General features: G+C 56.6%; 57 protein-coding genes, 2 tRNA genes and 1 other RNA gene (2 of these 60 cut by a window edge). 28 read left to right on the plus strand and 32 right to left on the minus strand.

Annotation, left to right across the window (positions count from 1 at the left end):
* Positions 1–73, plus strand: a protein-coding gene (locus tag CSK29544_RS02380) for an IS1-like element IS1B family transposase (RefSeq protein ID WP_095033700.1); it begins 625 nt to the left of the window's first position. Within the gene, positions 1–73 belong to an annotated coding region that runs on past the window's edge; the region does not span the whole gene.
* A gap of 120 nt (positions 74–193) precedes the next feature.
* Here CSK29544_RS02380 and CSK29544_RS02385 read toward each other — a convergent pair.
* Positions 194–871 carry a DUF1120 domain-containing protein gene (locus tag CSK29544_RS02385; protein ID WP_004385831.1) on the minus strand — a complete coding sequence of 226 codons (678 nt, stop codon included), beginning with the start codon at positions 869–871 and terminating at the stop codon, positions 194–196.
* 613 nt (positions 872–1484) lie between these two features.
* Between CSK29544_RS02385 and CSK29544_RS02390 the strand changes: the two genes are divergently transcribed.
* The 8 genes from CSK29544_RS02390 to CSK29544_RS02425 all read left to right on the plus strand — a co-directional run bounded on the left by CSK29544_RS02390 (position 1485) and on the right by CSK29544_RS02425 (position 10096).
* On the plus strand, positions 1485–1877 hold the full coding sequence (locus CSK29544_RS02390) for a DoxX family protein (protein ID WP_004385832.1): 393 nt from the start codon (positions 1485–1487) through the stop codon (positions 1875–1877).
* Positions 1878–1952: 75 nt separating this feature from the next.
* Positions 1953–2939 (plus strand): glutathione S-transferase family protein, encoded by a 987-nt coding sequence (locus CSK29544_RS02395; RefSeq protein WP_007872928.1) that lies wholly within the window; start codon positions 1953–1955, stop codon positions 2937–2939.
* 155 nt (positions 2940–3094) lie between these two features.
* Positions 3095–3460 carry a DUF805 domain-containing protein gene (locus CSK29544_RS02400; protein ID WP_007896600.1) on the plus strand — a complete coding sequence of 122 codons (366 nt, stop codon included), beginning with the start codon at positions 3095–3097 and terminating at the stop codon, positions 3458–3460.
* A 134-nt stretch (positions 3461–3594) separates the two neighbouring features.
* Positions 3595–4518: a fructokinase gene (gene cscK, locus CSK29544_RS02405; RefSeq protein WP_007896601.1), complete on the plus strand. Its 924-nt coding sequence runs from the start codon at positions 3595–3597 to the stop codon at positions 4516–4518.
* A 166-nt stretch (positions 4519–4684) separates the two neighbouring features.
* Positions 4685–6202 (plus strand): carbohydrate porin, encoded by a 1518-nt coding sequence (locus CSK29544_RS02410; protein WP_007896602.1) that lies wholly within the window; start codon positions 4685–4687, stop codon positions 6200–6202.
* 72 nt (positions 6203–6274) lie between these two features.
* Complete coding sequence (locus CSK29544_RS02415) at positions 6275–7645, plus strand: sucrose-specific PTS transporter subunit IIBC (RefSeq protein WP_007896603.1); 1371 nt, start codon at positions 6275–6277, stop codon at positions 7643–7645.
* Positions 7645–9054, plus strand: a complete 1410-nt coding sequence (locus CSK29544_RS02420) for a sucrose-6-phosphate hydrolase (RefSeq protein WP_007896604.1) — start codon at positions 7645–7647, stop codon at positions 9052–9054. Before CSK29544_RS02415 ends, CSK29544_RS02420 begins: the two co-directional genes overlap by 1 nt.
* Before the next feature lie 28 nt (positions 9055–9082).
* Positions 9083–10096, plus strand: a complete 1014-nt coding sequence (locus CSK29544_RS02425) for a LacI family DNA-binding transcriptional regulator (RefSeq protein WP_004385838.1) — start codon at positions 9083–9085, stop codon at positions 10094–10096.
* Here the strand turns inward: CSK29544_RS02425 and yhaJ are convergent.
* Entirely contained in the window at positions 10093–10992 is a 900-nt protein-coding gene (gene yhaJ, locus CSK29544_RS02430; RefSeq protein WP_007896606.1) for a DNA-binding transcriptional regulator YhaJ, read from the minus strand. The two genes, CSK29544_RS02425 and yhaJ, sit on opposite strands and share 4 nt — an antisense overlap.
* Before the next feature lie 102 nt (positions 10993–11094).
* Here yhaJ and CSK29544_RS02435 point away from each other — a divergent pair, with 102 nt between their 5' ends.
* From CSK29544_RS02435 to CSK29544_RS02445, 4 genes are all read left to right on the plus strand, one after another.
* A complete protein-coding gene (locus CSK29544_RS02435) occupies positions 11095–11796 on the plus strand; it encodes a pirin family protein (protein WP_007896607.1) in 702 nt (233 codons plus the stop codon).
* A gap of 35 nt (positions 11797–11831) precedes the next feature.
* Entirely contained in the window at positions 11832–12008 is a 177-nt protein-coding gene (locus CSK29544_RS24530; RefSeq protein WP_007872910.1) for a protein YhaL, read from the plus strand.
* 256 nt (positions 12009–12264) lie between these two features.
* On the plus strand, positions 12265–13380 hold the full coding sequence (locus CSK29544_RS02440) for a DUF8093 domain-containing protein (RefSeq protein WP_029039361.1): 1116 nt from the start codon (positions 12265–12267) through the stop codon (positions 13378–13380).
* A 10-nt stretch (positions 13381–13390) separates the two neighbouring features.
* Complete coding sequence (locus tag CSK29544_RS02445) at positions 13391–14047, plus strand: YrhA family protein (protein WP_029039362.1); 657 nt, start codon at positions 13391–13393, stop codon at positions 14045–14047.
* A 627-nt stretch (positions 14048–14674) separates the two neighbouring features.
* Here the strand turns inward: CSK29544_RS02445 and rnpB are convergent.
* Both rnpB and rsmI read right to left on the minus strand, forming a co-directional pair.
* An RNA gene (gene rnpB / locus CSK29544_RS22110) (RNase P RNA component class A) lies at positions 14675–15051 on the minus strand.
* 60 nt (positions 15052–15111) lie between these two features.
* On the minus strand, positions 15112–15972 hold the full coding sequence (gene rsmI / locus CSK29544_RS02450; protein ID WP_007896610.1) for a 16S rRNA (cytidine(1402)-2'-O)-methyltransferase: 861 nt from the start codon (positions 15970–15972) through the stop codon (positions 15112–15114).
* 62 nt (positions 15973–16034) lie between these two features.
* Between rsmI and CSK29544_RS02455 the strand changes: the two genes are divergently transcribed.
* Genes CSK29544_RS02455 through dolP form a run of 4 tightly spaced genes read left to right on the plus strand, consistent with a single transcriptional unit; the run spans position 16035 to position 19656 of the window.
* Positions 16035–18101, plus strand: a complete 2067-nt coding sequence (locus CSK29544_RS02455) for a penicillin-binding protein activator (protein WP_007896615.1) — start codon at positions 16035–16037, stop codon at positions 18099–18101.
* A complete protein-coding gene (locus tag CSK29544_RS02460; protein WP_007896617.1) occupies positions 18059–18454 on the plus strand; it encodes a YraN family protein in 396 nt (131 codons plus the stop codon). Before CSK29544_RS02455 ends, CSK29544_RS02460 begins: the two co-directional genes overlap by 43 nt.
* Positions 18455–18480: 26 nt before the next feature.
* Positions 18481–19071 carry a DnaA initiator-associating protein DiaA gene (gene diaA / locus CSK29544_RS02465; RefSeq protein WP_004385040.1) on the plus strand — a complete coding sequence of 197 codons (591 nt, stop codon included), beginning with the start codon at positions 18481–18483 and terminating at the stop codon, positions 19069–19071.
* Between the two features lie 9 nt (positions 19072–19080).
* Positions 19081–19656, plus strand: coding sequence for a division/outer membrane stress-associated lipid-binding lipoprotein (gene dolP, locus CSK29544_RS02470; protein WP_004385041.1), 576 nt, complete (start codon positions 19081–19083; stop codon positions 19654–19656).
* A 259-nt stretch (positions 19657–19915) separates the two neighbouring features.
* On the opposite strand, the gene CSK29544_RS02475 is transcribed toward dolP, so the two are convergent.
* Positions 19916–20959 (minus strand): permease, encoded by a 1044-nt coding sequence (locus tag CSK29544_RS02475; protein ID WP_007888579.1) that lies wholly within the window; start codon positions 20957–20959, stop codon positions 19916–19918.
* 76 nt (positions 20960–21035) lie between these two features.
* Complete coding sequence (locus CSK29544_RS02480; protein ID WP_007888581.1) at positions 21036–21686, minus strand: NAD(P)H-binding protein; 651 nt, start codon at positions 21684–21686, stop codon at positions 21036–21038.
* Between the two features lie 145 nt (positions 21687–21831).
* Between CSK29544_RS02480 and CSK29544_RS02485 the strand changes: the two genes are divergently transcribed.
* Positions 21832–22350: a type 1 glutamine amidotransferase domain-containing protein gene (locus tag CSK29544_RS02485; protein ID WP_004385044.1), complete on the plus strand. Its 519-nt coding sequence runs from the start codon at positions 21832–21834 to the stop codon at positions 22348–22350.
* On the opposite strand, the gene CSK29544_RS02490 is transcribed toward CSK29544_RS02485, so the two are convergent.
* Complete coding sequence (locus tag CSK29544_RS02490; RefSeq protein ID WP_007888589.1) at positions 22330–22764, minus strand: YhbP family protein; 435 nt, start codon at positions 22762–22764, stop codon at positions 22330–22332. The genes CSK29544_RS02485 and CSK29544_RS02490 overlap by 21 nt on opposite strands.
* A gap of 65 nt (positions 22765–22829) precedes the next feature.
* Here CSK29544_RS02490 and CSK29544_RS02495 point away from each other — a divergent pair, with 65 nt between their 5' ends.
* Positions 22830–23117: a GIY-YIG nuclease family protein gene (locus tag CSK29544_RS02495; RefSeq protein WP_004385046.1), complete on the plus strand. Its 288-nt coding sequence runs from the start codon at positions 22830–22832 to the stop codon at positions 23115–23117.
* A gap of 2 nt (positions 23118–23119) precedes the next feature.
* Here the strand turns inward: CSK29544_RS02495 and CSK29544_RS02500 are convergent, their stop codons facing one another.
* Positions 23120–23623 (minus strand): GNAT family N-acetyltransferase, encoded by a 504-nt coding sequence (locus CSK29544_RS02500; protein WP_004385047.1) that lies wholly within the window; start codon positions 23621–23623, stop codon positions 23120–23122.
* Positions 23617–24141, minus strand: coding sequence for a ubiquinone anaerobic biosynthesis accessory factor UbiT (gene ubiT, locus CSK29544_RS02505; RefSeq protein ID WP_007888591.1), 525 nt, complete (start codon positions 24139–24141; stop codon positions 23617–23619). The genes CSK29544_RS02500 and ubiT overlap by 7 nt, the downstream gene beginning before the upstream one ends.
* A 248-nt stretch (positions 24142–24389) precedes the next feature.
* On the opposite strand from ubiT, the gene ubiU reads away from it, so the two are divergent.
* From ubiU to CSK29544_RS02520, 3 genes are all read left to right on the plus strand, one after another.
* Positions 24390–25385, plus strand: a complete 996-nt coding sequence (gene ubiU, locus CSK29544_RS02510) for a ubiquinone anaerobic biosynthesis protein UbiU (protein WP_007854140.1) — start codon at positions 24390–24392, stop codon at positions 25383–25385.
* Between the two features lie 10 nt (positions 25386–25395).
* The gene (locus CSK29544_RS02515) at positions 25396–26274 is read left to right on the plus strand and encodes a U32 family peptidase (protein WP_007888593.1); all 879 of its coding nucleotides are present in this window, start codon (positions 25396–25398) and stop codon (positions 26272–26274) included.
* Positions 26275–26426: 152 nt separating this feature from the next.
* Positions 26427–27437 (plus strand): luciferase-like monooxygenase, encoded by a 1011-nt coding sequence (locus CSK29544_RS02520; protein WP_004385051.1) that lies wholly within the window; start codon positions 26427–26429, stop codon positions 27435–27437.
* Positions 27438–27480: 43 nt separating this feature from the next.
* On the opposite strand, the gene mtr is transcribed toward CSK29544_RS02520, so the two are convergent.
* The 18 genes from mtr to rlmE form a co-directional block, all read right to left on the minus strand.
* A complete protein-coding gene (gene mtr / locus CSK29544_RS02525; protein ID WP_007888595.1) occupies positions 27481–28725 on the minus strand; it encodes a tryptophan permease in 1245 nt (414 codons plus the stop codon).
* A gap of 281 nt (positions 28726–29006) precedes the next feature.
* The gene (locus tag CSK29544_RS02530) at positions 29007–30914 is read right to left on the minus strand and encodes a DEAD/DEAH family ATP-dependent RNA helicase (protein ID WP_007888597.1); all 1908 of its coding nucleotides are present in this window, start codon (positions 30912–30914) and stop codon (positions 29007–29009) included.
* Positions 30907–30987 carry a protein YrbN gene (gene yrbN, locus CSK29544_RS24145; protein ID WP_097563900.1) on the minus strand — a complete coding sequence of 27 codons (81 nt, stop codon included), beginning with the start codon at positions 30985–30987 and terminating at the stop codon, positions 30907–30909. The genes CSK29544_RS02530 and yrbN overlap by 8 nt, the downstream gene beginning before the upstream one ends.
* A 107-nt stretch (positions 30988–31094) precedes the next feature.
* Positions 31095–31979 (minus strand): lipoprotein NlpI, encoded by an 885-nt coding sequence (nlpI, locus tag CSK29544_RS02535; RefSeq protein ID WP_004385054.1) that lies wholly within the window; start codon positions 31977–31979, stop codon positions 31095–31097.
* A 116-nt stretch (positions 31980–32095) separates the two neighbouring features.
* Positions 32096–34231 (minus strand): polyribonucleotide nucleotidyltransferase, encoded by a 2136-nt coding sequence (pnp, locus tag CSK29544_RS02540; RefSeq protein ID WP_015387065.1) that lies wholly within the window; start codon positions 34229–34231, stop codon positions 32096–32098.
* 244 nt (positions 34232–34475) lie between these two features.
* Positions 34476–34745 carry a 30S ribosomal protein S15 gene (rpsO, locus tag CSK29544_RS02545; RefSeq protein ID WP_004385056.1) on the minus strand — a complete coding sequence of 90 codons (270 nt, stop codon included), beginning with the start codon at positions 34743–34745 and terminating at the stop codon, positions 34476–34478.
* A gap of 143 nt (positions 34746–34888) precedes the next feature.
* Positions 34889–35833: a tRNA pseudouridine(55) synthase TruB gene (gene truB, locus CSK29544_RS02550; protein WP_007888605.1), complete on the minus strand. Its 945-nt coding sequence runs from the start codon at positions 35831–35833 to the stop codon at positions 34889–34891.
* The gene (rbfA, locus tag CSK29544_RS02555; RefSeq protein WP_004385058.1) at positions 35833–36234 is read right to left on the minus strand and encodes a 30S ribosome-binding factor RbfA; all 402 of its coding nucleotides are present in this window, start codon (positions 36232–36234) and stop codon (positions 35833–35835) included. Before rbfA ends, truB begins: the two co-directional genes overlap by 1 nt.
* Before the next feature lie 135 nt (positions 36235–36369).
* Positions 36370–39081: a translation initiation factor IF-2 gene (gene infB / locus CSK29544_RS02560; protein WP_004385059.1), complete on the minus strand. Its 2712-nt coding sequence runs from the start codon at positions 39079–39081 to the stop codon at positions 36370–36372.
* Positions 39082–39105: 24 nt separating this feature from the next.
* Positions 39106–40593: a transcription termination factor NusA gene (gene nusA, locus CSK29544_RS02565; protein WP_007780472.1), complete on the minus strand. Its 1488-nt coding sequence runs from the start codon at positions 40591–40593 to the stop codon at positions 39106–39108.
* Positions 40594–40620: 27 nt separating this feature from the next.
* Positions 40621–41073 carry a ribosome maturation factor RimP gene (rimP, locus tag CSK29544_RS02570; RefSeq protein WP_004385061.1) on the minus strand — a complete coding sequence of 151 codons (453 nt, stop codon included), beginning with the start codon at positions 41071–41073 and terminating at the stop codon, positions 40621–40623.
* 213 nt (positions 41074–41286) lie between these two features.
* Positions 41287–41363: transfer RNA gene (locus CSK29544_RS02575), tRNA-Met, on the minus strand.
* 59 nt (positions 41364–41422) lie between these two features.
* Positions 41423–41509: transfer RNA gene (locus CSK29544_RS02580), tRNA-Leu, on the minus strand.
* Between the two features lie 42 nt (positions 41510–41551).
* Complete coding sequence (secG, locus tag CSK29544_RS02585; protein ID WP_004385062.1) at positions 41552–41884, minus strand: preprotein translocase subunit SecG; 333 nt, start codon at positions 41882–41884, stop codon at positions 41552–41554.
* Positions 41885–42107: 223 nt separating this feature from the next.
* Positions 42108–43445, minus strand: coding sequence for a phosphoglucosamine mutase (gene glmM, locus CSK29544_RS02590; protein ID WP_004385063.1), 1338 nt, complete (start codon positions 43443–43445; stop codon positions 42108–42110).
* Positions 43438–44286 carry a dihydropteroate synthase gene (folP, locus tag CSK29544_RS02595; protein WP_007888611.1) on the minus strand — a complete coding sequence of 283 codons (849 nt, stop codon included), beginning with the start codon at positions 44284–44286 and terminating at the stop codon, positions 43438–43440. The genes glmM and folP overlap by 8 nt, the downstream gene beginning before the upstream one ends.
* A gap of 90 nt (positions 44287–44376) precedes the next feature.
* Entirely contained in the window at positions 44377–46311 is a 1935-nt protein-coding gene (gene ftsH, locus CSK29544_RS02600) for an ATP-dependent zinc metalloprotease FtsH (RefSeq protein WP_004385065.1), read from the minus strand.
* 56 nt (positions 46312–46367) lie between these two features.
* Complete coding sequence (gene rlmE / locus CSK29544_RS02605; RefSeq protein ID WP_004385066.1) at positions 46368–46997, minus strand: 23S rRNA (uridine(2552)-2'-O)-methyltransferase RlmE; 630 nt, start codon at positions 46995–46997, stop codon at positions 46368–46370.
* Between the two features lie 124 nt (positions 46998–47121).
* Here rlmE and yhbY point away from each other — a divergent pair, with 124 nt between their 5' ends.
* Positions 47122–47415 (plus strand): ribosome assembly RNA-binding protein YhbY, encoded by a 294-nt coding sequence (gene yhbY, locus CSK29544_RS02610; RefSeq protein WP_004385067.1) that lies wholly within the window; start codon positions 47122–47124, stop codon positions 47413–47415.
* Positions 47416–47635: 220 nt separating this feature from the next.
* Here yhbY and greA read toward each other — a convergent pair whose 3' ends face one another.
* Positions 47636–48112, minus strand: coding sequence for a transcription elongation factor GreA (gene greA, locus CSK29544_RS02615; protein ID WP_004385068.1), 477 nt, complete (start codon positions 48110–48112; stop codon positions 47636–47638).
* A 247-nt stretch (positions 48113–48359) separates the two neighbouring features.
* Between greA and dacB the strand changes: the two genes are divergently transcribed.
* The 3 genes from dacB to pmrB are packed head-to-tail and all read left to right on the plus strand — an operon-like array spanning position 48360 to position 51519.
* A complete protein-coding gene (gene dacB, locus CSK29544_RS02620) occupies positions 48360–49793 on the plus strand; it encodes a serine-type D-Ala-D-Ala carboxypeptidase (RefSeq protein WP_029039364.1) in 1434 nt (477 codons plus the stop codon).
* A 2-nt stretch (positions 49794–49795) separates the two neighbouring features.
* Positions 49796–50458: a two-component system response regulator PmrA gene (gene pmrA / locus CSK29544_RS02625; RefSeq protein ID WP_007888632.1), complete on the plus strand. Its 663-nt coding sequence runs from the start codon at positions 49796–49798 to the stop codon at positions 50456–50458.
* Positions 50455–51519, plus strand: coding sequence for a two-component system sensor histidine kinase PmrB (gene pmrB / locus CSK29544_RS02630; protein ID WP_007888635.1), 1065 nt, complete (start codon positions 50455–50457; stop codon positions 51517–51519). Before pmrA ends, pmrB begins: the two co-directional genes overlap by 4 nt.
* A gap of 61 nt (positions 51520–51580) precedes the next feature.
* Here pmrB and cgtA read toward each other — a convergent pair whose 3' ends face one another.
* The 4 genes from cgtA to rplU form a co-directional block, all read right to left on the minus strand.
* Entirely contained in the window at positions 51581–52753 is a 1173-nt protein-coding gene (gene cgtA / locus CSK29544_RS02635; RefSeq protein ID WP_007888641.1) for an Obg family GTPase CgtA, read from the minus strand.
* A 16-nt stretch (positions 52754–52769) separates the two neighbouring features.
* Positions 52770–53735 carry a DMT family transporter gene (locus CSK29544_RS02640; protein ID WP_007888643.1) on the minus strand — a complete coding sequence of 322 codons (966 nt, stop codon included), beginning with the start codon at positions 53733–53735 and terminating at the stop codon, positions 52770–52772.
* A 95-nt stretch (positions 53736–53830) separates the two neighbouring features.
* Positions 53831–54088, minus strand: coding sequence for a 50S ribosomal protein L27 (rpmA, locus tag CSK29544_RS02645; protein ID WP_004385076.1), 258 nt, complete (start codon positions 54086–54088; stop codon positions 53831–53833).
* Positions 54089–54107: 19 nt separating this feature from the next.
* Positions 54108–54419, minus strand: a complete 312-nt coding sequence (rplU, locus tag CSK29544_RS02650; protein WP_004385077.1) for a 50S ribosomal protein L21 — start codon at positions 54417–54419, stop codon at positions 54108–54110.
* A gap of 257 nt (positions 54420–54676) precedes the next feature.
* On the opposite strand from rplU, the gene ispB reads away from it, so the two are divergent.
* Positions 54677–55648 (plus strand): octaprenyl diphosphate synthase, encoded by a 972-nt coding sequence (gene ispB, locus CSK29544_RS02655; protein WP_012125964.1) that lies wholly within the window; start codon positions 54677–54679, stop codon positions 55646–55648.
* Positions 55649–55952: 304 nt separating this feature from the next.
* Positions 55953–56116: the 5' portion of a DNA-binding transcriptional regulator SfsB gene (gene sfsB / locus CSK29544_RS02660; protein ID WP_004385079.1), read on the plus strand. The gene runs 100 nt beyond the window's last position; 164 of the gene's 264 nt are visible here — the first part of the coding sequence; its start codon is at positions 55953–55955; the stop codon falls past the right edge of the window.

The raw sequence follows: 56116 nt of genomic DNA on the forward strand, positions 1-56116 counted from the left end.
GTCGTTCTCAAAATCGGTGGAGCTGCATGACAAAGTCATCGGGCATTATCTGAACATAAAACACTATCAATAAGTTGGAGTCATTACCAATACAGCCTTAGAAAACGCCAGGGTATTCTGGCGTTTTTAAAGTATTTACCCTTAGGACAATACATTGCGGTTTAACATCTGTATTTATCCGCCAGCTTTTGGATTAGATATAGCTAAGCGAAATCGTCGCCAGACCATCCAGGTCAGTATCGTCGGTAATCTTCAGAATATCGGTACCCTGTACCGCAGCGGTCACTTTCAGCGGGAATACGCCCACTTTGAACGCTTTCGGCGCGACTTCGCCAGTCACTGCGGTGGTAAAAGTACGCGCACCCGGTTTCGTTACGCCCGTAGTGCTTTTCTTCCAGGCCGTCGCATTGCCGTTACCGACATTATCGGCTTCCAGCAGATCGCCCGCGGTGCCGTCATAAGTGACGCCCGTCGTTTTAGCGGCAATAGCATACGCGCCCATGTTGACGGTGCCCGCTTTACCCAGACCATACTCTGTAGTGGCATCCGCCACGCTGCTGTCGTCCGCGCCAGCGCTGGTGAGGCTCAGCGACTGCAGGGAATCGGTACGGCCATCGACGGTAGTCCAGCCCATCACCATAGCGCTATCGCAGGTGATAGTCAGCGTGACGTCTTTCGAGCCCAGCTGGTTTGCATTGGTCGCATCAAGACTGGCTACAGGAATATGACCGAAGTTCACTTCGCTTTTATCCAGGGTTGGTGTACATGCAGCATTAACCAGTACGCCTTTAACTGTTAAATCCGTTGAATCCGCCGCCATTGCATGACATGTGATACCAGCCAGCACGACCGCCAGAAGAGTCTTTTTCATTATTCCATCCATTATTTAGTTCCCGGTACAGAGACGTGCCGGACAAGAAAGCTACCAGGGTTAAATTATCGTAAACAGGTAGTTTACGATGTGCATCAAAAAAACAGATGAAAGTCTGTAAATTCATCGCTTTCAATTGATCACTTTAAACGATCAATGAATGATATTTTACCGACACACACCTATTGAAGTCATAAAAAAGTCTGTCTTATTTAAGACATCTCTTAATAAAAAGACTTTAAACCCCAAGATGGTCATAGTTTTCTAAAAAAAGATTTCTTTTTATGAATTCATAGAAATAATAATTGTCGACTTTATATTTATAAAGTAATTACATCTAAATTATTCCTTTAGAAATACTGAAGAAGTTATTTTAATTTATCGTTATTAATTTGTGGTTAATCTTGTTAAATAATAAAGCTATCCAAAACGTGATCGCCTCACACAGAAATCAAAATTTTTGAACAAATCTGCCAGTTTTCCTTGCTTACATTCCCACTACACCCACCCTATGATGCTTTCCATCAACGGCGGAACGCGGATAACCCCGCGGAATGCAACCTTTTAAAGACAATTACCCTTGCATGATGAAGCGGGATTTCTGGAGAGTAAAATGAAAAAATTCGAAGATGCTGGCGTACTGGTGGCACGTATTCTGATGCCGATTCTGTTTATCGTCTCCGGCTTTGGCAAAATTACCGGCTATGCGGGCACGCAGCAGTATATGGAAGCGATGGGCGTGCCGGGCTTTATTCTGCCGCTGGTTATCCTGCTTGAGTTCGGCGGCGGTCTGGCGATTCTCTTCGGTTTTCTGACCCGTACCACGGCGCTGATTACCGCTGTGTTTACGCTGCTCACCGCATTCCTGTTCCACAGTAACTTCGCGGAAGGCGTTAACTCGATTATGTTTATGAAGAACTTTTCTATCGCGGGTGGCTATCTGCTGCTGGCGCTGATGGGTCCTGGCGCGTACAGCCTGGATCGTCTGCTGAAGAAAAACTGGTAACTGATTTCACGGCAGGCGGCCCTCACCGCCTGCCTTTTTGCCATACTGAGGAAAGCATTCTGACAGGAGAGCACCATGGGACAACTGATCGACGGCGTCTGGCACGACACCTGGTATGACACCAAATCCACCGGCGGCCGCTTTAAGCGCTCCTCGGCGGCGTACCGCAACTGGGTCACTCCGGACGGCGAACCCGGCCCGACAGGCGAAGGCGGCTTTGCAGCGCAGAAAGATCGCTACCATCTTTATGTCTCACTCGCCTGCCCGTGGGCGCACCGCACGTTAATTCTGCGTGCGCTGAAAGGGCTGGAGTCGTTTATCTCCGTCTCGGTCGTGCACCCGCTGATGCTGGAAAACGGCTGGACCTTCGGCGACGATTTCCCGGCGGCGACCGGCGACACGCTGTATCAGCACGATTTTCTCTATCAGCTTTATCTTCAGGCCGATCCGCACTACTCCGGGCGCGTCACCGTGCCGGTACTGTGGGATAAAGAGCGCCAGACCATCGTCAGCAACGAATCCGCCGATATCATTCGTATGTTCAATAGCGCCTTTGACGCACTCGGCGCACGTGCGGGCGATTACTATCCGCAGGCGCTGCGCGCAGAAATCGACGAGCTGAACGGCTGGATTTACGACACAGTAAACAACGGCGTCTATAAAGCGGGCTTCGCCACCAGCCAGCAGGCGTATGACGAAGCGGTGGAACAGGTGTTCGCCTCGCTGTCCCGGCTTGAGCAGATCCTCGGTCAGCAGCGTTATCTCGCAGGCGACCAGCTCACCGAAGCCGATATTCGCCTGTGGACGACGCTCGTGCGCTTTGACCCGGTCTACGTGACGCATTTCAAATGCGACAAGCATCGCATCAGCGATTATCTGAACCTGCATGGCTTCCTGCGCGAGATTTACCAGATGCCGGGCATCGCGGAAACCGTGGATTTCGGGCATATCCGCCACCACTATTTTTGCAGCCACAAAACCATTAACCCGACCGGTATTATCTCCATCGGCCCCTGGCAGGATCTTAATGAGCCGCACGGGCGCGATGAGCGCTTCCGCTAATCCGCTTCGCCCTAAGCCTCTTCTGAAAAATGCGCCGTTCCGACGGCGCTCACATTTTGCATTTTCCCTCAGGCCGTTTCCCTTTCCGACAGCTAGCATTTAGTTAAGCGATCGCTTTAAAAACAAGTGATTGATGGCAAGGGAGGCGAGAACAGATGTACTGGTACATAAAAGCGTTTAGAAATTACTTCGGGTTTACCGGCCGGGCGCGTCGTAAAGAGTACTGGATGTTCACCCTGGTAAATCTCATTCTGGCGGGCGTCATGGTGGCGCTCGATACCATACTTGGGCTGCGCGTTATCGGCGAACAAGGGCTGCTCACGCTGATTTATGGGCTGGCCGTGTTACTGCCCGCGCTGGCGGTACAGTTCCGCCGCCTGCATGATACAGACCGCACCGCGCGGTGGCTGTTTGTCCTGTTGATCCCGGTTATCGGCTGGCTGATGATCATTGCCTTCAACACCCAGGAAGGCACCCACGGCGAAAACCGCTTCGGCCCTGACCCGAAACATCATCACTGATCCTCTGGCCGCGTTCCGGCGCGGCACGTTTCTGCTCTTCTTCCCCATCGCCGCACCCTAAGCGCATAAAGAGTGTTGATTAGCTAAACCGGTTTAACTATTGTTTAGCGCAGGATGAATCGAAGGAGATACGCATGTCAGCAAAAGTATGGGCGCTTGGAGATGCCGTGGTGGATCTGCTGCCCGACGGTCACGGCCGGTTACTGCAATGCCCTGGCGGTGCCCCTGCCAACGTCGCGGTCGGCGTGGCGCGGCTTGGCGGCGCGAGCGGGTTTATCGGCCGCGTCGGGCACGACCCGTTCGGGGCATTTATGACGCAGACGTTGAAAGAGGAACATGTCGATACCGGCGCCATGCATCAGGACCGAGCGCACCGCACCTCGACGGTAGTGGTGGCGCTGGATGACCGTGGCGAACGCTCGTTTACCTTTATGGTGCGCCCGTCCGCCGATCTGTTTCTTACCGCCGACGACTTACCACCGTTCGGCGCAGGCGAGTGGCTGCACGTCTGCTCGATTGCACTCTGCGCCCAGCCGTCGCGCGATACCGCCTTTGAGGCGATGGCGCGCATTAAGCGTGCGGGCGGGTTTGTCAGTTTCGACCCGAATATCCGTGAAGATCTGTGGCCGGATACCGCGCAGCTGCGTGAATGCATTGAGCGCGCGCTGGCACTGGCGGATGTGGTGAAACTCTCACTGGAAGAGCTGGCGTTTATTGCCGGAGCAGATGACGAAGAAAGCGCCCTGGCGCTGGCACGCCGCCACGCGATCCCGCTGCTGCTGATCACCCGCGGCGCAGAAGGCGTCGATGCCTGCTTCAACGGTGAACTGCACCACTACCCGGCGGTGCCGGTCGAGTGCGTCGATACCACCGGCGCGGGCGACGCTTTCGTTGCCGGGATGCTCTGGAGCCTTGCCGCGCAAGGCCTGCCACAGACCGTCGCTCAGCTTGCGCCCGTGATTGCCGCAGCCCAGGCCTGCGGCGCGCTCGCGACCACTGCCAAAGGCGCGATGACCGCCCTGCCCCGCCTTAACGATCTACAACCATACCTCGCCTGATCCTATGAGCCGCTGCCGCGGCTCGTTTTGCGAACCTCATCACAATCACTAAACCGGTTTAGCTAATTTCATTGCCAGTAAAAATAAGCCGTGATTATGATTGCCGCCTAAACCGGTTTAGCAAGTCTGCATAATGATGATAACGCCTTCTCAGGGATGCCATACCATGATTAAAAAAAGTACGCTTGCCCTTACCCTTGGCTTAATGGCCGGTACTCCCGCCGCCTTTGCCGACAGCAATATGTCCAGCATTGAGGCGCGTCTCGCCGCGCTGGAACAACGTCTTCAGGCGGCTGAACAGCGCGCCAGCGCGGCGGAAACCCGCGCTGAAGCCGCAGAGCGTCAGGCGCAGGCGCTTGCCGCGCAGCAAAAAGCGCAGCCGCCGGTTCAGCCTGTCGCCGCGCAACCTGCACCGCAGCCCGCCACGCAAACGGCGGATAACAGCGGGTTTGAATTCCACGGCTACGCCCGCTCGGGCCTGCTGATGAACGATTCCGCCGCGAAAACGCAGGGCGGCCCGTCCTTCACGCCAGCGGGTGAAACCGGCGGTCACGTCGGGCGTCTTGGTAATGAGCCGGACACTTACCTTGAGATGAACCTGGAGCACAAACAGACGCTGGCAAACGGCGCCACCACGCGCTTTAAAGTGATGGTCGCTGACGGTCAGCGCAGCTATAACGACTGGACGGCCTCCACCAGCGATCTCAACGTGCGCCAGGCGTTCACCGAACTCGGTCACCTGCCGACCTTCACCGGCGCGTTTAAAGATGCCACCGTCTGGGCCGGTAAACGCTTCGATCGTGATAACTTCGATATCCACTGGATCGACTCCGACGTGGTGTTCCTCGCCGGTACGGGTGCGGGTATCTACGACATGCGCTGGAGCGATAACACCCGCAGTAATTTCTCGCTGTATGGCCGCACCTTCGGCGATATCGAAAACAGCGAAAACACCGCGCAGAACTATATCCTGACGCTCAATAACTACGTCGGGCCGGTACAGCTGATGGTGAGCGGAATGCGCGCCAAAGATAACGAAGACCGCGTGGATATCGAGGGTAACCGCGTGAAAAAAGACGCGGCGGAAGATGGCGTGCATGCGCTGCTCGGCCTGCATAACGACAGCTTCTACGGCCTGCGCGAAGGCTCCTCGAAAACCGCACTGCTGTATGGCCACGGCCTTGGCGCGGAAGTGAAATCCATCGGCTCCGATGGCGCGCTGCTGCCGCAGGCCGATACCTGGCGTCTCGCGACCTACGGCATGACGCCACTCGGCGGCGGCTGGCATATCGCACCGGCAGTGCTGGCGCAGAGCAGTAAAGATCGCTACGTCAAAGGCGACAGCTACCAGTGGGCGACCGCCAACCTGCGCCTCATTCAGGAGATTAACCAGAACTTTGAGCTGCAGTATGAGGGCAGCTACCAGTACATGGATCTGCGCCCGAAAGGTTACAACGACCGCAACGCGGTCAGCGGCAACTTCTATAAGCTGACCTTTGCGCCAACGCTGAAAGCGGGCGACGTGGGCGAATTCCTCAAGCGCCCTGAACTGCGCCTGTTCGCCACCTGGATGGACTGGGATCATCGCCTGGATAACTACGCCAGCAAGGATGCCTTTGGCAGCACCGGCTTTACCGCCGGCGGTGAATGGAACTTCGGCGTACAGATGGAAACCTGGTTCTGATAAAAACGGCCCCTGCTGCGCGGGGGCCTGCGTATTGCCGACAACATAAAAAACCACAAGACTGAGGTTGTTATGGATTTTGAACAGATTGCCCGCTCGCTTCTGCCGCTGCTCGGCGGCAAAGAGAATATCGCCAGCGCCGCCCACTGCGCCACGCGCCTGCGGCTGGTGCTGGTAGATGACGCCAAAGCCGATACCGCCGCCATCGGCAATGTCGAGGGCGTGAAAGGCTGTTTTCGCAACGCAGGCCAGCTGCAAATTATCTTCGGCACGGGTGTGGTCAATAAAGTCTATGCCGCGTTTATCGCCGCCGCCGGTATCAGCGAATCGAGCAAATCGGAAGCCGCAAGCGTGGCGGCCCGCAAGCTGAACCCGTTCCAGCGCATCGCCCGCCTGCTCTCCAACATTTTTGTGCCGATCATTCCGGCGATTGTGGCGTCCGGCCTGCTGATGGGCCTGCTCGGCATGGTGAAAACCTACGGCTGGGTCAGCCCGGATAACGCGCTCTATATCATGCTGGATATGTGCAGCTCGGCGGCGTTTATCATTCTCCCTATCCTGATTGGTTTTACCGCCGCGCGGGAATTCGGCGGCAACCCGTATCTGGGCGCGACGCTTGGCGGCATTCTGACCCACCCGGCGCTCACCAACGCCTGGGGCGTGGCGGCGGGCTTTCACACCATGAACTTCTTCGGGATTGAAGTCGCGATGATTGGCTACCAGGGCACCGTTTTCCCGGTTCTGCTGGCGGTGTGGTTTATGAGTATTCTGGAAAAACAGCTGCGCCGGATTATCCCGGACGCGCTGGATCTCATCCTGACCCCCTTCTTTACCGTGATTATTTCCGGTTTCGTGGCGCTGCTGGTGATTGGCCCGGCGGGCCGCGCGCTGGGCGACGGCATCTCGCTGGTGTTAAGCACGCTGATTACTCACGCGGGCTGGCTCGCGGGGCTGCTGTTTGGCGGGCTTTACTCGGTGATTGTAATTACCGGCGTGCATCACAGCTTCCATGCGATTGAGGCCGGGCTGCTTGGCAACCCGTCTATTGGCGTTAATTTCCTGCTGCCCATCTGGGCGATGGCGAACGTGGCGCAGGGCGGCGCGTGTCTGGCGGTGTGGTTTAAAACCAAAGATGCCAAAGTCAAAGCCATTACGCTGCCGTCGGGTTTTTCGGCGCTGCTCGGCATTACCGAGGCGGCCATTTTCGGGGTCAACCTGCGCTTCGTGAAGCCGTTTATCTCCGGGCTTATCGGCGGCGCGGCGGGCGGCGCATGGGTTGTCTCCACCCATGTCGGTATGACGGCGGTCGGCCTGACCGGGATTCCCGGTATGGCGATTGTTCAGGCCAGCTCGCTGCTTAACTATGTCATCGGCATGGCGATCGCCTTCTGTATCGCCTTTGCGGTCTCTTACCTGTGGAAATACAAAACGGACGCTGAATAATGACCACCCGCACGCTGCTGCCTGCCATTTTACAGGCTGTGATGAAAGGCCAGCCGGTCGCGCTTGGCGATCGCCACTATCCGCGCTGGCATCTGGCGCCGGTGACGGGCCTGATGAACGACCCGAACGGTTTTATCCATTTTCAGGGGCGCTACCACCTGTTTTATCAGTGGAACCCGCTGGGCTGTGCGCATCAGCATAAATGCTGGGGGCACTGGAGCTCGGCGGATCTGACGCACTGGCAACACGAGCCGCTGGCGCTGATGCCGGATGAAGAGTATGACCGCGGCGGCTGTTATTCCGGCAGCGCGGTGGATGACAACGGGCGACTGACGCTCTGTTACACCGGCAACGTGAAGTTTGACGACGGCACCCGCACCGCCTGGCAGTGTCTGGCGGTGCAGAACGCGGATGGCGGTTTCGACAAGCTCGGCCCGGTGATGCCGCTGCCCGGCGGCTATACCGGCCATGTGCGCGACCCGAAAGTCTGGCGTCACGGCGAGCACTGGTACATGGTGCTGGGCGCGCAGGATCTGGAATTGCAGGGCAAAGTGCTGCTGCTGCGCTCCGACAATCTGTGGAACTGGGAAAACCTGGGCGAGATCGCCGGCAGCACGCTCGGCGGGCTTGGCGAGTCGGGTTACATGTGGGAGTGCCCGGACCTTTTCATGCTGGACGGCAAAGCGATTCTGATCGCCTGCCCGCAGGGCGTAACGCGCGAAGAAAAGCGCTATCTCAACACCTATCCGAGCGTGTACCTGTGCGGCGATCTCGATTACGACACGCCGGAATTTCGTCACGGCCCGCTGATGGAGCTGGACGCCGGTTTTGAGTTTTATGCGCCGCAAACCACGCTGACCGACGATGGCCGCCGGTTACTTATCGGCTGGATGGGCGTGCCGGACGGCGAAGAGATGTTGCAGCCAACGGTGGCGCAGGGCTGGATCCACCAGATGACCTGCCCGCGCGAACTGACGCTTCGCGATGGCTTGCTCTGCCAGCAGCCGGTACGCGAACTTGCCGCGCTGCGCGGCGAGGAACAGCGCCTGGAGGGCGTGGCCGCCACGCTCTCGCCGCTCGCGGCGGAAAGCCTGGAGCTGATGCTGGAGGCGCAGGGCGACGTCACGCTCGATTTCGCCGCCACCCTGCGCCTGGAATGGACGCGCGAGGGTCTGCGCCTTGCGCGCCGGAGCCTCGCCAGCGGCGAATGGCAGTATCGTTACTGGCAGGGCGACGCCCGCCGCCTGCACATTTTGTGCGACCGTTCCAGCGTTGAGATATTCATTAACGACGGCGAAGGCGTGATGAGCAGCCGCTATTTCCCGGCGGCCAACGCGACGCTTGGTTTTGAAGGCGACGCGCATCTCCGGCTGCGCTACTGGTCGTTACGCGCCTGCATGGTAGAATGAGGGTTTGACCACTCACCGAACCGAAGCCGTGCGAAAAACCAAACGCGTTACCATCAGTGATATCGCCGCCCTGGCGGGGGTTTCCAAAGCCACCGCCAGCCTGGTGCTCAATGGACGAGGCAAAGAGCTGCGCGTGGCGCAGGAGACGCGCGAGCGCGTTCTGGCTATCGCCCAGCAGCATCATTATCAGCCGAGCATCCACGCCCGTCTGCTGCGCGACAATCGCAGCCATACACTGGGCCTGGTGGTGCCGGAGATAACCAACTACGGTTTCGCGGTGTTTTCTTACGAGCTGGAAACCCTGTGCCGCGAGGCGGGGCTTCAGTTGCTTATCTCCTGTACCGATGAAAATCCGGGCCAGGAGACGGTGGTGGTCAATAACCTGGTGTCGCGCCAGGTCGACGGGCTTATCGTCGCCTCCAGCATGTTGAGCGACAGCGACTATGTGAAGCTCAGCGAGCAGCTTCCGGTGGTGCTGTTCGACCGCCATATGAACGACACCCAACTGCCGCTGGTGATCACCGATTCCATTACCCCGACCGCCGATCTGGTGGAGCGCATCGCGCGCCAGCACCCGGACGAGTTCTATTTTCTTGGCGGCCAGCCGCGTCTTTCGCCGACCCGCGATCGTCTTGAAGGTTTCAAGCAAGGGCTGGCGCGGGCGGGCGTTGAGCTACGCCCGGAGTGGATCATTCACGGCAATTATCATCCGAGCAGCGGCTATGAGATGTTCGCCGCGCTCTGCGCCCGGCTGGGACGCCCGCCGAAAGCGCTGTTTACCGCCGCCTGCGGCCTGCTGGAAGGGGTGCTGCGCTACATGAGCCAGCATCGCCTGCTGGAAAGCGATATCCATCTGGCGAGCTTTGACGATCACTATCTCTATGATTCGCTGTCGGTGCGCATCGACACCGTGCAGCAGGATTGCCGCCAGCTGGCGCTGGACTGCTTTGAGATGATCACCCAACTGGTGGATGACAAAGAACCGACGCCGCTGCAGCGTTACCTTCCGGCTACGCTGCAATGGCGTCATCCGGCGGATTAACGCTTCACGTTAAAGAGTTTGGGGATTTCGCGCAGGCACCAGGCTTTCGCCTCGCCCATGCTGTCGCGACGCCAGGCCATGATAATTTCCACTTCGCTGGTGGACTCCGGGCTGACGACGCGCAGCCGCCCTTCGGCGATATCTTTTTCCACCAGCGGATACGGCATCGTCGCGACACCCAGCCCGGCAAGCAGCGCCTGGCGTTTATCTTCGATGGATGTCACCGTAAGCCTCGGCTGTTTATCAAGCAACTGTACCGTCAGCACCGGGCGTTCGCGCGCGGTGTCCGCCACCGCCACGCCCCGATACTTCACGCGCGTCACCTCTGACAGCGGCTCCGGCTCGTCGTGAATCGGGTGATCCGGCGCGGCCACATAGACATTCATCAGCGTATACAGCTTGCGGGAGTTGATCTCCGACGACGAGCGAAAGTGCATATCCGGCGCGATGACAATATCGGCGCGCCCCTGCTCCAGCCGCTCCCAGGCACCCGCCAGCACTTCGGTAATGAACGAGAGCTGCGTGTTGGCTTTGGCGGCAAGTTTATCCACCAGCGGGAACAGGCACGGCGTAGGCACCAGCGCCTCAGCGACGATAGTCAGGTGCGTCTCCCAGCCGCGCGCCAGCGCTTCGGCGTCCGTGGTGAGCTTATCCGCCGCTTCCAGCAACACGCGTCCGCGCTCCAGCAGCATGCGCCCGACATTGGTGAATTTAGTGCGGTGCCCGGAGCGGTCAAACAGCACCACATCCAGCTCCTCTTCCAGCTTCTGCATGGTGTAGCTCAGCGCAGACGGCACGCGGCCCAGTTCGTCAGCCGCAGCGGCGAAACTGCCGCGTCGGTCGATAGCGTCCATCACGCGCAGCGCCTCAAGCGTCAATGCTCTTTCTTTAGCCATCAGGTTCTCGTTCAGGAAATTTGAATATACCCAGCAGATTAACTGGCTAACAATGCAGCGTCCACACCCTTAACATAAAAGCCTGTCAAGAGAGGTAAAATTATGATTATTACGAGAACAGCCAAACAGTGTGGGCAAGCTGACTATGGATGGCTGCAGGCTCGCTATACCTTTTCCTTTGGCCACTACTTCGATCCGAAACTGCTGGGCTACGCCTCACTGCGCGTACTGAACCAGGAAGTGCTGGCGCCCGGCGCCGCGTTCCAGCCGCGTACCTACCCGAAAGTCGATATCCTGAACCTGATTCTCGACGGCGAAGCGGAATACCGCGACAGCGACGGCAATCACCTGCGCGCGAAAACGGGCGACGCGCTGCTGCTCGCGACCCAGCCGGGCGTGAGCTATAGCGAGCATAACCTGAGCAAAGACCATTCGCTGACGCGGATGCAGCTCTGGCTCGACGCCTGCCCGGAGCGGGAAAACCCGACGGTGCAGAAAATCGCGGTCGGCCCGCAGGCACGCCAGCTTCTCGCCTCGCCGGATGGCGCGGATGGCAGCCTGCAACTGCGCCAGCAGGTGTGGTTGTGGCACATCGCGCTGAATGAAGGGGAATCGGTCAGTATGCCCCTGAACGGGCCACGCGCCTATTTACAGTCGATCCACGGTACGGTCCACGTGAAAACCGAAACGGAAGACAAAGAGGCATTAACCTGCGGAGACGGCGCGTTTATTCGTGACGAGGCTAACATAACCCTTATTGCGGATTCGCCGCTGCGCGCTTTACTGGTAGATTTGCCGGTGTAACAGAAGATGCAGAACGCTGCATCAGGAGTCATAAAATGAGTACTATCACACAGCAAAATAAAGTCACGAAGTTGACTGCTTCACCCGCCCTGCAGGAAGCGCATACACGCGCCGGAGCGCAACAAGATTTTACCTACGATTGCATGCTCAGCGAGCTGGAAGCCATTATCGCTGAAGCCGAAGTGCGCCTGGCCGAGGAAGACGCCGCCTGACGTACGCTCACCGGGCGGGCCTGCTGGCTCGCCTGTCTCTGCATCTGTATTTCCCTGTCTGCATTTTCTTTATCTCATTCCCTGCCAGGCTAGCTGGTTGCTTTATGGTTTTCAGAAAACCTGCTGGAGTGAAGGGATTTATCCACGCGATTCCCGTACTGGTAATGAGCAGTCATATTTTCACAAACTTCGCCGTTTGATTTTTAAACTGCCAGCACGGAATATCCATTGTAAAATGGATGGATAAGGATTTCTCATGTTTCGACTTTACCGGTCTCATGATTTAACACGGCAGTTAGACCCTGAAGATTTTCAATACATTCTCACGCCAGCAGGCTCGCTGAGAGAGGCGTGTATACATTACGACCTGTCTTATGAAGCGAACGGTCACAGCCTCTCTTTTGGTCTCCCCAAAGAAAAATACAGCGTATCCCTACATCAACGACCCTATGAGCGAAGACATCGCAGCTACGCAGATCCCATCTATGATGAGGTCGAGCACGAGCTGCAAATTGGCTGGCTTGTTGGGGTGGATACCTCCAGGCTCTGGAGCAGCGACCGGAATCCGTTTTACATTGACGATAAAGGCGATCTGATTTTTACCCCTACAGCCTCATCCTGGCATGCATGGTATAAGGACGAAATCATGAGTGCCTACCGGCACGTTATTGCCGCTCGGCAAGGCAGGAAGCCTGCCCCCACTCAACGGATGCATTACGATTATTACGGGTCAACAACTGCACCATCGGGGAAAACGCTGAACAGTAAAGCTGTTGGCCGCTTGCTGGCCGCTGGCGGTGTATATAACGGCAACATTGAAGGGTTTCATAAAACCGCGCAGCAGTTGGGTGGGAATGCTCCCGCGGGTTACGATCAAATCATGAACAACAAAGGGTTAATCATTGCGGGAGCCTCCGTTGCAGCTGGATTGACAATGGGCAGGTTAAACCCTCTGAGCGAAATAGACGAAATATCGAGTCTCAGTAAAATACCCGCGTTTGAAAGCCCATATGAAAAGGGTTTTACATCTGAGAGCGGTACGTTAGTGAACGCTGAACATGCCGTTATCGATCCGAAAAAACTCGCGACTTATGCTTTAGATTCAACGCATCCTACAGGGGGTCACAAGGCCCGGGTATTTGAGTCAGCGCTGGGATACAACCCAACTAATGCGGATGTTTTAGCAGCAAGAATTCAGGAAGGCGTATTATCGGCCCCGGCAAAAGTGTTACAGGCAAATAATTATGGTCAAACAATGGCTGTTGATATGCCTATTTTAGGCGTCAACGGTGAAACAGCGATCGTGCGTACAGGCTGGATGTATGAAACAGACGCGCTAGTTCCTCGCCTGACAACCATATTCGTTAAATGAGAAAATAAAAATGAAAAGAGCCGAATTAGACATTGTGGTTTTAGGCGAGGATTTACCGGATGAAGGACTGGAAAAAGGGACTGTTGGTACGATTGTTATGGTTTTCGATACCCCGACACTGGGCTATCTTGTCGAGTTTTGCGACAAGGAAGGAAGAACAATAGCAATGCCTGCTTTGCTACCCGCTCAGATAAAGCGTTATTTCACTCCTGGCATCCTCAAAACACTGCTGGTTGACAATAATTATCCGGTAGCCAACCCAGTCAACCCGGAAGTAATGGCAGACGTGATGCGCAAAGCTCCTCCTGCTGAATGGGATACTCAGAAGAAAAAGGTATACGAGGATATTCAGCGCCTGATGATTAACCGGCCGGATTACTCTGATATGTTCCAAATCATGGATGGACTTGAGTACAACGGTTTGACGCTGTACAGCATGGCAAATATCTACATCCGTAACGTTGAAACACATAACAACGAGAGCGCTATCGATTCAAACCTTTCTGACAAGGTACTGATTGGTCGGAATGAAATGTTCGTATTTGTCTACAGTTTCACAGATGATCGTTTCGAGATCCGCGATAAAACATCACCGGATCATGTTATTGCGACATATGCTCATTTCAATGAATTGTTATCCGCAATAATTGATTCGTTAAGTGAATGACCGTAATGGTTAATGTTGATTTACGCTGAAGAGCTGTGGATTTACGGCGTATTTGGTCATAAATATAACCTTATAACGCTTCCAAAGGGTAGTCGCGTGCTTCTGATAAAGACCGTCGTGGACAGTCATTCATCTTTACCCTGCCCAAAAAGCAAAAACCCCGCCGGAGGGGGGTTTTTTAACGTGTGAAGCTGACCGGTAAGCCGCGTTTTTTCATAGAGAGCGTCGTGGACAGTCATTCATCTTTGCCCCGCCCATAAAAGCAAAAACCCCGCCGAAGCGGGGTTTTCTAAAGTGTGAAGCTTGCCGGTAAGCCGCGTTCTTTTCATAGAAAGCGTCGTGGACAGTCATTCATCTTTGCCCCGCCCAAAAAGCAAAAACCCCGCCGAAGCGGGGTTTTCTAATGTGTGAAGCTTGCCGGTAAGCCGCGTTCTTTTCATAGAAAGCGTCGTGGACAGTCATTCATCTTTACCCCGCCCATAAAGCAAAAACCCCGCCGGAGCGGGGTTTTCTAATGTGTGAAGCTTGCCGGTAAGCCGTGTTCTTTTCATGGAAAGCGTCGTGGACAGTCATTCATCTTCATCCCGCCCAAAAAGCAAAAACCCCGCCGGAGCGGGGTTTTCTAAAGTGTGAAGCTGACCGGTAAGCCGGGTTCTGTCGTGGACAGTCATTCATCTAGGCCAGCAATCGCTCACTGGCTCAAGCAGCCTACCCGGGTTCAGTACGGGCCGTACCTTGTGAACCCCTATTTGGCCTTGCTCCGGGTGGAGTTTACCGTGCCGCGAACTGTTGCCAGACGCGCGGTGCGCTCTTACCGCACCCTTTCACCCTTACCTGATCCCACTTGCGTGGGCCATCGGCGGTTTGCTCTCTGTTGCACTGGTCGTAGGCTTGCGCCCCCCAGGCGTTACCTGGCACCCTGCCCTATGGAGCCCGGACTTTCCTCCCCTCCGTCCGTCTCCCCGAAAGGACGACGACGAAGCGGCGACTGTCTGGTCAGCTTCGGCGCGGAGTATAGAGGGTTTGCCCGCCGCTGTCACGCCCGATCACGGTTTATCGCGCCGTCAGCCCTGCTGTTCCAGCGCATATTTATAAAGCGCGTTCTTCTTCACGCCGTGGATTTCCGCCGCCAGCGCCGCCGCTTTTTTGAGCGGCAGCTCGGCCTGCAGCAGCGCGAGCGTGCGCAGCGCATCAGGCGGCAGTGCGTCTTCCTGCGCTTTATGCCCTTCGACGATCAGCACCATTTCGCCCTTACGGCGGTTTTCATCGTCTTTCACCCAGGCGAGCAGCTCGCCCACCGGCGCGCCGTAAATGGTTTCCCAGGTTTTGGTCAGCTCGCGCGCCAGCACTACGTAACGGGATTCGCCCCAGACGGCCACCATATCTTCCAGGCTTTCCAGCAGACGATGAGTAGACTCATAAAAAATCAGCGTGCGCGGCTCCTGCTCCAGCGTCTTCAGCGCGTCGCGGCGGCCTTTGGATTTCGCCGGTAAAAAACCTTCATAGCAGAAACGGTCAGAGGGCAAACCCGCGGCGGAAAGCGCAGCGATAGCGGCGCACGGCCCCGGCAGCGGCACTACGCGCAGCCCGGCTTCGCGGCAGGCGCGCACCAGGTGATAGCCAGGGTCGTTAATCAGCGGCGTACCGGCGTCGGAGACCAGCGCGATGTTCTGCCCTTCGCGTAGTTTGGCTATCAGGGTTTCCGCTTTTTGCTGTTCGTTATGGTCGTGCAGCGCAAAAAGCCGGGCGCTGATAGCAAAATGTTGCAGCAGCAGACCGGTATGACGGGTATCCTCAGCGGCGATAAGATCGACGGACTGCAATACTGTCAGGGCACGTTGCGTGATGTCGCCGAGATTGCCGATAGGCGTCGGGACGATGTAGAGCTGGCCCTGAGAATTCTGCGCCGAATCGTTTTGTTTCATTGTTTCGTCCGTATTGCCGATTTAAAATTGAACATTCACCAGAAAAAACCACTGGATACAGTATGGTACCTTCAAAATTTTCCGGCTCTAAAGCCGCGCGTTGTCTGCCTGTCCTGCTGGCAGCCCTCTTTTTCGCAGGCTGCGGTACGCAGACGGCCGATCAGAGCACGGCGCATATGCAGGGCGAGGCCAAAGCGGATTCCGGCTTTTATCTGCACCAGATGGAACAAAGCCGTGATGATAGCAAGACCAACTGGCAATTACTCGCCATACGTGCACTACTCGGTGAAGGCAAACGCGAGCGCGCCATCACGCTCTACGGCGAGCTGCCGCAAAACCTGACGGACGCCCAGCGCCGCGAAGCGTCGCTGCTGGAAGCGCAAATCAAACTGGCGCAGCAGGATTATCAGGGCGCCGCCGCGCTGCTGGATAAAATCAACGCAGCCGATCTGAACGACGAGCAGAAAGCCCGTTACTGGCAGGCGAAGATTGACGCCAGCCAGGGCCGCCCGTCGCTTGAACTGCTGCGCGCGCTGATCGCGCAGGAGCCGCTGTTACAGGGCCCGTCGAAGCAGAAAAACATCGACGCCACCTGGCAGGCGCTCTCGCAGATGTCTGCGGATCAGGCAAAAGCGCTGGTTATCAACGCCGATGAAAACACGCTCCAGGGCTGGCTTGACCTCCAGCGCGTCTGGCTCGACAACCGCAACGATCCGAAAATGCTTCAGGCGGGCGTGAAAGACTGGCAGACGCGCTACCCGCAGAATCCGGGCGCGAAAATGCTGCCGTCGCAGCTCGCTAATCTGCAAAACTACAAGCCCGCTTCCGCCGATAAAATCGCGCTGCTGCTGCCGTTAAATGGCCAGGCGGCCGTGTTTGGCCGCGCCATTCAGCAGGGTTTTGAAGCGGCGAAAAACGCGGGCACCAGCCCTGTCGCGGCGCAGTCGTCAACGCCAGCGCCAGCGCCCGCACAGGCGGATAACGCCGCGCAGCCTACGGACAGCACCCAGCCTCAGCCGACCGATGGCGTGGCAAGCCCCGCCGCCGCGCCGGTCGACGATCTGGCCCCGCAGCCGGACGCGACGCAAAACACCCAGCCCGCACAGCAACCGGTTGATGCCCAGCCTGTCGCCACGGCACCGGCTAACCCTGCAGCGGAAATTAAAGTCTATGACACCAGCTCGCAGTCCATCATGCAGATCCTGGCGCAGGCGCAGCAGGATGGCGCAAGCCTGGTCGTCGGCCCGCTTCTGAAAGAGAGCGTGGACGGCGTACTGAAAAGCGGCACGCCGCTGAACGTACTGGCGCTTAACCAGCCGGAGACGGTGCAGAACCGCCCGAATGTCTGCTATTTCGCGCTGTCGCCGGAAGATGAAGCCGCTGACGCCGCTGCCCATATATGGCAGGAAGGCAAACGCGCGCCGCTACTGCTGGTGCCTTACAGCGCGCTCGGCGATCGCGTGACGAAAGCCTTCGCTGACCGCTGGGCGCAGCTTGGCGGCGGTACGGTGTTGCAGCAGAAATTCGGCTCCGTCAACGAGCTTAAAATGAACATTAACGGCGGCACCGGCATCGCGCTGACGGGCTCTCCTGTCGCGGCCAGCCTGCCGCAGCAGCAGCCTGTGACCATTGGCGGTCTCTCCATTCCGGCACCGCCGACCGACGCGCAGATCACCGCAGGCACCAGCGGCAATGTCGACGCTGTTTACATCCTCGCCACGCCGTCTGAAATTGCGCTGATCAAGCCAATGATCGCGATGCGCGCAGGCAGCCACAGCGGGGCGACGCTGTATGCCAGCTCGCGCAGCGCTCAGGGCGGCTCCGGCCCGGATTTCCGTCTCGAAATGGAAGGCCTGGAGTTCAGCGATATCCCGATGCTTACCGGCAGCAACCCGGCGCTGATGCAGCAGGCGCTCGCGGCGGTGAATAACGACTATTCGCTGGCGCGTCTGTATGCGATGGGCGTGGATGCCTGGTCGCTGGCGAACCATTTCTCCCAGATGCGTCAGGTGCCGGGCTTCCAGCTCAGCGGTAACACCGGCGCGCTTAGCGCAACACAGGACTGCGTCATTAACAGGAAGTTAACGTGGCTCAAATACCAGCAAGGACAGTTGGTTCCGGCCAACTAAGCCGCAAAGAGACCGGTGCCGCCTGGGAAGCCCAGGCGCGCGCCTTTCTTGAGCGTAAGGGACTGCGCTTTATCGCCGCCAATGTGCATGAGCGCGGCGGCGAAATCGATCTCATCATGGATGACCGGGGCGTGACGGTGTTCGTCGAAGTGCGCTACCGCCGCGCCAGTCTGTATGGCGGCGCGGCCGCCAGCGTCACCCGCAGCAAACAACAAAAATTGTTACACACCGCCCGGTTGTGGCTCGCGCGCCACAATGGGAGCTTTGATACTGTGGATTGCCGGTTCGATGTGTTAGCCTTCACCGGCAATGAAACCGAGTGGATAGCGAACGCCTTTTCGCTCCACGCCTGAACTGACGTAACGCTCAAAGGATAATCGTGCTAGAAAGAATCAAAGTCTGCTTTACGGAAAGCATTCAAACCCAGATTGCGGCGGCGGAAGCACTCCCGGATGCGATTTCACGTGCGGCCATGACCCTGGTTCAGTCTCTCCTTAACGGCAACAAAATCCTCTGCTGCGGCAACGGCACGTCCGGTGCTAACGCGCAGCATTTCGCGGCCAGCATGATCAATCGTTATGAAACCGAACGGCCCGGTTTACCTGCCATTGCACTAAATACCGATAATGTGGTCTTAACGGCGATAACCAACGACAGGCTGCATGACGAAGTGTATGCCAAACAGGTACGCGCGCTGGGCCACGCCGGGGATGTCCTGCTGGCGATCTCCACCCGTGGCAACAGCCGCGATATCGTGAAAGCGGTAGAAGCGGCCGTCACCCGCGATATGACTATCGTGGCGCTGACGGGCTACGACGGCGGCGAGCTGGCGGGCCTGCTGGGGCCGCAGGATGTGGAGATCCGTATTCCTTCCCATCGCAGCGCGCGCATTCACGAGATGCATATGCTGACGGTCAACTGCCTGTGTGATCTTATCGATAACACATTGTTTCCACACCAGGATGATTAAGGAGTGCTCATGAAGGCCATTAAACCCCTTGCGGTGGTGATGACCGCGCTAGTGCTACAGGGCTGCGTTGCGGCAGCCGTCGTCGGAACCGCGGCCGTCGGCACCAAGGCCGCCACCGATCCGCGCAGTGTGGGTACTCAGGTTGATGACGGGACGCTGGAGCTGCGCGTGAATACCGCGCTTGGCAAAGATCAACAGCTGAAGAAAGAAGCGCGGATTAACGTGACCGCCTATCAGGGCAAAGTGCTGCTGACTGGTCAGTCGCCGAACCCGGAACTGGCATCCCGCGCGAAACAAATCGCGATGGGCGTGGAAGGGGCGACGGAAGTGTTTAACGAGATCCGCAACGGTCAGCCGATTGGGTTGGGCACCGCGTCGTCGGATACCTGGATAACCACCAAAGTGCGCTCTCAGCTGCTTGGCAGCGATCAGGTGAAATCGTCTAACGTGAAGGTGACGACCGAGAACGGCGAAGTGTTCCTGCTGGGTCTGGTGACCGAGCGTGAAGGCCGCGCGGCAGCGGATACCGCAAGCCGCGTAAGCGGCGTGAAACACGTGACGACCGCGTTTACCTACATTAAGTAACTCCCTCATCCCGCCCTCTCTCCGCCGGGGAGAGGGCTTCTGTAACATCCTTACACTTATGACGATGGCGGGTGCGCTTTGCTTACCCGCCCTACAGGATCGCAACGCTGGTTCTCAGGCGGGTGCGCTTCGCTTACCCGCCCTACAAGACCGTGACGCTGGTTCTCAGGCGGGTGCGCTGCGCTTACCCGCCCTACAGTAAGGGGATGCTTTTTGCTTTTGTAGGGTGGGTAAGCGAAGCGCACCCACCTTTCCAGTATTAAAAAACCAGCGCCAGCGCGCCTGTCACCGCTCCCGCCAGCATGACCATCCCGCCGGTCAGCCACAGCGCTTTCGCCGGGAAGGCCTTACGCAGCATGATAAGCGAAGGCAGACTTACCGCCGGCAGCGTCACCAGCAGCGCCAGCCCCGGCGCAACGCCCATGCCCGCCATCATCATCGTCTGCACAATCGGGATTTCCGCGGCGGTCGGGATCACGAACAGACAACCGGCAATCGCCATCGCCAGCACCCAGAACAGCGTATTGCCCACTGCGCCATCGGCGTGCGGGAACAGCCAGACGCGCGCGGCACCCAGCACCAACACCGCCAGCAAATAGACCGGGATCGTATTCCAGAAGAGCGTCCAGAGCGCCCGGAACCAGCGCGCCATAAAGCTGCCCTGCGGCGCTTCTGCGGGCTGAACCGCCTCTGGCAGCGCAGGCGCTGGCATATCGGCCACAAACCGCTGCACCAGCGACGCGATGCCAATCACCATCACCAGGCCCACCGCCACGCGAATAAGCGTAAATTCCCAGCCCAGCACGAATCCCATAAACACCAGCGTCGCCGGGTTCAGCAGCGGGTTGCCGAGCCAGAACGCCAGCGCGCCGCCCATCGACACCGACTGACGGCGCATCCCGGCGGCAACCGGCGCGGCGCAGCAGGTACACATCATGCCCGGCAGTGAAAACAGCGTGCCAAGCAGCGTACCGCGAAAACGCGGCTGGCCCAGCGTGCGTACCAGCCAGTCGCGCGGGATAAGCACCTGAATCAGCGAGCCCAGCAGCACGCCGAGCACGGCGGCTTTCCAGACGGCGAGAAAATAGATAGCGGCGTAATCGAGTGCCGCGCGCAGCGGGTTATCCTGCGCATTCGCGAGAATAGAATTGCCGATGCTGTGCGTTTGCGCCGCGGTAAAGGCTTTGCCGTAATAAGGCTGCCATTTGACGTACCACAGGCCAATAAACAGGACGAGAAAAAACAGCGCGGGTTTCCACCATGCGGGGGATTTCGGCGCCAGAGATGAAGACTGACCAGCCATAACATTCCTCTGGAAAACAGGGGGTAAATTTTTGCCGGTCAATAGTACGCCCGCCGGGCGCGTTTTGAAACGCGGTTCAGCGCGCCGTTTGTGCGGCTATTTCGCGCAATTGCGCTGAATCAAGCACCGCGACATCTTCTTGTGCAGGCGACAGCGCCGCATTCACCATGGCCTGCGCCACGGTCTGCGCCTCAATGGCTTTCCACTTACCTGGCAGCAGGCGAAACAGCGGCGCCATAAAAGATTCCCCGGCGCGGCGCTTTTCGCGATCGCCGATGAGCAGCGACGGGCGCGCGATCGTCAGCCGCGGCCAGCCCTGCGCCTTCAGCGCCGTTTCCATCTCGCCCTTCACCCGGTTATAGAAAAACGGCGAATTGGGGTTCGCGCCGAGCGCGCTGACCACCAGCACATGCTTTGCGCCAAGGCGCAGCCCGGCGAGCGAGGTGTCCACTACCAGCGTGTAATCAGCCAGAATAAACGCCTCTTTGCTGCCCGCCTCGCGCCGCGTGGTGCCAAGACAGCAAAAAACGATATCCAGCGGCGCGCTGAGCTGCGTCAGCACATCGGAGAGCTGCGGGTCGCACGGGTTTTCCACTTTATGCATCGGCACGCGCAGCGGGCGGCGCGTTGGCGCGATAATCGACGTCACGCGCGGCTCATCAACCAGCATCCGCAGCAGATGACTGCCCACGAGGCCGCTGGCGCCCGTTATCAGTACTCGACTCATGATCGCTCCTTTGCAGAATCTTCTGCCTTGCAATGTCAGCGCCCTGAACCAGGCTTAATAGTCTGTGTGGTTTAAGTATTTACCATTTCTGGCAAAAGCCATTACTGCACATCACCGTTCTGTTAAAGACACCAAGGGAGGCGTAATGAGCAAGAAGATTGCAGTCTTAATCACTGATGAGTTTGAAGATTCCGAATTCACATCCCCGGCGGCTGAGTACCGCAAAGCCGGACATGAAGTGATTACCATCGAGAAAGAAGCCGGGAAAACCGTCACCGGTAAACAGGGCGAAGCGAAAGTCACCATTGATAAGGCCATCGATGAGGTGAGCCCGGCAGACTTTGACGCCCTGCTGCTGCCTGGCGGTCATTCGCCGGACAGCCTGCGCGGTGACGACCGTTTTGTCACCTTTACCCGCGATTTCGTCAATACCGGCAAACCGGTGTTTGCCATCTGCCACGGGCCGCAGCTGTTAATCAGCGCCGATGTGATCCGCGGGCGTAAGCTTACCGCCGTTAAGCCTATCGTGATTGACGTGAAAAACGCCGGAGCGGAATTCCACGATCAGGAAGTGGTCGTCGATAAAGACCAACTGGTAACCAGCCGCACGCCGGAAGACTTGCCTGCGTTTAACCGCGAGGCGTTACGCCTGCTCGGCGCGTAACCAGACGAGTTTTTTACCAAACCCCAGGGTGTTGTCAGTAAATTTGATCTCATCAAGACGGATCTCCCACAGCGGGGAGGACATCACCCTGGCCACCGGAAAGCGGCGGTTATAGCACTCGCGCAAGGCCTCGCTTTCCGGCTCTTCCACCAGCCGTAATTCTCCCGAGAACTGCACGCCGCGGATAAGCGCTACGGTTTTGGTCTGCCCGTTAACCGTGCCCGCGACAGGCGCCAGTTTGCCTGCCATTTTGCCGTGTCGGCTTTCGGTATCGCTTAACAGATAAAACGCCACCCGTTCACGATCGTAAAGGTAAAACGCGTTCGCGCACCAGAGCGCTTCTCCATTGCCGACGCAATACGTGACGACATGCTGTTTAGCGAGCCATTTGCTGATGGCGTCGAGAGCGTCCATTGTTTCTCCTGTCGGGGATAATCATGGTAAGGTGCGGCCAGATGTGACTGCCGCTGATATTCATTATGGAAGAATGGTTTCTTTATCTGATCCGCTGCCCCGATAACCGGCTTTATACCGGCATCACCACTGATGTCGCGCGCCGCTTCGCCCAGCATCAGCGCGGCAAGGGGGCCAAAGCGCTGCGCGGTAAAGGCGAGCTGACGCTGGTTTTCAGCGCGCCCGCCGGCAATCGCTCCGAGGCGCTGCGCGCCGAATACCGCATCAAGCAGCTGACGAAACGGCAGAAAGAGCAACTGGTCGCGGGAGAGCTGGCGTTTGAGGCGATGAAAAGCGCACCGCAAACGCCCTGAGATCAGAAACGGTTAAAATGTTCGTGGTAGTCCACGGGGCCGTGCACGCCGTTCAGGGCGTCATCAGCGAGACGGTGTACTTGGAACGCCGCTTCAGCGCCAGGCCAGCGGCAGTGCAGATCGTAACGGGCGGCGGGCTCAAAGCCCAGGCGGTTGTAAAACTCCGGCGCGCCCAGCGTGACGACCGCCGCGTAACCGAACTCATTAAGCGAATCGAGCCCTTCGTACACGAGCTGACGGCCAATCCCCTGCCCGCGCCACTCTTCGTCGACCGCGAGCGGCGCAAGTCCCAGCCACTGACGCTCTTCGCCCGCCACGGTGACAGGGCTGAATGCGACATAACCGACCACCTGCCCTTCATCATCCGTTGCGACCAGCCCCAGCGTCAGCAGTCCGTCTTCACGGAGCGCGTGCACCAGCTCCGCCTCGTCGGCGCGACCGAACGCCCGGCGAAGTAACGCGTCGATGCCCGGCGCATCAATGGGGATTTCTACACGAATCAGCATGGTTCACCTATGGAGGTTGCTTTGGTTAGCGGCGAGACGGCAAGCCCCGCTTCAACGAAGTCCGCCAGTTGCAGCAACATGACGCGCAGCGGTTTTGGCATCGCGTCGAGCTCAATGGCGTCCATCAGATTCTTCACATATAACCCTAATTCAGTATCGCCTTCAATCACCAGACGACGCTGGAAGAAAAGCGTATCGGGATCCTGCTTGCGCGCGGCGATCATCAGCAGATCGGCGGCGTCCGCGCGGAAGGTGACATCAGCCTCGGCCTGTTCGCGCACAATGAGCTTGTCATTCTCAACCGACGTAAACCAGCGCAGGCCAATATCGCGCACCTCAATGCCAAGCCAGCGGCCTTCCAGAAACGCCAGTTCGTCATCCGCCAGCGCCTGACGGAATTGCCAGCCGAGCAGTTGCTCCAGCACCTGGCGCTTGAGCGCAAACGGCGCGAGCGCCACCGGCGTTTTCAGAAGCGAAGGGCCAAGATGTACCAGACAGGAACGCAGATTATTCAACACGGGCTTTTCTCCTTGCCAGATCACAATGGCCGTTATTGTGCCATATCGGCCAGGCGAGATAGCGGCTCAAATCAAGCTTTGCGCCTTCGCAGGTACCCCTTTATAGATGCCATCAATACGACATTAGCTGCCTTAAATCAAAAATTGTCGCGGACGGGTTAACTAAAATCGCCGTTCGTTAACAATTTCGCTGCCTTTATGCAGCGCGCCAGGCCGCATTCGGCCTGCTTTTATTTTCAGGACACGCTATGGAGTTGCTTTGCCCGGCCGGTAACCTTCCGGCTCTGAAGGCGGCCATCGATAATGGCGCGGATGCGGTCTATATCGGTCTGAAAGACGATACCAACGCCCGCCACTTCGCTGGCCTCAACTTTACCGAGAAAAAATTGCAGGAAGCGGTGAGCTATGTGCACCAGCATGGCCGCAAACTGCATATCGCCATTAATACTTTCGCGCACCCGGATGGCTATGAACGCTGGGAACGTGCAGTGGATATGGCCGCCCAGCTCGGCGCTGATGCACTAATCTTAGCCGACCTCGCGATGCTGGAGTACGCCGCGACCCGCTATCCGCACGTGGAGCGTCATGTGTCGGTACAGGCTTCCGCCACTAATGAAGCCGCCATTCGCTTTTACCAGCGCCATTTCGACGTGGCCCGCGTGGTGCTGCCGCGCGTGTTATCCATTCATCAGGTGAAACAACTGGCGCGCGTGACGCCGGTGCCGCTGGAAGTGTTCGCCTTCGGCAGCCTGTGCATCATGGCGGAAGGCCGTTGCTATCTCTCCTCTTACCTCACCGGTGAATCGCCCAATACCGTAGGTGCCTGTTCGCCCGCGCGCTTCGTGCGCTGGCAGCAGACGGAACAGGGGCTGGAATCGCGCCTGAACGATGTGCTGATTGACCGCTACCAGGAAGGCGAAAACGCCGGATATCCGACGCTCTGCAAGGGCCGTTATCTGGTGGACGGTCAGCGTTACCATGCGCTCGAAGAGCCCACTAGCCTGAATACGCTGGAGCTGTTGCCGGAGCTGCTGGCGGCCAATATCGCCTCGGTGAAAATCGAAGGCCGCCAGCGCAGCCCGGCTTACGTCAGCCAGGTGGCGAAAGTCTGGCGTCAGGCTATCGACCGTTGTAAAGCCGACCCGCAGCGCTTTGCGCCGCAACCGGCCTGGATGGACGCGCTTGGCGCGATGGCCGAAGGCACCCAGACGACGCTCGGCGCGTACCACCGCAAATGGCAGTAAGGAGAGCAGGATGAAATATGCATTAGGACCAGTGCTGTACTACTGGCCGAAAGCGACGCTTGAGAGCTTTTACGAAGCAGCGGCGCAGAGCTCAGCCGATGTGATTTATCTCGGCGAGGCGGTGTGCAGCAAACGGCGCGAGACTAAAGCCGCCGACTGGCTGGCGCTTGCCAGAACGCTCGCGGCCAGCGGCAAGCAGGTGGTTATCTCAACGCTGGCGCTCGTGCAGGCACCCTCGGAGCTGACCGAGTTGAAGCGCTATATCGATAACGGTGAGTTTCTGATTGAGGCCAACGATTTTGGCGCGGTGGGGCTGGCGGCCGAGCGCAAGCTGCCGTTCGTCGCGGGCCATGCGCTGAACTGCTACAACGCCGTTACGCTGCGTCTGCTGCTGAAAGACGGCATGACGCGCTGGTGTATGCCGGTGGAACTGTCCCGCGACTGGCTGGTGAATCTGCTCGATCAGTGCGACGCGCTCGGTATCCGCCATCAGTTTGAAGTGGAAGTGCTGAGCTACGGGCATCTGCCGCTCGCCTACTCCGCCCGCTGCTTTACCGCGCGTTCAGAAGACCGGCCGAAAGACGAGTGCGAAACCTGCTGCATCAAATACCCCAACGGGCGCAGCATGCGGTCGCAGGAGAACAGCCAGGTATTTGTGCTGAACGGCATTCAGACCATGAGCGGTTATGTCTATAACCTCGGCAATGAGTTGTCGTCGATGGCAGGGCTGGTGGATATAGTGCGTCTCTCGCCGATGGGCCCCGACACGCTGGAGATGCTCGACGCGTTCCGGGCCAACGAAAACGGCACCGCGCCGCTGGCGCTCGCCGCCCACAGCGACTGCAACGGGTACTGGCGCAGGCTCGCCGGGATGGCGCTGCAGTCATAAGAAAAGGCTCACTTTGTTAACAGCATTTTGCAGGAGTTCATGCAGTATGAAAGGACAGCTTTCCGGCCGGGCCGCGGGCAAAATCCCCGAAATGCGCCAGGCTGGAAGAAGACCTTCAATCTGATGACTATGCTGTAATTAAGTGAGCCGTTATGTCTGATAAATCTGTTGTGCCTTTTTCGGTGCTCGATCTCGCGCCGATCCCGCAAGGCTCCTCCGCCCGTGAGGCGTTCCACCACTCGCTCGATTTAGCCCGTCTCGCCGAGAAGCGCGGCTACGACCGCTACTGGCTGGCGGAACATCACAATATGACCGGCATCGCCAGCGCCGCGACGTCGGTACTGATTGGCTATCTCGCTGCCAATACCACCACGCTGCGCCTGGGCTCCGGCGGCGTGATGCTGCCTAACCACGCCCCGCTGGTGATTGCCGAGCAGTTCGGCACGCTCGACGCGCTCTATCCTGGCCGTATTGAGCTGGGCCTGGGCCGTGCGCCGGGCAGCGATCAGCGCACGATGATGGCGCTGCGCCGTCATATGAATCACGACATCGATAACTTCCCGCGTGATGTAAAAGAGCTGACGGACTGGTTCGACGCCCGCGATCCGAACCCGGCGGTACGCCCGGTGCCGGGTTACGGCGCAAAACTCCCGGTATGGCTGCTGGGTTCAAGCCTTTACAGCGCGCAGCTGGCCGCGCAGATGGGCCTGCCGTTCGCGTTCGCGTCGCATTTCGCGCCGGATATGCTGTTGCAGGCCCTGCACCTCTACCGCACGCACTTCCAGCCTTCTGAGCGCCTGGAAAAACCGTATGCGATGGTGTGCATTAATATCGTCGCCGCCGACAGCAATCGCGATGCGGAGTTTCTGTTTACCTCGATGCAGCAGGCCTTTGTGAAGCTGCGCCGCGGCGAAACCGGCCAGTTGCCGCCGCCAATTGCGTCTATGGAGAATTTCTGGAGCCCGGCGGAGCAGTACGGCGTTCAGCAGGCGCTCAGTATGTCGCTGGTCGGCGATAAAGCGAAAGTCCGCCACGGATTATTGTCCATACTGCGTGAAACCGACGCCGATGAGATTATGGTTAACGGCCAGATTTTCGATCACGACGCGCGGCTGCACTCGTTTGATCTCGCCATGCAGGTGCGGGAAGAACTGTTAAGCTAATGCGGTTTTCGCCCTCTCCCGCCGGGAGAGGGCAAAGCAATGATTACTGATAGACCGGCAGCAGGTTGAAGCTGGAAAGCAAGTGCACCACCGCGTTACCGAGCCCAAACAGCAGGATCAACGCAATCATCCCCTTTCCCCCCCAGACGCGAAAGTGCGGGCTGCCGAAGCGCTTACGTGATGCGCGCGCCAGCAGTGCCGGCACAATCGCCGCCCAGATAGTCGCCGCAAGGCCAGCATAGCCAATCGCATACAGAAAACCGTTCGGCCACAGCAGCCCGCCCGCCATCGGCGGTAAGAACGTCAGCAACGCCGTTTTGAGACGCCCGCGCGGCGAATCATCAAAGCCAAAAAGATCGGCCAGATAGTCAAACAGCCCCAGCGTCACGCCCAGGAAAGAACTCGCCACGGCGAAGTTGGAAAACACAATCAGCAGCACATCCAGCGTGCGGCTGTTCAGCACGTCGCTCAGCGCGCCCACCAGCACATCGATATTACCGCCCGCCTTCGCGATGCCGATAAATTCCGGGCGCGGAATGTTGCCCATCGTCGCCAGCAGCCAGACGATATAAAGCGCCAGCGCAATCAGCGTTCCCAGAACCAGGCAGCGAATAATCACGCCTGGCGCTTTACCGTAATATTTCATCAGGCTCGGCACGTTGCCGTGGTAGCCGAAAGACGCCAGGCAAAACGGCAGCGTCATTAAGAGATACGGCGTGTAACTCGGGCTTGCCTCAACGGTGTTAAACAGCGTGGCGGGCTCCACATGGCCCAGCAGGCCGCCGAACGTCAGAAAGAACGTGATGACCTTGGCACCCAGTACAATGGCCGTCATCCGGCTTACGGCATGCGTGGAGAGCCAGACGATAAACGCCACCACCAGCGCGAAGCCAAACCCTGCCAGCCGCGCGGGCACGTCGATATTCATGCCCGCGAGCGTGTGGTGGAGCACTGAGCCGCTGGCTGAGATATAGGCGTACGTCAGGATATAGAGCACAAACGCGACGGACGCGCCATTCACCACGTTCCAGCCCTTACCGAGCAAGTCGCGGGTGATGGTGTCGAAGCTGGCGCCGATATGGTAGTTGAGGTTGGCTTCCAGCAGCATTAACCCGGAATGCAGCATACAAAACCAGGTGAACACCAGAGCGAGCAGCGACCAGAAAAACCACGCGCCGGACATCACGACCGGCAGAGAGAACATGCCTGCGCCAATGATAGTACCGGCGATAATCACAACGCCGCTTAAAAGCGAAGGTGAAGCGCTGCGGGCAACGAGTGTGGTCATAAAGCTTTCCCGTGAAAGTGATGCTGATGATTCATTGTACCAGTACGCGAGTACAAAAAGGAGAAAAAATTATGGCTTTAATAAAGCATGACGTCTTCGGCTGGCCGCAGCGCAGTATGGCAGCGAATTTATCAGGCAGTCGCTTGCGATACAGCACGTTAGTTTTTTCGTCAGAAAGGCGTGCAGCCAGGAAGGATGGGACTCTGCAAGGCGAGCGCACTGAATCACGCCCATAAAAAAAGCCCCGGCATGGCCGGGGCTTGTTGTCAGACTTTCTGCGCTTATGCGTCGCCGAAACGACGGCGCGGGGTCGCTGCGTCATCACGACGCGGGCCGCGGCCGCCTTCACGACGATCGCCGCCGAAGCTACGACCGCCTTCGCGACGTTCGCCGCTGAAACGACGACCTTCGCCACGGCCTTCACCGCGACCGCCTTCACGACGTTCGCCACCGAAACCACGACCACCGCCGCCAGGACGACGATCGCCGCGCGGCTGTGCATCACCCATCAGCTGCATATTCATCGGCTTGTTCAGAATACGCGTACGGGTGAAGTGCTGCAGCACTTCGGTCGGCATGCCTTTCGGCAGCTCAATGGTGGAGTGAGACGCGAACAGCTTGATGTTACCGATGTAACGGCTGCTGATATCACCTTCGTTGGCGATAGCGCCCACAATGTGACGCACTTCGACGCCATCATCACGGCCCACTTCGATGCGGTACAGTTCCATATCGCCAGCGTCACGACGCTCACGACGCGGACGGTCTTCACCGTTGCGGTCGCCACGCGGGCCACGATCGTTACGGTCGCCACGACGCTCGAAACGGTCATCGCGATCGCGGAATTCACGCTTCGGACGCATCGGCGCATCCGGCGGCAGGATCAGCGGACGTTCGCCCTGCGCCATTTTCAGCAACGCAGCAGCCAGCGTTTCCACATCCAGCTCGCCTTCCGGCTGAAGCTTGGTCAGCAGCGCACGGTACTGGTCCAGATCGCTGCTTTCCAGCTGCTGCTGGACTTTCGCGGCGAATTTTTCCAGACGGCGTTTGCCCAGCAGTTCTGCGTTCGGCAGCTCTACTTCCGGAATGGTCAGCTTCATGGTGCGTTCAATGTTACGCAGCAGACGACGCTCACGGTTCTCAACGAACAGCAGCGCACGACCTGCACGGCCCGCACGACCGGTACGGCCGATACGGTGAACGTAAGACTCGGAGTCCATCGGGATGTCGTAGTTCACCACAAGGCTGATACGCTCAACGTCCAGACCACGCGCCGCAACGTCGGTTGCGATCAGGATATCCAGACGACCGTCTTTCAGACGCTCCAGCGTCTGCTCGCGCAGGGCCTGGTTCATGTCACCGTTCAGCGCGGCGCTGTTGTAGCCGCTGCGCTCCAGCGCTTCAGCCACTTCCAGGGTCGCGTTTTTGGTGCGCACGAAGATAATCGCCGCGTCAAAATCTTCCGCTTCCAGGAAACGCACCAGCGCTTCGTTTTTACGCATGCCGTACACAGACCAGTAGCTCTGGCTGATGTCCGGGCGAGTGGTGACGCTGGACTGGATGCGCACTTCCTGCGGCTCTTTCATAAAGCGGCGGGTGATGCGACGAATCGCTTCCGGCATGGTCGCGGAGAAGAGCGCGGTCTGATGTTCAGCCGGGATCTGCGCCATGATGGTTTCAACGTCTTCGATGAAGCCCATACGCAGCATTTCGTCTGCTTCGTCCAGTACCAGGCCTTTCAGGTTAGAAAGATCCAGCGTGCCGCGCTTGAGGTGATCCAGCAGACGGCCCGGCGTACCGACCACAATCTGCGGACCCTGGCGCAGTGCGCGCAGCTGCACGTCATAACGCTGGCCGCCATACAGGGCCACGACGTTTACGCCATGCATATGTTTAGAGAAATCGGTCATGGCTTCAGCAACCTGAACCGCCAGTTCGCGGGTCGGAGCCAGAACCAGAATCTGCGGCGCGCGCAGAGTTTCATCAATGTTGTGGAGCAGCGGCAGTGAGAACGCTGCGGTTTTGCCGCTACCGGTCTGGGCCATACCCAGAACGTCGCGACCACCCAGCAGATGCGGAATACATTCTGCCTGGATTGGAGATGGTTTTTCGTAACCCAGATCGTTAAGGGCTTCAAGGATTGGAGCCTTCAGGCCCAGATCAGTAAAAGTGGTTTCGAATTCAGCCATGTAGTACGAGTGCCTCAGAATTAATGGCGGCCAGTCTACATAACTCATCGTGAAAATTTTCTGCAATTTTCATTAAAAGTGTGAACCGGCTCAAAGTAGGTGTATTAACGAACAAACAAGCCCTCACCGGTTAAGGTGATGACTTTAGTAAAAAAATCCGTGGGCTGAAATGTTCGTCAGCTATTGCTGGTCCGATTCTGCCAGGTCATCTTGCTCCTGGCCCAAGAGCGCTAATTCCAACAATGCATAACGGTGCTCAACGAAGTTGTGGACGTTGTTAGCAACCGCTAATTTGAACAGTGCCGTGGCGCTGTCCTTATCCCCCAGACTTAGGTAGTACTTACCTAAATAGAAGTTGGTTTCACTGAGATGCTCAGCGAGCGAGGTGTTATCCGTTGCGTCTGCCTTCAGGCGTTCCATTAGCGTTTTTTCGCTAATGTCGCCGAGCCAGAATTCGACAATGTTCCATCCCCACTGTTCTTTGTCCGATTTCTCAAAGCGTTCTTGCAAGGCCGCTTTGGCCTGTTTCTCATCCATTTTGCTTTCAGCAAGGAAGAGCCACAGACTACGGAAAGGATCATTGGGATCGTCGTGATAAAACGCCAGCAGATCATCTTGCGCTAATCGGTAACGTCCGCCGTAATAGAGGGCGATACCGCGATTCAAATGCGCGTAGTTGTAAGTTGGATCAAGCTCAAGTACAGAATCAAACGCTTCATAGGCAGCATCAAAATTGCCTGCCTGCGTTAAATAAATGCCTAAGTAGTTGAATACTTCAGGCATATCGGGTCGGATAGCCAGCGCTTGTGAAAAATCATTTCGCGCCAGTGCCCGCAAACCAAGACTATCATACAACACTCCGCGCTCATATAAAAGCTGTGCGCGTTCATCATCGGTTAAAGCCCGACTTGCGAGGATCTGCTCCATGCGTGCGAGGATCACTTCTTGCTGCAAGGCCGGTTGCAATGGCACCGCCAGGACCTCGCTCTTACGCCAGGCAGAGTTGCTGCATCCTGCCAGCGTGAGTGCTGTCGCAACGAAACACCAGCGCAATAAAGGCTTCATTTCCTACTCCCGAAGACAACTATTGGATGAACGTCCTGTCCCCCGGCTGCAAACGGGGCATCCTGCCTCGTAACAAATGGCTCTCCGTGTCGCCACGGAGAGCTAAACGGCAAACCTTACTCGGCTTCCGGCGCAGCAGGGGCTGCTGCTTCCTGAGTCTGCTCGGTTGCTTCTTTGATGCTCAGACGTACGCGGCCCTGACGGTCAACTTCCAGTACCTTAACCGGTACTTCCTGACCCATCTGCAGATAGTCGGTCACTTTCTCAACGCGCTTGTCGGCGATCTGAGAGATATGTACCAGACCTTCTTTACCGCCGCCGATAGCGACGAAGGCACCGAAGTCAACGATGCGGGTCACTTTACCATTGTAGATACGGCCCACTTCGATTTCAGCGGTAATCTCTTCGATACGACGAATTGCGTGTTTCGCTTTCTCGCCGTCGGTCGCTGCAATTTTCACCGTGCCGTCATCTTCGATTTCGATGGTGGTGCCGGTTTCTTCAGTCAGCGCACGAATCACAGAGCCGCCTTTACCGATCACGTCTTTGATCTTGTCCGGGCTGATCTTGATGGTGTGAATACGCGGTGCGAACTGAGAGATATCGCCACGCGGTGCGTTGATAGCCTGTTCCATCACGCCAAGAATGTGCAGACGCGCACCTTTAGCCTGATTCAGCGCCACCTGCATGATCTCTTTGGTGATGCCTTCGATTTTGATATCCATCTGCAGCGCAGTGATACCTTCACGGGAACCGGCTACTTTGAAGTCCATGTCGCCCAGGTGGTCTTCATCACCCAGAATGTCGGACAGTACGACAAAGTTTTCGCCTTCTTTCACCAGACCCATCGCAATACCCGCGACAGCGGCTTTAATCGGCACGCCCGCGTCCATCAGCGCCAGAGAAGCGCCACACACGGAAGCCATGGAAGAAGAACCATTGGATTCGGTGATTTCAGACACCACGCGGACGGTGTACGGGAAGCGGTCAGCTGCCGGCATGACTGCCAGTACGCCGCGTTTCGCCAGACGACCGTGACCGATTTCACGACGCTTCGGAGAACCGACCATGCCGGTTTCGCCGACAGAGTACGGAGGGAAGTTGTAGTGGAACAGGAAGCGGTCAGTACGCTCGCCCATCAGTTCGTCGATATTCTGCGCGTCGCGTTCGGTACCGAGCGTCGCGGTAACCAGCGCCTGCGTTTCACCACGGGTGAACAGCGCGGAGCCGTGAGTACGCGGCAGTACGCCAGTGCGCACGTCCAGGCCACGGATCATGTCTTTTTCGCGACCATCGATACGCGGTTCGCCAGCCAGTACGCGGGAACGAACAACGTTCTTCTCGATAGCGTGCAGGATGTCGCCCAGCTCGTTTTCGTCAAGCGCGTCGCCTTCGGCCTGTTCAGCCTGCAATGCCGCGATGACGTCCGCTTTGATAGCGTCGATCTGGCTGTAACGTTCTTGTTTATCAGTGATGCGGTACGCGTCGCTCAGACGAGATTCAGCCAGCGCTTTCACGCGCGCGTTGAGCGCTTCGTTAGCGGCTTCAGGCTGCCAGTCCCAGCGCGGTTTGCCCGCTTCTTTCACCAGATCGTTGATATTCTGAATCACAACCTGCTGCTGCTCGTGGCCGAACACCACGGCGCCCAGCATCTGATCTTCGCTCAGCAGTTCAGCTTCGGATTCCACCATCAGCACGGCGCTTTCAGTACCAGCGACAACCAGATCCAGTTTGCTGGATTTCAGCTCATCCTGGGTCGGGTTCAGTACGTACTGGTCGTTGATGTAACCCACGCGCGCGGCACCAATCGGGCCGTTGAATGGAATACCGGACAGAGACAGCGCAGCGGACGCGCCAATCATCGCAACGATATCCGGGTTAACCTGTGGGTTAACGGAAACAACGGTCGCGATAACCTGAACTTCGTTAACGAAGCCTTCCGGGAACAGCGGACGCAGCGGGCGGTCAATCAGACGCGCGATCAGCGTTTCGCCTTCGCTCGGACGGCCTTCACGACGGAAGAAACCGCCCGGGATGCGGCCAGCAGCGTAGGTACGCTCCTGATAGTTAATGGTCAGCGGGAAAAAGTCCTGGCCCGGCTTCGCTTTTTTAGCACCAACTACGGTCACGAATACCGCAGTGTCATCCATGCTTACCATAACGGCAGCAGTGGCCTGACGAGCCATCATTCCGGTTTCAAGAGTGACAGTATGTTGACCATACTGAAATTTGCGGACGATCGGATTAAGCAAAATTATACCCTTTCTAAATGAAGAACAGCACGCCCAAAGCCGTGCTGACAGTACCCGATCTTCTTTGCATCCTCGCGACTAATGACAACCTTAACCCGCCTGTGCGGATAAAGCCTCTCATTAGCCGCGCGAACCTCTGCAACGAAGATCATACTTAGCAACAATACATGAGTTTACTCGTAATTGCTGCCGTCTGGTCGAAAAAAGGGGCCGTAAAGGCCCCCTTTTCTGAAACTCGCAGTGATTAGCGACGCAGACCCAGGCGCTCGATCAGCGCAGTGTAGCGTGCTACATCTTTACGTTTCAGGTAGTCGAGCAGTTTACGACGCTGAGAAACCATGCGCAGCAGACCACGACGGCTGTGGTGATCTTTTTTGTGCTCTGCAAAGTGACCCTGCAGGTGGTTGATCTGCGCAGTCAGCAGGGCAACCTGAACTTCGGTAGAACCGCTGTCGTTCTCACCACGACCAAACTCAGAAACGATTTTAGCTTTAGCTTCAACGCTTAGAGACATTTTTAACTCCAGTTTATAAAAAATAAGGGTGCCGATCTCTAATTCAGCCACCCGAGGCTACATCTGCATTTAAAATGACGATGTAGTGTTTAGCCGCAATATTCTACCTGTCGCGGCCTGTTATCGCAAGGTAACGACGAGGATTAAACCGGATACTCTACGACCAGACGGCGAGGTGCCACGCGCCCTTCGTTGTCGATTTCACCCATGCCGAGAAACTTCTGCGCTTCGCCTTCCGTTACGCGAACAAGGCCCTCTGTCGGCGCGCCCGTAGTGCGTACCGGATTGCCGTTCTTAAAGTATACGGATGACGTCAGCGGCAGGTTCACCACAGGGTAATCCGCAGCCGGGCTGTCCATCGGCATTAACAGTGGATCGAGCAACTCAGACGGCGCGATATCACGCGTCTGTGCTTCTTCAAGCAGCGCGTTGAGCTGCTCAAGCGTTACCATACGCTCGACAGGATATTTGCTGACTGCCAGACGACGCAGATAAATCACATGCGCGCCGCAGCCGAGCTTCTCGCCCAAATCGTCAATGATGGTGCGGATGTAAGTCCCTTTCGAGCAGTGCACTTCCAGCTCAAGCTCATCGCCTTCATGACGAATAAACAGCAGTTCATAAACCGTAATCGGGCGCGCTTCGCGCGGCACTTCAATCCCCTGACGCGCATACTCGTACAGCGGTTTACCCTGATACTTCAGCGCCGAGAACATGGTCGGCACCTGCAAGGTGTCGCCACGGAAGCTTTCCAGCGCATCCTGCAGTTGCTGCTCGCTGAACGTAACCGGGCGCTCTTCCACCACCGTGCCGTCAGCATCGGAAGTGTCAGTACGCTGGCCAAGACGCGCAATCACGCGATAGCGTTTGTCGGAATCGAGAAGATACTGAGAAAACTTGGTCGCTTCACCGAGGCAGATGGGCAGCATGCCGGTCGCCAGCGGGTCCAGCGCGCCGGTGTGACCAGCGCGATTGGCGTTATAAATACGTTTTACTTTTTGCAGCGCATCGTTGGAGGAGAGCCCCTGCGGCTTATCCAGCAACAATACGCCATGCACATCGCGACCGCGACGACGAGGACGACTCATTATTCCTCCTTGTCGTCGTCCGGATTAACGCGACGCTCTTCGTCGTGTTTCACTACGCTGGTGACCAGGTTGGACATCCGCATCCCTTCGACCAGGGAGTTGTCGTAGAAGAAGGTCAGTTCCGGCACGATGCGCAGACGCATCGCTTTGCCCAGCAGGGAGCGAATAAAGCCAGACGCGTCCTGCAGCGCTTTGATACCGGCTTTTACCGCCGCTTCGTCTTTATCGTTCAGGAACGTCACGAACACTTTGGCATACGCCAGGTCGCGGGATACTTCAACGCCTGATACGGTGGTCATCAGCCCAACGCGCGGATCTTTGATTTCGCGCTGCAGAATGATGGCAATCTCTTTTTGCATCTCCTGCGCCACGCGCTGCGGGCGACCAAATTCTTTCGCCATAATAAAATCTCCAGACAAAAAAGGGGCTATTAGCCCCTTTTGAATAGTCATACCGGGTGGCGCTTCGCTAACCCGGCCTACAAAATGTGTCCTAATCCAGGCCCGGCAGACGCAGTGCGCCGGGCATAACAGGGATTAGTCGATGCTGCGCTGGATTTCGATGATCTCGAAGACTTCGATCATGTCGCCAACACGGACGTCGTTGTAGTTCTTAACGCCGATACCACATTCCATGCCGTTACGGACTTCGTTAACGTCATCTTTGAAGCGGCGCAGGGATTCCAGCTCGCCTTCATAGATAACCACGTTGTCGCGCAGTACGCGGATTGGGTTATGACGCTTAATCGTGCCTTCGGTAACCATACAGCCCGCGATCGCGCCGAATTTCGGCGATTTGAACACGTCACGTACTTCGGCCAGACCAATGATCTGCTGTTTCAGCTCAGGCGACAGCATGCCGCTCATCGCCGCTTTCACTTCGTCGATCAGATTATAGATAACGGAGTAGTAGCGCAGATCCAGGCTTTCCGCTTCGATAACACGGCGCGCAGAGGCATCGGCACGAACGTTGAAGCCCACCAGGATGGCGTTGGAAGCCGCAGCCAGCGTGGCGTCGGTTTCGGTGATACCACCCACGCCCGAGCCAACAATCTTCACCTTCACTTCGTCGGTGGAGAGTTTCAGCAGGGAGTCGGAAATCGCTTCTACGGAGCCCTGTACGTCGGCTTTCAGCACGATGTTGACTTCGTGAACTTCGCCCTCGGTCATATTCGCGAACATGTTCTCGAGTTTCGATTTCTGCTGACGCGCCAGTTTGACTTCGCGGAATTTACCCTGACGATAGAGCGCCACTTCACGCGCTTTCTTCTCATCACGCACCACGGTCACTTCGTCACCCGCGGCAGGAACGCCGGAGAGACCCAGAATCTCAACAGGAATGGACGGACCGGCTTCCTGGACTTCCTGGTTCAGTTCGTTACGCATCGCACGCACGCGGCCATATTCGAAGCCACACAGCACGATATCGCCTTTGTTCAGCGTACCTTCGCGAACCAGAACGGTAGCGACCGGACCACGACCTTTATCCAGGAAGGATTCGATAACCACGCCGCTCGCCATACCTTTACGTACCGCTTTCAGTTCCAGAACTTCGGACTGCAGCAGGATGGCGTCCAGCAGCTCATCGATACCGGTACCCGCTTTCGCAGAAACGTGGACGAACTGGCAATCGCCGCCCCACTCTTCCGGGATGATGCCGTGCTGAGACAGTTCGTTTTTAACGCGATCCGGATCGGCATCAGGCTTATCGATTTTGTTCACCGCAACGACAACCGGCACTTTCGCCGCTTTCGCATGCTGGATAGCTTCGATGGTCTGAGGCATCACGCCGTCGTCCGCCGCAACCACCAGAACCACGATATCCGTTGCCTGCGCACCACGTGCACGCATCGCGGTAAACGCGGCGTGACCCGGGGTATCCAGGAAGGTGATCATGCCGTTATCGGTCTGCACATGGTATGCACCGATGTGCTGGGTAATGCCGCCCGCTTCGCCAGATGCCACTTTCGTGGAACGGATATAGTCGAGCAGAGAGGTTTTACCGTGGTCAACGTGACCCATGATGGTCACAACCGGCGCGCGCGGCTCAGCCTGTGCGCCCATGTCACGGTCGCTCATTACCGCTTCTTCCAGCTCGTTTTCACGACGCAGGATAACTTTGTGGCCCATCTCTTCAGCAACCAGCTGCGCGGTTTCCTGATCGATGACCTGGTTGATGGTTGCCATCGCGCCGAGCTTCATCATCGCTTTGATAACCTGAGAGCCTTTTACAGCCATCTTGTTAGCGAGTTCAGCCACGGTGATGGTTTCACCGATAACAACGTCACGGTTAACCGCCTGAGCCGGCTTGTTGAAGCCCTGCTGCAGGGAGCTGCCTTTACGCTTGCCGCCTTTGCCGCCGCGAACGGCTGCACGGGCTTCTTCACGATCCGCTTTGGATTCGGAATGTTTATTGCTTTTCTTCTGGCGTGCGACTTTCGCTGGACGCGCGCGACCACGGCCGCCTTCTACTTCACGGTCGCTGTCATCTTCTGCCTGACGCGCATGCTGTGAAGTGGTGACATGGTAGTCGCTGGTATCTTCAGATTCTTCTTCGCTGCCGCTTTCCCACTTGGTCGCGTTCTCTTCAGCCATACGACGGGCTTCTTCCGCTACGCGACGGGCATTTTCTTCCAGCTTGCGACGCGCTTCTTCTTCGGCCTTGCGCTTAAGTTCAAGGGCTTCAGCTTCGCGGCGGGCTTTTTCCGCCTGAGCAGCTTTGCTCACTTCGTCAGTTTGTTGATTGCTCACTTTGCTCGTTTCCGCAGCTTCACGTTTCGCTTTATCAGCGGCATCGCGTTTAGCTTGTTCTTCAGCTTCACGTTTAGCCTTATCGCCGGCTTCACGCTTGGCTTTTTCCTCTGCCTCTCGCTTGGCAGCTTCCTCTGCTTCACGACGGGCCTGCTCTTCCGCCTCACGCTTCGCCTGTTCTTCCGCGGCGAGACGCTCTGCCTCTTGCGGATCACGTTTTACAAAGGTGCGTTTTTTGCGGACTTCGATCTGTACCGACTTACTTTTCCCGCCGGTACCCTGAATATTTAAAGTACTGCGCGTTTTGCGCTGTAAAGTCAACTTATCCGGCCCTGAGCCATGTTCGCGGTTCAGGTGCGCCAGTAAGGCTTGTTTCTCTTGTGCCGTCACAGAGTCTTCAGCGGACTTCGGGATCCCTGCATCAGCGAATTGCTGTACCAGGCGGTCCACGGAGGTCTGAATCTCTGCGGCCAGCGCTTTTACGGTTACATCAGTCATGCTGTTCCTTCCTGCTACAGTTTATTACGCTTCGTCGCTAAACCAGCGGATGTTACGAGCGGCCATGATAAGCTCACCGGCTTTCTCATCGGTCAACCCTTCGATATCCGCGAGGTCGTCCACGCCCTGATCGGCGAGGTCATCAAGCGTACACACACCGCGCGCAGCGAGTTTGTAAGCCAGCGTGCGATCCATGCCTTCAAGGTTCAGCAGATCGTCAGCCGGTTTGTTATCGCCGAGGCTCTCTTCCTGAGCCAGCGCAAGGGTGGTGAGCGCGTTCTTAGCACGTTCGCGTAATGCTTCCACGGTCGGCTCATCCAGGCCGTCAATTTCCAGCAGCTCTTTCATCGGCACATAAGCCAGTTCTTCGAGCGTGGAGAAGCCTTCTTCCACCAGAACCGTGGCGAACTCTTCATCAATATCGAGATACTTAGTGAAAGTATCGATAGCGGCGTGCGCTTCAGCCTGATGCTTGGCCTGAAGGTCTTCAACGGTCATGACGTTGAGTTCCCAGCCGCTCAGCTGTGAAGCAAGACGCACGTTCTGGCCGTTACGGCCGATAGCCTGCGCCAGATTGCCCGCTTCGACGGCGATATCCATGGTGTGTTTGTCTTCATCCACCACGATAGAGGCTACATCTGCCGGTGCCATGGCGTTGATAACGAACTGCGCAGGATTATCATCCCACAGCACGATATCAATACGCTCGCCGCCAAGCTCGGTCGACACAGCCTGAACACGCGCGCCACGCATGCCTACGCAGGCACCGACCGGGTCGATACGCTTGTCGTTGGTTTTCACCGCGATTTTAGCGCGTGAGCCCGGATCGCGAGCTGCCGCTTTAATTTCAATCACTTCTTCGCCGATTTCCGGTACTTCGATGCGGAACAGCTCGATCAGCATCTCCGGCTTGGCGCGAGTGACAAACAGCTGAGCGCCGCGTGCTTCAGGACGGACAGCGTACAGTACGCCGCGGATACGGTCGCCCGGACGGAAGTTTTCACGCGGCAGCATGTCTTCACGCAGAATGACCGCTTCAGCATTGCTGCCGAGGTCCAGCGTGATGTTTTCGCGGTTCACTTTTTTCACCACGCCGGTGATGATTTCACCTTCATGCTCGCGGAACTGGTCAACGACCATCGCGCGCTCAGCTTCACGCACTTTCTGTACGATGACCTGTTTCGCGGTCTGCGTGGTGATACGGTCAAACGTTACGGATTCAATCTGATCTTCAACGTAGTCGCCAACATTCAGGCTCGGATCTTCGTAACGTGCCGCTTCCAGCGTGATTTCTCGGGTCGGCTGGGTAACTTCTTCGACAATGACCCAGCGGCGGAACGTATCGAAATCACCGCTTTTACGGTCGATGCTCACGCGAACATCGATCTCTTGTTCATATTTTTTCTTGGTTGCCGTAGCCAGGGCGCTTTCCAGCGCTTCAAAAATTTTCTCGCGCGGAACCGCTTTTTCGTTGGAAACTGCTTCGACAACAGCCAAAATTTCTTTATTCATCAGGGGCCTTCGCCTCAATCCAGACTGTTAAAATTGGGGTACCAGGTTCGCTCTCTGGATGTTGCTGAGCGCGAACACTTCATCTTTGCCGTCAACTGCAACGGTAATCATCTCGCCATCAACGGCTTTAATGATCCCCTGCCACTTACGACGATTCTGTACCGCCATACGCAGTACCAGTGTCACCTCTTCACCAGTGTAACGGGCGTAATGTTCGGCAGTGAAGAGAGGACGGTCGAGGCCAGGCGAGGAGACTTCCAGGTTATAAGCCACCGTAATAGGGTCTTCGACATCCAGAACGGAGCTAACCTGGTGGCTGACATCAGCACAATCGTCAACAGTGATGCCATCTTCACTATCAATATAGATGCGCAGCGTCGATGTGCGACCGCGAATGAATTCGATGCCGACGAGTTCGTAGCCCAGCGCTTCCACCGGTGCCGTAATCATCTCTGTTAATTTTTGCTCTAATGTGGACAAGCCCACCCCCGGGACATAAAAAAAGGGCATATAGCCCAGTTATTCTTTAGCCAGATAACAAAAAACCCCGATAAATCGGGGCTTTTAATAACTGAACCCTGTAAACCGCGATGCGCGGCCCGGAACACCTTCCAGGGAATTTTCTTTCAAAAACGGTGAGGAAGGCATTCGCTGCACTTCACAGTATATTTGAAAAACAACTCTCAGGGAAAGTGGTTGCGGGGGCCGGATTTGAACCGACGACCTTCGGGTTATGAGCCCGACGAGCTACCATGCTGCTCCACCCCGCGTCCGAAAACGTGGCAAATACTACGCCTTTAACGTCTAAATTGCAAGTTTTGCTGGGATTTGGTACCGAGGACGGGACTTGAACCCGTAAGCCCAATCGGGCACTACCACCTCAAGGTAGCGTGTCTACCAATTCCACCACCTCGGCACTATAGTGCGCAGTTTCTGTTTACTGCGCGAAGCTGACAAATTAACGCGGGATATCGCTGGTCGGCTTAGCCGGCGCTGCGGGCTGAGTCTGCTCAGTTTTTGCTGGCGCAGTCAGGTTTTCCCACTCGCTTCCTTTATTGGTTTTGTTGCTGTTAATGTTACCCAGCACCAGGCTGATAATGAAGAACAGGGTTGCCAGCACAGCGGTCATACGGGTCATGAAGTTACCAGAACCACTTGAACCGAACAGCGTAGCTGAAGCGCCTGCGCCAAAAGAGGCTCCCATATCAGCGCCTTTACCTTGCTGCAGCATGATAAGACCAACAAGGCCCAGCGCTACAATAAGGAAAACTACCAAAAGAGCTTCGTACATAATCAACCTGTTCCTTGCGGGGTTACCGCAGCCAATTGCTTCAAACCAATAAAGCAGGGGTATTTGTCATTCCCTACTGAAGCGGGTGTGAATACTAACGAAAGAGTCATGGGCGCGCAAGCGCAATTTCATCGACAAATGCTGACTGCGGAAAAAAACGGCAAAACGCGCTAAAACGGCGATTTTAAAGGCGACTTTCGTCGCCTTTTTAAACGCTCGGGGCTTAAACGGCTTTCACGGCATCCGCGATACGATGCGCAAACTCCGTCACCTGCGCTTCGTTTTCGCCTTCCACCATCACGCGGATAAGCGGCTCGGTACCGGATTTACGCAGCAGCACGCGCCCGCGTTTGCCGAGCGCTTGCTCCACTTCTTCAGTTACCGCTTTCACCGTGTCATGTTCCAGCGGGTCGCCGCTGCCTGGCGTGAAACGAACATTTACCAGAATTTGCGGAAACAGCTTCATACCGCTGCAGAGATCGTGCAGGCTCATATGGTTACGCGCAATCGCCGTTAACACCTGCAAGGCAGCCACAATGCCGTCGCCTGTGGTGGTTTTATCCAGCAGGATAACGTGACCTGAGTTTTCGGCACCGATGCGCCAGCCTTTTTCCTGCATTTTTTCCAGCACGTAACGGTCGCCCACTTTCGCGCGCGCAAACGGAATACCAAGCTGTTTGAGAGCGACTTCCAGCCCCATGTTGCTCATGAGCGTGCCGACCGCGCCGCCGCGCAACTGGCCCTGACGCAGTCCTTCACGGGCAATGATATACAGGATCTGGTCGCCATCTACTTTGTTGCCTTCATGGTCGACCATAATGACGCGGTCGCCATCGCCGTCAAACGCAATACCCAGATCGGCTTTCTCGGCTACGACGCGCTCCTGCAGCAAACGAACATCGGTCGCGCCGCATTTTTCGTTGATGTTCAGGCCATCCGGCTCAGAGCCGATGGTTACGACGCGCGCGCCCAGCTCGCGCAGTACATTTGGCGCAATGTGATACGTCGCGCCGTTCGCGCAATCCACCACAATCTTCAGCCCGTTCAGGCTGAGCTCATTCGGGAATGTGCCTTTGCAAAATTCGATATAACGGCCTGCGGCATCCACAATGCGGCTCGCTTTACCGAGCTCGGCGGAATCCACGCAGCTGATCTCTTTCTCAAGCTCAGCTTCGATAGCCTCTTCCACTTCATCAGGCAGTTTCGTGCCTTCAATGGAGAAAAATTTGATGCCATTATCGTAGAACGGGTTATGAGAGGCAGAAATGACAATGCCGGCCTCGGCACGAAAAGTACGCGTCAAATAGGCTACGGCTGGCGTAGGCATCGGCCCGGTAAACAGCGCAGACAGCCCTGCCGCAGCCAGGCCCGCTTCCAGTGCGGATTCCAGCATGTAACCGGAAATACGGGTGTCCTTGCCGATAATGACTTTGCGGGAGCCGTGACGCGCCAGCACTTTTCCTGCCGCCCAGCCAAGCTTCAGGACAAAATCAGGGGTAATTGGCGCATCGCCCACGCGACCGCGAATGCCATCGGTCCCAAAATATTTACGGTTACTCATAGTATTTTTTATCCTTCGCTGAAAGAGTTGCTTCCACCACGCGCATCGCTTCGACCGTCTCTTTGACGTCATGAACGCGAACGATCTGCGCGCCCTGCATCGCCGCCATCACCGCACAGGCAAGGCTTCCAGGCAAGCGCTGATCGGGTCCGACGTTAAGTAACTGGCCAATCATCGATTTACGCGACATTCCCACCAGCAAAGGCATTCCGAAACGCCGGAATTCTGAAAGCCGGGCGAGAAGCTGGTAATTGTGGGTCAGATTTTTACCGAAACCGAATCCCGGGTCGAGTATGATTTTTTCTTTTGTAATGCCCGCCGCCTCGCAACGGGCGATGTGCTGCTCAAAAAAACGTGTGACGTCGGCAAAGACATCGTCGTAATGCGGTGCCTGCTGCATCGTTTTCGGCTGGCCCTGCATATGCATCAGGCAAACCGGCAATCCGCTCTCTGCCGCCGCCTCAAGCGCGCCCGGCTCTGTCAGCGATCGAATATCGTTAATGATATGCGCCCCGGCACGCGCCGATTCACGGATCACTTCCGGTTTAGAGGTATCGACAGACACCCAGACTTCAAAGCGCTGCGCCAGTGCTTCCACCACCGGTACCACGCGGGAAAGCTCTTCTTCCACGCTCACTTCCGCTGCTCCGGGGCGCGTCGACTCGCCGCCAACATCAATGATGGTCGCACCGGCGTTAATCATCGCGTTCGCGTGTTTCACCGCCTCTGTGAGCGTGTTGTGCTGACCGCCATCAGAGAAAGAGTCCGGTGTAACATTCAGGATCCCCATAACATGCGGGTGAGAAAGTTCGAGCGTTAAGCCCTGAGCGAAGAGTTTCATTGCCATTCCCTTATAAACTTGAATGAACGAAAACAGAAAACCCCGGACAGGCCGGGGTTTTAATTAATACAGCGGTGCTACAGCAGGCAATTATTTATCGCCAAACTGCTCAGACATGGTGTTGCCCGGGTTCGGCGTACGCGGTTCATCGACCGGACGCGGAGCACGCGGCGTACCGTTGCTGTCAGAGTTATTGTTGGCACCCGGATCTTCCCAGCCTGCCGGCGGGCGAACATCACGGCGAGCCATCAGATCGTCGATTTGCGGCGCGTCGATGGTTTCATACTTCATCAGCGCGTCTTTCATGGCATGCAGGATGTCCATGTTATCGTTCAGGATCTGACGAGCGCGGTTGTAGTTACGTTCAATCAGGGCTTTAACTTCCTGATCGATGATACGCGCTGTTTCATCTGACATATGCTTGGCTTTCGCCACGCTACGGCCCAGGAATACTTCGCCCTCTTCTTCCGCATACAGCAGCGGACCAAGTTTGTCGGAGAAGCCCCACTGGGTCACCATGTTACGCGCCAGATTCGTCGCGACTTTAATATCGTTAGACGCACCGGTGGAGACATGCTCCGGCCCGTAGATAATCTCTTCCGCCAGACGACCGCCGTACAGCGTGGAGATCTGGCTTTCCAGTTTCTGACGGCTGGCGCTGATAGCGTCGCCCTCAGGCAGGAAGAACGTGACGCCAAGCGCGCGACCGCGCGGGATAATCGTCACTTTATGCACCGGATCGTGCTCCGGCACCAGGCGGCCGATAATCGCATGGCCCGCTTCGTGATAAGCGGTGGATTCTTTCTGCGCTTCCGTCATCACCATGGAGCGGCGTTCCGCACCCATCATGATTTTGTCTTTCGCTTTCTCGAACTCAACCATTGAAACGACGCGCTTGTTACCGCGTGCGGCAAACAGCGCCGCTTCGTTGACCAGGTTTGCGAGATCGGCACCGGAGAAGCCAGGGGTACCGCGCGCAATGATTGCCGCGTCGATATCCGGCGCCAGCGGTACGCGACGCATATGCACTTTGAGAATCTGCTCACGGCCACGCACGTCCGGCAGACCAACCACAACCTGGCGGTCGAAACGGCCTGGACGCAGCAGCGCAGGGTCAAGCACGTCAGGACGGTTAGTCGCCGCGATGACAATAATGCCTTCGTTGCCTTCAAAACCATCCATCTCAACCAGCATCTGGTTCAGAGTCTGTTCACGTTCATCGTGACCACCGCCAAGACCCGCGCCGCGCTGACGACCCACCGCATCGATTTCATCGATAAAGATAATGCACGGTGCCGCTTTTTTAGCTTGCTCGAACATATCGCGAACACGGGACGCGCCCACACCCACGAACATTTCTACGAAGTCAGAACCGGAAATAGTAAAGAACGGCACTTTCGCCTCGCCCGCGATGGCTTTCGCCAGCAGGGTTTTACCAGTACCCGGCGGGCCGACCATCAGGACGCCCTTCGGAATTTTACCGCCCAGCTTCTGGAAACGGCTCGGCTCTCGCAGGTATTCCACCAGCTCACCGACTTCCTCTTTCGCTTCGTCACAACCGGCCACGTCAGCGAAAGTGGTTTTAATCTGATCTTCCGTCAGCATGCGCGCTTTGCTTTTGCCGAACGACATGGCGCCTTTGCCACCGCCGCCCTGCATCTGACGCATGAAGAATATCCAGACCCCAATCAGCAGCAGCATCGGGAACCAAGAGATGAAGATAGTGGCCAGCAGGCTCTGCTCTTCAGGCGGTTCACCAACAACTTTTACGTTTTTGGTCAGCAGGTTATCAAGGAGTTTGGGATCGTTTACGGGAATATAAGTCGTGTATCGGTTACTATCTTTCTTGGTAACGTTGATTTCACGTCCGTTGATACGCGCTTCGCGAACCTGGTCCTGGTTAACTTCTTGCAGGAAGGTAGAGTAATCCACCCTACGGCCACTCGACTCGCTGGGCCCAAAGCTCTGGAATACTGACATCAGCACAACTGCGATGACCAGCCAGAGTATTAGGTTTTTCGCCATGTCACTCAAGGGATTAACCTCATATTACAACTGTGTTAACAAACAGCGTCAGGGTACTATAGTTTGCGCCCGGTCGCTACAATGTACACTTCACGTGAACGGGCACGAGAAGAGTCCGGCTTACGAACTTTAACCTTCGTAAACAGGGAGCGAATTTCCCGCAGGTACTCATCGAAACCTTCGCCCTGAAACACCTTCACTACAAAACTGCCACCCGGTGCCAGCACATCCCGACACATCTCGAGCGCCAGTTCCACCAGATACATGGCGCGGGGGATATCCACAGCCGGAGTCCCGCTCATGTTCGGTGCCATATCTGACATGACAACCTGTACTTTACTGTCACCCACGCGTTCCAGTAACGCCTTCATGACTAATTCATCACGAAAGTCGCCCTGAAGGAAGTCCACACCAACGATAGGATCCATTGGTAAAAGATCGCAAGCGATAATACGGCCTGCTCCTCCGATTTGCGTGACCACATACTGTGACCATCCGCCAGGCGCGGCGCCAAGATCGACAACCGTCATGCCTGGTTTAAAAATCTTGTCACTTTGCTGTATTTCATCAAGTTTAAACCAGGCACGGGAACGTAACCCTTTTTTCTGCGCCTGTTGAACATATTTATCGCTAAAGTGTTCCTGAAGCCAGCGACTGGAGCTGGCAGAACGCTTTTTACCTGTCATTTCACATTCCATCCGGGTTCATCGTGAGCCGCAGGCTCAAAAACCCACGTTTTGCCATTTGGCGATAATTGGGAGATGGCGGTAGAATGACCCGTTTTCAATCCCAACGTAAGCAAAAAATACGATGAATCTGAGTACTAAACAAAAACAGCACCTGAAAGGTCTCGCCCATCCGCTCAAGCCGGTGGTTATGCTTGGCAATAATGGTTTGACCGAAGGGGTACTGGCCGAGATTGAGCAAGCGCTTGAGCACCATGAGTTAATTAAGGTGAAGATCGCCACTGAAGACCGCGAAACTAAGACCCTGATTGTGGATGCCATCGTACGTGAAACCGGCGCCTGCAATGTACAGGTCATCGGGAAAACGCTGGTGCTCTACCGCCCGTCAAAGGAACGTAAAATTTCGCTGCCCCGCTAAGCTGTGGGTTTTGCGAGCGATCGCAGAAGCCGCAAACTACAGGCGAGGGTGCAAAATGCCACGCTCCGTTTGTTGATAAAAGGCCGCGTAGCGGCCTTTTTCCTTTCTTTACAATCTGAACGGCATCGTTGTTATGCCGGTTAAGGTTAATCGCACAAGTCAGTAAATCTGACTATCAGGCGCGCCGCTTACCGAAAAAACGGCCGTTCAGAGGCGGGTATTAAAGATAATCGACTTTGATGATTTCAAATTCGACCTGGCCGCCCGGGGTGTTAATCGTCACCACGTCGTCCAGCTCTTTACCCACCAGACCGCGCGCGATAGGCGAGTTCACAGAAATAAGATTCTGTTTGAAGTCCGCTTCGTCGTCGCCAACGATGCGGTAGGTCAGCTCTTCGTCGGTATCCAGGTTCAGTACCGTCACGGTGGAGCCGAAAATCACGCGGCCATTGTTTGGCATCTTGGTGATATCAATCACCTGGGCGTTCGAGAGCTTCGCTTCGATATCTTTAATACGCCCTTCGCAGAACCCCTGCTGCTCGCGAGCGGCATGGTATTCGGCATTCTCTTTCAGATCGCCATGCTCGCGGGCTTCGGCGATAGCGGCGATGATTTCCGGGCGACGCACGGATTTCAGAAACTCCAGCTCTTCGCGCAGTTTCTCAGCACCACGTAAGGTCATCGGAATAGGTTGCATTTGTTATACCTCTCACTGTCCTGTTAAGAACGGTTCACAGCCCGCTCCGGCTGCACGCCAGCCCGGAAAACCTTCCAGTCCCGGACGGCAAACAAAAGAAAACTGACCCGGAGACAAAGCCCCAGGTCAGGAACGATTTTGCAATTTGATACGTATTTTACCCTGAAGTTCCCGAAGGGTCATCGTTTACTTTGCAGGGCGATGCGCCTTAGTATGACGGCACGTTTCCAGCTGTTACCGCGAGATTATGCGATTTTCCAGATTTGCTGTCGGATTGACCACCAGTGTAGCCCTGAATGCCAGTGCCGCCAATGTCGAAGAGTATATCAATCAGTTACCCGCCGGCGCGAATCTCGCCCTGATGGTGCAAAAAGTCGGAGCCAGCTCCCCTGAGATTGATTTTCACAGCCAGCAGATGGCGCTCCCCGCCAGTACGCAAAAAGTGATCACGGCGCTGGCCGCGCTGTTACAGCTCGGCCCTGACTACCGCTTCACCACAACGCTTGAAAGCCGTGGCGATGTGCGCGACGGCGTGCTTGATGGCGATTTAATCGCGCGTTTCACTGGCGATCCGACCTTTAAGCGCCAGGATATGCGCAATATGGTGACCGCGCTGAAAAAAGCGGGCGTTCAGCAAATAAAAGGAAACGTGCTGATCGACACCTCCGCTTTCGCAAGTCATGACAAAGCGCCCGGCTGGCCGTGGAACGACATGACGCAATGCTTCAGCGCCCCGCCGTCAGCCGCCATTGTCGATCGTAATTGCTTTTCGGTATCGCTCTACAGCGCCCCGCAGGCGGGTGAACCGGCATTTGTACGCATCGCCTCGTATTATCCGGTTAACGTTTACAGCCAGGTAAAAACCCTGCCGCGCGGCTCGTCGGAGGCGCAGTATTGCGAGCTGGATGTGGTCACGGGCGATCTTAACCGCTATACGCTCACTGGCTGCATGACGCAGCGCGCCGATCCGCTGCCGCTGGCCTTCGCCATTCAGGATGGCGCAGGCTATGCCGGCGCGATACTGAAAGCGGAGCTGAAACAAGCGGGCATCACTTATAACGGTACGCTGCTACGCCAGACGCAACCCAACGAGCCGGGGACGGTTATCGCGAGCCGCCAGTCTCCGCCGCTGCACGATCTCCTGCGCGTGATGCTGAAGAAATCCGACAACATGATCGCCGACACGGTGTTTCGCACCATCGGGCGTAACTTTTACGGCGTGCCAGGCACCTGGCGGGCGGGTGCGGATGCCGTCCGCCAGATCCTGCGTCAGAAAGCAGGCGTGGATTTAGGCAATACGATCGTAGTGGATGGTTCCGGCCTGTCGCGCCATAATCTGATAGCCCCCGCGACGATGATGCAGGTGCTGCAATACATCGCCCGCAACGACAGCCAGCTCAATTTTATCTCTATGCTGCCGCTGGCGGGGCACGACGGGTCGTTGCTGTACCGCGCGGGTCTCCACGAGGCGGGCGTTGACGGCAAAGTCTCCGCCAAAACCGGCTCGCTGCAAGGGGTCTATAACCTTGCGGGCTTTATTACCACGGCCAGCGGACAACGCATGGCGTTCGTTCAGTATCTTTCCGGCTACGCCGTAGAGCCTGCCAATCAGCGCAACCGCCGTATTCCGCTGGTGCGCTTTGAAAGCCGGCTTTACCGCGACCTCTACCAGAATAATTAACGATGAAACTGCTGATAGTCGAAGATGATCTGCTGTTACAGGAAGGACTGGCGCTGGCGCTCGGCAACGAGGGCTATGCGCTGGATTGCGCCGCGAATGCCGCTGAGGGCGACGCCCTGCTCCAGAGCGGCGAATACAGCCTGATTATTCTCGACTTAGGCTTGCCGGATAAAGACGGCGCCACGCTGCTCAGCCAGTGGCGCCGAAGCGGTGTGACAACGCCAGTGCTTATTCTTACGGCGCGTGACGCGCTGGCAGATCGCGTAAGCGGGCTTGATGCGGGTGCGGATGATTATCTGGTTAAACCCTTTGCGCTGGCGGAGCTTCACGCCCGCGCGCGGGCGCTTATCCGCCGTTATCAGGGGCACAGCGATAATCTGTTGCAGCACGACGATATCACGCTCAATCTGCAAACCCAGCAGGTACTGCTCCAGGGAATGCCTGTAGAAGTGACGCCCAAAGAGTTCGCGTTACTCACCCGCCTGATGATGCGCATCGGCCAGACGGTGCACCGCGAAACCCTGCAACAGGACATCTACAGCTGGCAGGACGATCCCAGCTCGAATACGCTTGAAGTGCACATCCACAATCTGCGCCGTAAGCTCGGTAAAACCCGCATTCGTACCATACGCGGCGTGGGCTACCGGCTGGAGCGGCCATCATGAACAGCATGCGCCGTCGGCTGATGCTGATGCTTGCGCTGATCCTTCTTTTTTTTCAGCTGATTAGCGTTATCTGGCTGTGGCATGAAAGCCGCGAGCAGATAAGTTTTCTGGTTAATGAAACGCTGTCGGCCAAATCCCGCACCCATCACGTCGAAAAAGAGATCCGCGAGGCGATTGCCTCGTTGCTAGTGCCATCGCTGGTGATGGTGGGGTTTACCCTCGTTTTTTCATTCTGGGCGGTCACGTGGATAACCCGTCCGCTCAGTCAGCTTAGCCAGACGCTCACCCGGCGCTCGGCGGATAATCTTTCCCCGGTGCCGGTGGACTCTGCAATGGAAGAGATACGTGCGGTAACGCTCTCGCTCAACCAACTCTTTTTACGCCTCGATCACACCATCCAGCAAGAGCGTCTGTTCACGGCAGATGCGGCACATGAACTACGAACACCGCTCGCCGGGATTCGTCTGCATCTGGAACTGATGGAGCAGTCGGGCGTTTCTCAGGCCACACCGCTGCTCGCCCGTATCGATCGCCTGATGCATACCGTTGAGCAATTACTGATGCTGTCACGCGCAGGCCAGGCGCTGGCGAGCGGGCATTACGAAACGCTGTGCTGGAACGCGGATATTATTGTGCCGCTGCGTAGCGAACTCGACGAGCTGGCACAACAACGCGCACAGCACATCCTCTGGCCTCACGACGAAGCCACATCGCGTGTGCAGGGCGACGCCGTGTTGCTGCGGCTGATGCTGCGTAATTTGCTGGAAAACGCCTCGCGTTACAGCCCGGAGCAAAGCTGCATTGTGGTGCAGCTTTCTGCCGAACACGGCGGAAGTCGTTTGATTGTGATCGATGAAGGGCCAGGCATCCCGCAGGCGCAGCGCGAAGCGATTACCGAGCCTTTCCGGCGGCTCGATCAGCGCTATGGCGGTAGTGGTCTGGGGCTGAGCATTGTGCAGCGCATCGTGCATTTACACCGTGGCAGGCTGATTCTGGAGGATGGTCCAAAAGGTGGATTGATGGCGTCGTGCTGGCTACCGGAAGAGATTAACCAGTCATAATTCGTTGAAAACGCATTGAACGTTGGCACCATTAAAAAAGGCCGGTTTCCCGGCCTTTTTATTAACGCTGATAGACGATCTCGACACCTTCGTCGTCATCTTCGTCCCAGTCGTCGTCCCACTCTTCTTCGGCTTCCGCTTCCATCTCTTCGAGCTGCTGGCGATGATAGTCATCCCACATAAACTCGACTTTTTCAGGCTGCTTCGCTTCTTCTTCGTGAACCACAGGGTTTTCGATGATGAAATGCATCACGTCCCAGCAGAGATCTTTCACATTCATCTGGCTCGCGGCGGAGATCAGATAATATTTTTCTTCCCAGCCCAGCGCGTCAGCGATCGCTTTTGCTTTCGCTTCCGCTTCTTCACGGCTCAGCAGATCGATTTTATTAAAGACCAGCCAGCGCGGCTTAGAGGCCAGCTTTTCGCTGTACTTCTCAAGCTCGCCCACGATGATACGGGCATTTTCCGCCGGATCGGAGCCGTCGATCGGATCAAGATCGATCAGGTGCAGTAGCACGCGGCAACGCTCCAGGTGCTTAAGGAAGCGAATACCGAGGCCCGCGCCTTCCGCCGCGCCTTCAATAAGGCCCGGAATATCGGCAACCACGAAGCTTTTCTCGTTATCCATACGCACCACGCCAAGGCTTGGCACCAGCGTGGTAAATGGATAATCCGCCACTTTCGGCTTCGCTGCGGAGACCGCGCGAATGAACGTGGATTTACCGGCGTTCGGCATCCCAAGCATACCAACGTCTGCCAGCAGCATCAGCTCTAATTGCAGATCGCGCTTCTCGCCCGGCGTACCCATGGTTTTCTGGCGCGGAGTACGGTTCACGGAAGATTTGAAGCGGGTGTTGCCAAGGCCGTGCCAGCCGCCCTTCGCAACCATCAGACGCTGACCGTGTTTGGTCATATCGCCCATCGTTTCGCCTGTACCCTGATCGATAACACGCGTACCGACCGGCACTTTGATGGTCACATCTTTACCGCGTTTACCGGTGCAGTCGCGGCTCTGGCCGTTCTGACCGCGTTCGGCGCGGAAGGATTTCTCAAAGCGGTAATCGATAAGGGTATTGAGGTTTTCGTCGGCCTCAAGCCAGACATCGCCGCCGTCACCGCCGTCGCCGCCGTCAGGGCCGCCTTTCGGGATATATTTTTCACGACGGAAGCTTACGCAGCCGTTACCGCCGTCACCCGCCACGACCAGGATCGTAGCTTCATCAACAAACTTCATTTTACTTCTCCGTAATTCATTCGCCCGAGCGGGGGATAACGCCAACCGCTTCGTTTTTGCGCCACCGTCCCCAAAGACGGTGACCAATGGCGGAATACATCGCACCCGCAACCACGACAAACGCACCGAGATAACCCAACAGGTTTAACATCGGTCTGGCGAAGAAATCGGGCCAGGCAACAGATAACACATCTGAAAATAACAAGGTAAACAGTGGGGTAAGCGTAATGATGGCGCTCACCTGCGCCGCCTGCCATCTCGCCATCGCCTCTGCCAGCGCGCCATACCCCACGAGAGTATTCAGGCCACAAAAGATAAGGCAGGCCAGTTGCCAGGAACTGAGCTGAAACAGCACGCCAGGCTTCGCGAGCGGCAACAGCGCAATAGTACATAAAGTGTACAGCAAAAAGAGGATCTGTTGCGAGGCCAGACGGCGCAGCAGAACCTTTTGCGCCACGCCATAGCTAACCCACACCGTCGCCGCGCCAACCCCGAAGATCACACCCCAGGTGTAATCCGTCAGTCGCGTAAAGATCTCTATCAGGCTGGTATTGAAAAACATCACCAGCCCGCAAAGCAGCATTATTGCCCCGATGATCTGCGTGCCGCGCATCTTTTCCTTAAGGATCAGAACGCTTGCTACCATCATGCCAACCGGCGAAAGCTGGCCTATCACTTGCGAGGCCGTGGGGCTTAAATATTGCAGGGAGGAGCTGAAAAGAATGAAGTTGCCGAAAAGGCCGCCTGTCGCTATCGCCAGCAACACCAGCCAGCGCGGTTTGCGAAACAAGCCCATCGGCGGCAGTTTGCCTTTTATAGTCAGGATCAGCCCAAGTCCGATGCCCGCCATCAGAAAGCGGTAGAACACCACGGTGGGCGGCTCCATCACTTCCAGTACCTGCTTCATTGCAATTGGCAGCGCACCCCAGCACATTGCGGTCGTGAGCGCCAAAAGAATACCAATGCCGGCCTGCTGCTTCATGCCCGTTTTCCCTACAGAAAAAATTACCGGGTTTCCAATGTAAAAAGCCCCGCAACAGGTGCGGGGCTTTAATCCGTTACCGGACCGAGAAAACCTTACTCAGCAACGATGCTGATGTATTTACGGTTGTTCGGGCCTTTAACTTCAAATTTCACTTTACCGTCTGCTTTAGCAAACAGAGTGTGGTCACGACCGCAACCTACGTTGTTACCAGCGTGGAATTTGGTGCCACGCTGACGAACGATGATGCTACCCGCCAGAACGGATTCGCCACCGAAACGCTTAACGCCCAGGCGTTTAGCTTCTGAATCGCGACCGTTACGTGTGGAGCCGCCAGCCTTTTTATGTGCCATTTAAATCTCTCCTCAGGTCTTAGGCGCTGATGCCAGTGATTTTCACATCAGTGAACCACTGACGGTGGCCCTGCTGCTTACGGTAGTGTTTACGACGACGAAACTTAACGATTTTAACTTTCTCGCCACGACCGTGAGCAACAACTTCAGCTTTGATTACGCCGCCATCAACGAAAGGAACGCCGATTTTGACATCTTCACCGTTTGCGATCATCAGAACTTCAGCGAACTCAACAGTTTCGCCAGTTGCGATGTCCAGCTTTTCCAGGCGAACGGTCTGACCTTCGCTTACTCGGTGTTGTTTACCACCACTTTGGAAAACCGCGTACATATAGAACTCCGCTTCCGCGCACGCCTTCTGCTTGATCAGAGTGCGCTATAAATATTCACAATAGGGCGCGAATATTACGCAAATCGGGACGCTTTGACAAGCCCGTTTGTTGTTCGGTGCGGAAAAAAAACACAACCGTGACGGCGGCGTTTATCTGCCGCGTTTTTCCGGTACAATCTGTACTACATTTAGAATCCACTATCCTTACCTTCTCCCTTACAGACTGTGGTAAACAGGACGATAGCCAGACTTTTGCGATGAATTTAGAAAAAATTAATGAGTTAACCGCGCAAGATATGGCCGGTGTCAACGCGACCATCCTTGAACAGCTCAATTCCGACGTACAGCTTATCAATCAGCTGGGCTATTACATTGTCAGTGGCGGTGGTAAACGCATTCGCCCGATGATCGCGGTGCTCGCTGCGCGCGCGCTGGGTTATGAGGGGAAAGCGCATGTCACTATCGCTGCGCTCATTGAATTTATCCACACCGCTACGCTTTTGCATGACGATGTCGTGGATGAATCTGACATGCGTCGCGGCAAAGCGACGGCGAATGCCGCCTTCGGCAACGCCGCCAGCGTTCTGGTGGGAGATTTTATTTACACCCGCGCGTTTCAGATGATGACAAGCCTCGGGTCGCTCAAAGTGCTTGAGGTGATGTCCGAGGCGGTCAACGTGATTGCGGAAGGCGAAGTGCTTCAGCTGATGAACGTGAACGATCCCGACATCACCGAAGAAAGCTACATGCGCGTGATTTACAGCAAAACCGCGCGGCTCTTTGAGGCGGCGGCGCAATGTTCCGGCATCCTGGCGGGTGCCAGCGAAGCGCAGGAGCGCGCGTTGCAGGATTACGGTCGCTACCTCGGCACCGCGTTCCAGCTCATCGACGATCTTCTCGATTACAGTGCAGATGGCGAGCGCCTTGGTAAAAATGTCGGAGACGATCTCAACGAAGGCAAACCGACGCTTCCGCTGTTGCATGCGATGCATAACGGCACGCCTGCCCAGGCGCAGATGATCCGCGAGGCGATCGAACAAGGCAACGGGCGTCACCTGCTGGATCCGGTGCTGGAAACGATGGCAGCCTGCGGATCGCTGGAGTGGACGCGCGCGCGCGCCGAAGAAGAGGCGGATAAAGCCATCGCTGCACTTGAAATTCTCTCCCCTTCCCCGTGGCGCGATGCCCTGATTGCGCTGGCACATATGTCAGTACAGCGCGACCATTAATCCTTTTCCGCGCCCGTTGGCGCGGAAAAATTCCCCGTTCAGCACATTTCCAAAAACGTTGTCAGTAAAGTTCCGGATAACGTTTTTCTCATCCCTTTCGCCTGTGGCGCTCTTTACGGATCGAACACGGATCGTTTTGCAAAGCCTTGATTACAGCTCTTACATTGCCTTTGTGGTCAGAAGCACACTTCTGAATACAATCAAAAGTAACTGGAACCTTTTAGAAAATTTTGTGTTATAAATGATCAATCAGTTCCAAACGGAGCTGTACAGGGGGGTTTTACTGCCATAACAGGGAGAAATCATGGAACGTAAGTTTATTGACTGGCATCCCGCCGATATTGTCGCCGCGTTACGCAAAAAAGGGTCATCGCTGGCGGCGGAGTCCCGTAAAGCAGGCCTGAGTTCTTCAACGCTTGCCAACGCGCTGACGCGCCCGTGGCCGAGAGGCGAAAAGATTATTGCCGA

It is taken from the genome of Cronobacter sakazakii, from assembly GCF_000982825.1.
Taxonomy (GTDB): Bacteria; Pseudomonadota; Gammaproteobacteria; order Enterobacterales; family Enterobacteriaceae; genus Cronobacter; species Cronobacter sakazakii.

Coding starts and splice junctions, on each gene's coding strand:
- CSK29544_RS02385 (WP_004385831.1), bottom strand. CDS start 871: ATGAAAAAGACTCTTCTGGCGGTCGTGCTGGCTGGTATCACATGTCAT.
- CSK29544_RS02390 (WP_004385832.1), top strand. CDS start 1,485: ATGAAAAAATTCGAAGATGCTGGCGTACTGGTGGCACGTATTCTGATG.
- CSK29544_RS02395 (WP_007872928.1), top strand. CDS start 1,953: ATGGGACAACTGATCGACGGCGTCTGGCACGACACCTGGTATGACACC.
- CSK29544_RS02400 (WP_007896600.1), top strand. CDS start 3,095: ATGTACTGGTACATAAAAGCGTTTAGAAATTACTTCGGGTTTACCGGC.
- cscK (WP_007896601.1), top strand. CDS start 3,595: ATGTCAGCAAAAGTATGGGCGCTTGGAGATGCCGTGGTGGATCTGCTG.
- CSK29544_RS02410 (WP_007896602.1), top strand. CDS start 4,685: ATGATTAAAAAAAGTACGCTTGCCCTTACCCTTGGCTTAATGGCCGGT.
- CSK29544_RS02415 (WP_007896603.1), top strand. CDS start 6,275: ATGGATTTTGAACAGATTGCCCGCTCGCTTCTGCCGCTGCTCGGCGGC.
- CSK29544_RS02420 (WP_007896604.1), top strand. CDS start 7,645: ATGACCACCCGCACGCTGCTGCCTGCCATTTTACAGGCTGTGATGAAA.
- yhaJ (WP_007896606.1), bottom strand. CDS start 10,992: ATGGCTAAAGAAAGAGCATTGACGCTTGAGGCGCTGCGCGTGATGGAC.
- CSK29544_RS02435 (WP_007896607.1), top strand. CDS start 11,095: ATGATTATTACGAGAACAGCCAAACAGTGTGGGCAAGCTGACTATGGA.
- CSK29544_RS24530 (WP_007872910.1), top strand. CDS start 11,832: ATGAGTACTATCACACAGCAAAATAAAGTCACGAAGTTGACTGCTTCA.
- CSK29544_RS02440 (WP_029039361.1), top strand. CDS start 12,265: ATGTTTCGACTTTACCGGTCTCATGATTTAACACGGCAGTTAGACCCT.
- CSK29544_RS02445 (WP_029039362.1), top strand. CDS start 13,391: ATGAAAAGAGCCGAATTAGACATTGTGGTTTTAGGCGAGGATTTACCG.
- rsmI (WP_007896610.1), bottom strand. CDS start 15,972: ATGAAACAAAACGATTCGGCGCAGAATTCTCAGGGCCAGCTCTACATC.
- CSK29544_RS02455 (WP_007896615.1), top strand. CDS start 16,035: ATGGTACCTTCAAAATTTTCCGGCTCTAAAGCCGCGCGTTGTCTGCCT.
- dolP (WP_004385041.1), top strand. CDS start 19,081: ATGAAGGCCATTAAACCCCTTGCGGTGGTGATGACCGCGCTAGTGCTA.
- CSK29544_RS02475 (WP_007888579.1), bottom strand. CDS start 20,959: ATGGCTGGTCAGTCTTCATCTCTGGCGCCGAAATCCCCCGCATGGTGG.
- CSK29544_RS02480 (WP_007888581.1), bottom strand. CDS start 21,686: ATGAGTCGAGTACTGATAACGGGCGCCAGCGGCCTCGTGGGCAGTCAT.
- CSK29544_RS02485 (WP_004385044.1), top strand. CDS start 21,832: ATGAGCAAGAAGATTGCAGTCTTAATCACTGATGAGTTTGAAGATTCC.
- CSK29544_RS02490 (WP_007888589.1), bottom strand. CDS start 22,764: ATGGACGCTCTCGACGCCATCAGCAAATGGCTCGCTAAACAGCATGTC.
- CSK29544_RS02495 (WP_004385046.1), top strand. CDS start 22,830: ATGGAAGAATGGTTTCTTTATCTGATCCGCTGCCCCGATAACCGGCTT.
- CSK29544_RS02500 (WP_004385047.1), bottom strand. CDS start 23,623: ATGCTGATTCGTGTAGAAATCCCCATTGATGCGCCGGGCATCGACGCG.
- ubiU (WP_007854140.1), top strand. CDS start 24,390: ATGGAGTTGCTTTGCCCGGCCGGTAACCTTCCGGCTCTGAAGGCGGCC.
- CSK29544_RS02515 (WP_007888593.1), top strand. CDS start 25,396: ATGAAATATGCATTAGGACCAGTGCTGTACTACTGGCCGAAAGCGACG.
- CSK29544_RS02520 (WP_004385051.1), top strand. CDS start 26,427: ATGTCTGATAAATCTGTTGTGCCTTTTTCGGTGCTCGATCTCGCGCCG.
- mtr (WP_007888595.1), bottom strand. CDS start 28,725: ATGACCACACTCGTTGCCCGCAGCGCTTCACCTTCGCTTTTAAGCGGC.
- CSK29544_RS02530 (WP_007888597.1), bottom strand. CDS start 30,914: ATGGCTGAATTCGAAACCACTTTTACTGATCTGGGCCTGAAGGCTCCA.
- yrbN (WP_097563900.1), bottom strand. CDS start 30,987: ATGAAAATTGCAGAAAATTTTCACGATGAGTTATGTAGACTGGCCGCC.
- nlpI (WP_004385054.1), bottom strand. CDS start 31,979: ATGAAGCCTTTATTGCGCTGGTGTTTCGTTGCGACAGCACTCACGCTG.
- rpsO (WP_004385056.1), bottom strand. CDS start 34,745: ATGTCTCTAAGCGTTGAAGCTAAAGCTAAAATCGTTTCTGAGTTTGGT.
- truB (WP_007888605.1), bottom strand. CDS start 35,833: ATGAGTCGTCCTCGTCGTCGCGGTCGCGATGTGCATGGCGTATTGTTG.
- rbfA (WP_004385058.1), bottom strand. CDS start 36,234: ATGGCGAAAGAATTTGGTCGCCCGCAGCGCGTGGCGCAGGAGATGCAA.
- infB (WP_004385059.1), bottom strand. CDS start 39,081: ATGACTGATGTAACCGTAAAAGCGCTGGCCGCAGAGATTCAGACCTCC.
- nusA (WP_007780472.1), bottom strand. CDS start 40,593: ATGAATAAAGAAATTTTGGCTGTTGTCGAAGCAGTTTCCAACGAAAAA.
- secG (WP_004385062.1), bottom strand. CDS start 41,884: ATGTACGAAGCTCTTTTGGTAGTTTTCCTTATTGTAGCGCTGGGCCTT.
- glmM (WP_004385063.1), bottom strand. CDS start 43,445: ATGAGTAACCGTAAATATTTTGGGACCGATGGCATTCGCGGTCGCGTG.
- folP (WP_007888611.1), bottom strand. CDS start 44,286: ATGAAACTCTTCGCTCAGGGCTTAACGCTCGAACTTTCTCACCCGCAT.
- ftsH (WP_004385065.1), bottom strand. CDS start 46,311: ATGGCGAAAAACCTAATACTCTGGCTGGTCATCGCAGTTGTGCTGATG.
- rlmE (WP_004385066.1), bottom strand. CDS start 46,997: ATGACAGGTAAAAAGCGTTCTGCCAGCTCCAGTCGCTGGCTTCAGGAA.
- yhbY (WP_004385067.1), top strand. CDS start 47,122: ATGAATCTGAGTACTAAACAAAAACAGCACCTGAAAGGTCTCGCCCAT.
- greA (WP_004385068.1), bottom strand. CDS start 48,112: ATGCAACCTATTCCGATGACCTTACGTGGTGCTGAGAAACTGCGCGAA.
- dacB (WP_029039364.1), top strand. CDS start 48,360: ATGCGATTTTCCAGATTTGCTGTCGGATTGACCACCAGTGTAGCCCTG.
- pmrA (WP_007888632.1), top strand. CDS start 49,796: ATGAAACTGCTGATAGTCGAAGATGATCTGCTGTTACAGGAAGGACTG.
- pmrB (WP_007888635.1), top strand. CDS start 50,455: ATGAACAGCATGCGCCGTCGGCTGATGCTGATGCTTGCGCTGATCCTT.
- cgtA (WP_007888641.1), bottom strand. CDS start 52,753: ATGAAGTTTGTTGATGAAGCTACGATCCTGGTCGTGGCGGGTGACGGC.
- CSK29544_RS02640 (WP_007888643.1), bottom strand. CDS start 53,735: ATGAAGCAGCAGGCCGGCATTGGTATTCTTTTGGCGCTCACGACCGCA.
- rpmA (WP_004385076.1), bottom strand. CDS start 54,088: ATGGCACATAAAAAGGCTGGCGGCTCCACACGTAACGGTCGCGATTCA.
- rplU (WP_004385077.1), bottom strand. CDS start 54,419: ATGTACGCGGTTTTCCAAAGTGGTGGTAAACAACACCGAGTAAGCGAA.
- ispB (WP_012125964.1), top strand. CDS start 54,677: ATGAATTTAGAAAAAATTAATGAGTTAACCGCGCAAGATATGGCCGGT.